This window comes from Psychrosphaera sp. HA2-10 (assembly GCF_055693745.1).
Map to the genome: position 1 here is coordinate 2,935,836 of NZ_CM146341.1, position 56,765 is coordinate 2,992,600.

Consider the following 56,765-nt stretch of genomic DNA (forward strand, 5'->3'; position numbering starts at 1 on the left):
ATTTTCGACTCATGATGCGAGCCTTGCCTATTTCAACAGTCCTGCAATCAACATGGTTTGCGTGGTGTTTTTGTTAATTGCAGCCGCAAACTTTTCATTGCATTTTGCTGCGTTTAGAAATAAATCCTTGATGCATTACCTTAGAGATCCAGAATATAAAGCCTTTTTGGCAATACAATTAGCCTTAGCAATATTGTGTTTTTATATGTTGGTAGAGTATGAGGTATACGGTGGTCGCTTAGAGGCGCTAGATCAAGCCTTACTTCAGTCTGTGTCCATGTCTACTACCGCAGGTTTTGCTACAACGAACTTTGCAGCATGGCCGGTATTTTTACCAATATTGTTAATATTCAGCTCGTTTATTGGTGGTTGTGCTAGCTCGACCGGCGGTGGACTAAAAGTAGTTCGAGTTGTGTTACTGTTCAAACAAGGCATGCGCGAGCTTAATCGACTGGTTCACCCTAAAGCGATATATTCAATAAAGCTTGGTAAAAAAGCATTACCGGATCGTGTTGTCGAAGCTGTTTGGGGATTTTTCTCTGCTTACACTTTAGTATTTGTATTAATCATGCTGGCGTTGGTTGGTACAGGTTTGGACAACTTATCGGCATTTACAGCGACAGCAGCGAGCCTAAATAACTTAGGCCCAGGTCTAGGTGAAGTTGCACAAAACTACTCTAGTGTTACAGATACTGGCAAATGGGTTCTAATGCTAGCCATGGTATTTGGACGTTTAGAAGTATTCACTTTGTTAGTTCTATTTACACCGGCATTCTGGCGCGATTAAAGCCAGTGCTTAGTACTGCTTTCCATTTTATAAGCACATAGGTTTAAGAAGGCACGCGCTTTTCTTTTTGGAAGAAAAGGTATTGTCTCTTTTCCATAAGGTAGTTGCAGTACAACGCTTGCTAAATTATTCCTACGTAACATCGGCGTTTGAACTTGCCCAATATTCTGAATTTTATAAAGCGGAATAATAGATATTTTTTGACCGATAAAGCCACTTCTAATTGCGACATAATCGTCATTAAACCACAACCCAAAACGTCGCCAACGAAGATATACCAGCAAACCACCGATAGGTGTACAGGCAATTAGCCAAATCCAAGACGTATCAAGGTGCATAAGTAGCAGCGCTGCTATGGTTAATGGTGTGAGCCAAAATACCGCGATACAGTGAGATAGATATCTAGTGCTTATACCAATAAAATTAATCTGCTCGGTATCTAAATTTCCGTATGTTGTATGAACAATACTATGCCAAGCGTCAGGAGATAATGTTGGAATTGACAGATTGTTTTTATTCTTCGCATTTTGACCGTGGGCAATAGCCAACTGATGAAATTGCATAGTGACGCGTCGTAGTAGCTTGAATACCCAATTTTGTTTGATAGATATTGCTTGAACTCGATGTTTAGCAATTGAAATTTGATGCTTTTCAAATAACCCAGCAGTTCGCTTTAGTTGTTTGCCTTCGTTAAATAATTCAAAGTTATAAAACTGAACAATAGAGGAAAGTACTGATAACAATACAGCAAATAAAATGACAACGGTGACAAAAAATATGGTGGCAAAGACATTTAATAATGGGCTTTGTGGGAAGAATAAATTTAACAATGAAACTATATTGGGGACGATGGAGGCCTTTGCAAAAACAACGATTGAATCCATAAACGGTGCTAAGACCGCCAGTAAAATAAAGGTCATATTTGACGATAAACCAAATCGAGCAATTTCACCAAGTGATAACTTAATTATAGGGTCTGACGCAGCAAAAACATCACGTTGCTCGCTTTCTTCATTGATGTCGTCATTAGATTTAATGGTGGATTGCTTCTGTTTGTAGCTGAAGATATCCGTTCGAACGGTTTCAGCATAATCAATGGAAATACCAGGAAGGCTTATCTCTTTCTGTGCAGATCCTGCCGAGTCGAAAATACAATTAACTAACTTTAGTGGCTCAAAATAAATTGGCGTAGCAAGATTAACGTTTTGTACTTTTTCAAAGGCTAAGGTAGTGCGCTCTTTATTTAATATGCCGCGACGAAGAATAACTTGGCCTTCCGTTACGCGGTAACGAAAATTCTGATAGTAAAGAATTGAGTAAATAATTAGGCCAACAACTAGAGTGATACCCGCTATACCTAGCCAAAATAGCTTGTCCTCAACTTGAGTGATGAAAATAGCGAGCGCTGGCGCTAAGTTAATAATGCCATCTTTTATAAAGCGAATCGTAAAGTTAAAGATGAAAAAAACGATAGAGAAGGGCGACAAGCGGTGCCAATCAGATTCACTTTTTTTTGTAGAATCGGCGATTACATTAGTCATTATTAAATGTTTCCGAGTTTGCCTTTTCTAAAATGAGTTGCCTTATTTGTGATGCTCTGTACACGCTTAACCCATTGATAACTAAATCTGAGGAAAGTCCGCCAGCACTAAATATTTTTATTGTTGCTAAACCCAGCTTTCGCTCAAAAATACCACGTTGCGTTTCTATATGTTGTATACGATTAAAAGGGATAATTGTTGTGGTTCGCCAAATAAGACCTCGACGATACAAGATATCTTGCTCTCTGAGGGCAATGCCTCTTTGCTTGTGACTCGCGAAAATATAGTAAACGACCCAAACGATAACGGCAGAAAAAGCGCCGGTAATGTACAGAGTGACATCGTTAGGTATGCCAAGAACTAGCCAGCCTGTTACTAATACAGCAGCAACAATAAAAAAAGTAATTAACCACCCGATAAGCTGTTCAATGGGAGATTTGGGATCCATCATTTGATAATCAACAGCATTAAAGTCGGGAAGAAAATCAATATCAAGTTGTTCGTTGCTAAACATGTAAAGTCCTTTGGGCGGGGATAGTGTCAGATTTCGCTATCAAAGCGAGCTTGATATGAGAGTGCGATCATTTGTTTTAACACGTCGATATCAATATCTTCTAATTTATTTATATATAAACAAGATTTACCTGTTTTGTGTTTGCCGAGTCGCTCAAGCAGGTGTTGGTATTGGCTGAAACCATTCATTATATATAAGGTAATATTTTGTTTTCTAGGAGAAAAACCAACTCTGAACCATTCGCCTTTGCGGCCACTGGCATATTGATACTTATAGAGACCAAAACCAATGAGGCTATCGCCCCACATAACGGCTGGTTGCTGAGTAATGTCAGACATAATTGTCAGAAGCGTATTAGCATCTGAACGCTTTTTATCATCGTTTAAGGCGCTTATAAACGTTGAGGGACTAACCTCTGTTTGTTTCGTTTTTAAGTCTGACATTACTAAATTCCTTCTCAGCTAGCTTTGGTTAATCCCAGTTTAAGATAACTTTACCTGATTGACCTGAACCCATGGTATCAAAGCCTTTTTGGAAGTCATCAACGTGAAACTGGTGCGTGATCATTGGTGAAATGTCTAAACCAGACTGGATAAGACTTGCCATTTTGTACCAAGTCTCAAACATTTCACGGCCATAAATGCCTTTAATGATTAGGCCTTTAAAAATAACCTGATTCCAATCCACCGCCATACTCGCTGGTGGAATACCTAACATGGCAATTTTACCACCGTGGTTCATGTTGTTAAGCATTGAGCTGAATGCACTAGGTACGCCTGACATCTCAAGGCCTATGTCAAACCCTTCAGTCATGCCCAAGTCACTCATTACGTCTTTTAAATTTGTTTCAGATACGTTAACAGCCCGTGTCGCACCCATCTTTTTGGCCAGTTCAAGGCGGTAAGGGTTTACATCTGTGATAACTACGTGACGCGCACCAACGTGTTTAGCGACGGCAGCGGCCATAATACCTATTGGTCCAGCGCCGGTAATTAATACGTCCTCACCGACTAAATCAAAAGAGAGAGCTGTGTGAACCGCGTTACCAAACGGGTCAAAAATAGAGGCTAAATCATCCGAGATATTATCTGGAATTTTAAACGCGTTAAATGCGGGAATAACTAAATATTCTGCAAAAGAACCTTCGCGGTTAACACCTACACCGGTTGTATTTCGACACAAGTGCACTCGTCCTGCTCGGCAGTTTCGACAATGGCCACACGTAATGTGTCCTTCACCAGACACTCGATCGCCAACTGTAAAACCTTTTACTTCTTGGCCCATATCTACTACTTCACCAACATATTCATGGCCAACAACCATAGGCACAGGAATGGTGTTTTGTGCCCATTCGTCCCAGTTGTAAATATGCATGTCAGTGCCACAAATTGCAGTTTTACGAATCTTTATCAATAAATCATTGTGACCCATCACTGGCTTTTCAGCGTCGGTCATCCAAATGCCTTTTTCCGACTTTAACTTTGCTAATGCCTTCATGATTAAATTACCTTAAGTTCTTTGCCAACTTCAATAAAGGCATTAATAGCTTTATCAAGTTGCTCTTGCGTATGAGCCGCCGAAATTTGAGTACGAATACGAGCTTGGCCTTTAGGTACAACCGGGAAGCTAAAGCCAACAACGTAAATGCCTCGTTCTAACATTTTATCTGCAAACATAGAGGCTAACTTTGCGTCACCCAACATCACAGGAATGATGGCGTGATCTTTACCTGCTAATGTAAACCCGGCTGCTGACATTTTCTCACGAAAATAAGCAACGTTTGACCATAGGGTGTCACGTAGATCCGACCCTTGCTCTAACATATCTAATACTTTAAGTGACGCCGTTACAATTGATGGTGCTAGTGAATTCGAGAATAAATATGGGCGAGAGCGTTGACGTAACCATTCAATCACCTCTTTTTTACCTGAAGTATAACCGCCAGATGCACCGCCTAATGCCTTGCCTAGGGTTCCGGTAATGATATCTACACGGTCTAAAACATCGCAATATTCGTGCGTGCCACGACCGTTTTCACCTACAAAACCAACAGCATGAGAGTCATCAACCATTACCAACGCATCGTACTTATCGGCCAAGTCACAAACGGTTTTTAAATCACAAATAACACCATCCATTGAGAATACGCCATCGGTAGCTATTAGCTTAAAGCGCGCACCATCTGCGTCGGCTTGCTGTAATTGCTTTTCAAGATCTGCCATATCATTGTTTGCATAACGGTAGCGTTTACATTTTGAAAGTCGAACACCATCTATAATTGATGCGTGATTTAGTGAATCTGAAATTATTGCATCTTCTGCACTCAATATTGTTTCAAATAAACCACCATTGGCATCAAAACATGAGCTGTAAAGGATAGTATCTTCAGTTTTTAAGAAACTACTGATTTTAGCTTCGAGCTCTTTGTGAATATCTTGAGTGCCACAAATAAATCTTACTGAAGCAACACCAAAGCCATGCTTATCCAAACCTTCTTGGGCAGCATTGATTAAATCTTGGTTATTCGCCAATCCTAAATAGTTATTTGCACAAAAGTTTAAGACTTGTTGTTGGCCAACGTCGATGCTGGACTTTTGCTGTGACGTTATAATACGTTCTGACTTGTACAAGCCATCTTCTTTTACTTGTTCGATTTGCTCATTAAGGTTTTTGAAAAATCCAGCTGCGCGCATTTAAGTTGCTCCAATATGAGTGTGGGTGGCGAACATAGATTTGCCACTAAGTGTCGCCGATTGTACTGCTTTTATCTCAGCTCGTCAGCATTTAGCATAGACATCCGAGCAGGGAATGGTAAAAATAACCTTACAGAACATAATGAGTTGTTAGCACATATGGAACACTTAGAAATTAATCAACAAGCATGGAATAGAAGAACGGAAATTCATGCTGAGTCGTCGTTTTATAATGTAACTGGTTTTCTCAATGGTGACTCAACGCTAAACCCTTTAGAAATAGCTCAACTAGGTGACGTAAAAGGTAAGTCGCTGTTGCATTTGCAGTGTCACTTTGGGTTAGACTCGCTCTCGTTGGCGAGACTCGGTGCTTGCGTAACTGGCGTGGATTTATCATCTGCCGCAATAGATAAAGCCAACGAATTGGCATTAACAACTAACCTTAATGCGACTTTTATTTGCTCTGACGTATTGCAACTTCGTCAAATTGATAGCCAGCAATACGACATGGTTTTTAGTTCCTATGGTGTTTTGTGTTGGTTGCCAGAGCTGACATCATGGGCCAAGGTTATTGCAGACTCTTTACACTCAGGTGGACAGTTTCACTTAATCGAATTTCATCCTTTTCATGATGTCATGGCTGGGTATCCGTATTTTAATACATACTTGCCGTGTCACGAATCGGAATCAACGTATACAGAGAATAGTGGGGATGAAGAGCAAAATATCGTAACGTGGGCGCATTCAATTAGTGAGGTAATAACGGCATTACTCGATGCGGGTTTGGTTATTAGTCAATTTAACGAGCATGACTATAGTCCCTATGACTGTTTTGACGGCTTACAAGAAACAAGTCCTGGTAAGTTTCAACTTATCCAGAACAATGAACCTGTGCCTATGCTGTATTCTTTAGTTGCGACTAAGCCTTAGTCTGCGAAAACCAAGACTGTTTTAGCTCTGTTAAATTGTTAAAAACAGCATCTGCCGCTTTTGCTTGCTGATCCGAAAATGTCTGTCCACTTTCTACTAAGTACTTGAACTGGACGTTAGCGGATCTAGCGGCTTTCATATCCGACTCTTTATCACCAACAAAAATAGACTGTGCAGGATCGATATTAAGCTCTCTTATCGCTTCTAAAATCATGCCTGGCTGCGGCTTCCTGCAGTTACAAGAGCGTAAATATTCCGGTTGTGCTTTTTCTGGGTGATGAGGGCAAAACTTTACTGCAGCGATATTTACGCCATGTTTGGTAAACTCTTGATTCATCCAATGGGTTAAATGCTGAAATTGGGCTTCATCATAATATCCACGACCAATGCCTGATTGATTGGTAATAACGACAATGAGAAAGCCATCGTCAGCAAAGGTTTTTACAACGTCAAAGACATCAGAGATAAACTCAAAGTTCTTAGGATCACTGACGTAACCGTGATCGACATTTATTACGCCATCACGATCTAAAAATAATGCTTTTTGTTTTGTTACGTTATTGTTCACAACGAAAAATCCTTAACCAAGCGGTCAAAGTTATGCTTTGCCATTTCAATAGTTATATCAGCCATAAGGTTTTTACCTTTAGCTCGAGTTCCCCATTTTAATTGCTCAGCCGGTTTCCCTTTTTGTTGTTGAATGTGTTTGTGGTAGACGTTGCAAACATAATCTTGATATAGATACGGCCCAGTGCGCTTGGGATTTGAATGAGCGTATAAACCTAAAACGGGTGTTTGTTGAGTAACAGCCATATGCGCAGGTCCAGTATCAGGGGCGATGACTAAGCTTGCGCGATTAAGTACAGCTAACATTTGTTTTAGTGATGTTTTTCCAATCAAGTCCTGAATTGAACAGTTCGAGGCTGCGATAATATCATTACCGATACTTCTATCTAGCGGGCCAGGTCCACCACACAAACTTACTTTAAAACCTTGTTCATCGGCATAGTCTGCGATTGCAGCGTAACGCTCCGCTAGCCAATTGCGTTCTGCTTTACTTGCAGCTGGTGCGATAACTAAATGGCGCTCATTATTAGGTAAAACGGTTTCAGCAAATTCTATGTCTTGGTCTGAAACAGGAATGTTCCATGTTAAATGATTAATCGCTTCACTTGGGACACCAATTTTTTCGGCAAATGCAAAAAAACCTTCTAATACATGCGGCTCTTGCTGGGCTTTAATTCTTGAGTTAGTAAATAGAGCGTGCAATTCTTTGGCACGTCCCCAGTCAAAACCAATTTTTTGTTTTGCGTTTATGTATCGTGCTGCCCAGTTTGCTCTTAGCGCCACTTGCATATGCAATAACACGTCAAACTTACGATCACCTAAGTCATGCTTTAATTGTGTATAAGCCTGTTTGCCTTTGCTTTTTTCAAAAATAATAAACTCTACACCTGGCAAGTCTTTTAGCAGTTGATATTCAACTTTGCCTATAATCCAAGTTACTTTTGCTTGTGGATGTTGTTTTTGAATAGCTTGAATTGCAGCAACGGCATGACATACATCACCGATGGCAGAAAGCCTGAGTATACATATAGACTGTAATGAAGAGGTCAAAAAAAGCTCCAAAAAACGAATTGGCGTAAATAGGTTAAGCTAAGGTATGATCTTAGCTAAATTCAGACTTAAAAGAAACGTGCAAAAAGTGTTAAAAAAACCAAATTCTTTAGAATCAAAACAAGCAAAGGTTGGCAACAGACACTTCAAGTTCCTGTCGGAGTTTGATGGTTTGATTAATGGGGATTGGTTTAATCCAGAGTTTTGGCTAAAAGCGGGTAACGTATCAGGTACGTCAAAAGGTCGTTTCACCACCTATTTTATTCAGACACAAGATAATCAGCAGCAGCCGGTAGAAATGGTGTTACGTCACTATTATCGCGGCGGGTTGGTTAGACATTTCAACAAAGACAAGTTTTTCTTTAAAAACCCTTCAGAGTCTCGAGCCGTGAGAGAGTTTGATTTATTAAGCCAAATGTGGAGCCTCAAGTTACCAGTACCGAGGCCATTGGCGTGCCAAGTGGTTAGTCATGGTTTTGGTTGGTTTAGCAATGACATACTTATTGAACGTATTGAAGGAGCAAAAGATGCTTATAACTTATTGCTTAAAAAAGATTTAACGCCTACTGTATGGAATGAAATAGGTAAAACCATTCGTCTTTTCCATGATCATCATGTTTTTCATGCAGATTTGAATATTCATAATATACTTATTTCAAATCAAACAGATATTACGTTGATTGACTTTGATCGATGCGCATTTAACTTGTCGCCAAATGATAGTTGGAAACAGGCCAATTTAGAGCGCCTGAAACGTTCTTTGGAAAAAGAAAAAACACTTAATACGAATTTTTATTATACAGAGCAAAATTGGAGCGACTTGCTGGTGGGATATCAAAAATGAAGCAATTGCTTGCGTTAACTTTTTATAACGTATTACTACTGATAGTCGGTGGGCTTCAGGTCGCCAAGTGGCTGCTGTTTCTATTGCATCGTTACACTATTCAAGTGTTCAATTCTAATGCGAAAGCAAACGTCAAGATGGATATAGCTTGGGGTCAGAAATTTGGTTTGATTCCAAAGCGTTTACCAAAACACATAAAAAATAAATCGTTGCTAATACATTGTGCTTCAATGGGGGAGGTAACCGCAGCATCAGGTTTAATCAAACAAATTCTGCAACAACACCCAGAGCATTATATTGTCGTCACGACAAATACGTTAACCGGTAAAGAGCAACTATCAAGAAAGTTACCCGATGAAATTCAAAAGCGTGTGTTTCATACCTACTTGCCGGTAGATTTACCTTGGATGATGTCTTCATTACTGAGAAAAGTTAAACCGGTGGCGACGCTAATAATGGAAGTCGAGCTCTGGCCAAATTTAATTCGAAGATGTAAGGCCAAAAAGATCCCAGTTGTTGTTGTTAATGCGCGTATGACTGACTCAACAAAGCGTGGGTATCAGCGCTTTAGTTGGTTAGCGAAGCCAATGATAAAATCTCTATCCAAAGTGTTAGCAAGAAACCAAGATGACTTCGATCGCTACATTGAGCTTGGTCTGAGCGATAAGAGTATTCAAATTGTAGGTAATTTAAAGTTTGATATAGAGCTGCCATCGGATCAATTAAGTCAGTTAACAAGAGCAGAATTTAACGTCGAAAATAGGCTTGTCTTTATTGCTGGTAGTACACACCTTGAAGAAGAAGAAGTGGTTATATCTGCGTATAAAAAACTAAAAAAGCTATATCCAGAATTGTTACTTATTATTGCGCCAAGGCACCCAGAGCGCTTTCAACAAGTGTTGGAATATTTGATAGTACAAGACGTTAAAATAGCTCAACGAAGTTTAGACGAACCGGTCACTGACAAAATTGATGTTTTGTTAGTTGATAAAATGGGCGAGCTAAATAAGTTATATGGCGCTGCAGACGTTGCTTTTGTTGGTGGTTCTATCGCTGAGAAAGGCGGACATAACCCGTTAGAAGCTTCTGCCTATGCTAAACCCGTCATTATGGGGCCGCATATATACAATAATCCCGAAGTTTGTGATGAACTAGTTCGCGCAGGTGCGATGGTTATTGCTAACTCTGAGCCTGAGTTTTTAGAAGTGTTAAACGATTGGTTTGCTAACAGAGAAGTTCGTGAAGCAATAGGCAAAGCTGGCTTAGGTGCGATTATGTCGCATGCTGAAATGACCGCCACAATCACTACCGTGGTTTATGACATTATAAATGATCAATGAAAGCGGTATTTAACAAACCTCAAATAATCATTACTGGGCAGCTTTTTTCTGATTACTTCACAAAAACCACTTTTTCTTTTGATGAAGATAAGTTTATTGAACTTGCCAGTCATAATATTGAAAAACATGAATTGAAGCAGCGTAGCGAACAAATTGTAATTGCTCTGCAACAATGTTTGCCAACGGATCAATCAGATGCCGTTCGTGCCTTATGTCATGTATTGGCGCCAGTAAACAATAACCATAATTTAAAAGACATCACAACTGACAAAAATGGCGTAGCAGGATGGATGGTTATGCCTTTTACCGAGTATGTCGGGCGACTGGATAACTATGATTTGGAGCTGGCATTAAACGCGTTAAAAACACTCACTAAAAGGTTTACTAGTGAATTTGGAATACGACATTTATTGTTATCTCAGCCTAGTAAGTGTTTGGCGATTATGTTGCCTTGGTGTTCAGATCCCTGCCACCATGTCAGGCGCTTAGTAAGCGAAGGTACTCGACCGTTATTACCATGGGCGATGCAACTTCCGGAATTTAAACTTAATCCAGATTGGGTAAAACCACATTTAGAAAAGCTTAAATCCGATGAATCAGAGTATGTTCGAAGAAGTGTGGCAAATCACTTAAATGACATCAGTAAAACGCATCCGGATCTCGTTGTAGATATCGCAAAACGTTGGTTATCGACTCAAGCCGATAAAAACACTCACCGTATGGTAAAACATGCGTGTCGAACCTTAATTAAACGAGGGAATATCGACGCTTTAGGTGTATTTGGTTATTGTTCACCAGACAATATTTCCGCTACGTTTAGCATTGATAAGTCAATTGTGAAAGTCGGTGAGTCGTTAACCTTGGGTTTAACGTTACATAAAAATACGGCTGATAACGATTCAGTCGCGGTGTTAGTGGACTATCAAGTTCATCATTTGAGAGGACGAGGCCAACACATAGCAAAAGTATTTAAGTGGAAAGAAACGACATTAATAAATAAGCAAGTGAGTTTCGACAAGGTTCACTCGTTTAAGCCTATAAATACAAGGCGTTATTACAGCGGGTTACATTATATAGAAGTGTTACTAAATGGAGTTGTCGTCGCTAAGCAAGCCTTTGAACTTATTGCCGATAAAAGCTAAGAAGACAAAGGCTCGAAAATTTATTGCTTAATCTTCTCAATTATTTTGGTTGTAGAACATCCGTCAACAAACTCAATCACCGCAACGTCTCCGCCATTTAATTGAACGATATCAGCACCAACAATGCTTTCAGGCGTGTAATCGCCACCTTTTACTAAAACATCCGGCGCAATAAGTTTAATGAGGTCATAAGGCGTGTCATCAAATTCGTTACCGTTGATTTCACCAAATGGAATAACCCAGTCTACGCTGGCTAAGCCACTTATAACCGTTGCACGTTGTTCAAGCGGGTTCACCGGACGACCAGGCCCTTTCAAGCGAGTGATAGAAGCGTCATTATTTAAACCAACAACAAGTCGGTCACCAAGCGCTTTAGCTTGTTCTAAATAATGAACGTGGCCGGCATGTAAAATATCGAAACAACCATTGGTGAATACGATTTTTTCACCACTTTGACGAGCAAACTTAATATGCTGTAACACATCATCAAATGGTGTTTGGTAATGTCGCTGCTTGGAGGCAAATAAATGCTTATTTACCACCCGATACAATTCTTCAGGTGACACGGTTGCTGCGCCTAACTTAGCTACTACAACACCTGCAGCTAAATTAGCTACTTTAGCTGCATCCGCTAACTCTAGCCCTGCAGCCATCATCATTGCGAGTGTTGCAATGACAGTATCGCCGGCGCCTGTAACGTCTGACACTTCTAATACCTGCGCTGGCATATCAACTTTGTCTGTTTTTGTAATTGCAGACATGCCTTGTTCGCTGCGAGTGAGTAATATTGATTCAATATTACACTCTTGCATAATGCGCTGTGCAGATTGAATAATAGCCGCTTCACTATCAACAACACCGCCTGCGGCAACAAATTCTGTTTTATTAGGTGTTATAACTGAAGCACCTGAATAGTCTGATAAATCTTTTGACTTAGGATCAACTAACACCACCTTTCCGGCAGCTCGGGCAATTTGAATCATCTCACCGATGTATCTCAGAGAGCCTTTGTTATAGTCGGAAAATACTACAAATTGGTGATTAGCTAGCTCTTGTGTGAATTGTTCCACTAATAATTTGGCGTGGTCACTGGCAAAAGACTCTTCAAAATCCAAACGCACCACTTGTTGCTGGCGACTAATAACGCGTAACTTGGTAATAGTTGGCTGTGTACTTTGGGTAAGTAACTTTGCAGTGACTTGTTCATCTTTTAAAAGCTGTGTCAGGCGTTCGCCATTTTCATCTTCGCCAATGATCCCCATTAACGTAACTTTGCCATCTAGGTGGGCGATATTACGTGCTACGTTCGCCGCGCCACCTACTTTATCATCTAGCTCTGATATTTTTACAACTGGAACAGGCGCTTCAGGAGAAATTCGTTGTGAATCACCGGTCCAATAACGGTCTAGCATGACATCACCAACTACTAAAATATTATTGTTAGAAAGTTGGCTGAATATAGAAAGATCAAACATTAACTATTCCGAATTTTAGTCGTTTTGAGTTACAAGTTCATCAATGGCTTCGCATAACCAATGACCAATAAACATGTGAGCCTCTTGAATACGTGCAGTGATGTCATTTTTAATAATGATAGGAAGCTTAGCAATATCTTTTACCGCACCGCCGTCTCTGCCTGTTAAAGCGACAGTAAATGCGCCAAGTTCGTTGGCTGCTTCTAACGCTAAATTAATATTTTTGCTTGTTCCGCTGGTAGTTAATCCAATTACAACGTCTTGTTCTTTTACTAAAGCTTCAACTTGGCGCGAAAACACCGAATCAAACGAGTAGTCATTGGCATTGGCCGTCAAAATTGAGGTGTCTGTAGTAAGCGCAATCGAGGCTAATGCGCGACGTTCTTTTTTAAATCGAACAACAAACTCTGCAGCTAAATGCTGACTGTCAGCGGCGCTGCCACCATTGCCAAAAAATACTATTTTTCCGCCTTTATTTAACGCACTAAAACAGGCGTTAGCTAATTCTTCTGCTTGCGGCAAATAAGCTTCCATTTGCTGAAAAAGTTCTAAATGTTGCTGAAGATTAGCGTGATAGCAGGCTTTTAAATCAAACATTATTTACCCTTAAATTAAGATTCAACATTGGCCAAAGACTTATATCGAGCAGTCAATTGGCTCACGACGTCTTTAAACTCGGTTGTTACGTATGGCTTAAACAATAGTAGTACTTTTAACAAGCCGTTATAAATTAATGCGTCGGTAATTGTGGTGTCTTCTTGGCTAGTCTTACAATAGCTAATCCAAAAAGTAACTTGTTGCTTAATTATATTCGCAAAATCTTCGATGTCATCATGCTCAATTTCTATAACTTTGGCGTTTTGTAAACCAAGAACCAAGGCATGTATTTTATCCATCATTTTTATATGAATTTCTAAGTACTGCGTTTTGAGCTCAGGGTCTCTTGCCATAATGACAGGCAAGTTGTCGTATAAAAAATTGAAGTGAAATAGCGCCGAAAATACCGCATCTAAGTAGTTTGATAAAATCTCTACAGCGTCTTCACTTGGTTTTACCGGCTCAAATGAAACTTGCATATGTTGTGCATATTTTTCAAAAATATTGCGAATGATTTCTTCTTTATTTCTAAAATGATAGTACAAGTTGCCTGGGCTAATATTTAAGTGCGATGCAATGTGATTAGTCGTTACATTGCGTTCACCTTGGGCATTAAATAATTCAATACTTGCTTGAACGATACGATCTTTGGTTTTCATATCCAGTCTCGGTTAATAGCTAATTGGCAAATAGCGCCAGTTAAGCAGTCCTTTGTGAGTCATCGATAAAGGAAGCGGATTAATTGGCTGTATTTAAACACAGATTAGATCATTAGCTCTAGTGGTTTTCGTGATAAAAGGGTCTAGAGTATTTCAAAATGTAACTTTTTAACGCAAAACAAGAATGGTGTTATAGTGCCAAAGTATAGATAACGTTTAGGAAACACTTTAATGGTTACAGCAATTTATCCAGGCACATTCGATCCAATCACAAATGGGCATATTGATTTAATTCGTCGCTCAGCGAAGCTGTTTGATAAGGTAATTATTTCAATTGCAATGAGCTCTCGTAAGCAACCTTTGTTTGACTTAGCAGAACGTGTTGAATTGGTGAAAGCATCTGTTTCTGACTTAGATAATATAGAAGTGGAAGGTTTTGAGGGATTGTTAGCGGACTACGCTAAACAGAAAAATGCCACGGTTCTTATTCGCGGAGTTAGGGCTGTAGCTGATTTTGAATATGAATATCAATTAGCGAGTGTGAACCGCAAACTTAATGAAGATCTAGAAAGTGTGTTGTTAACGCCTAGCTCTGAAACAAGTCACATATCTTCAACAATTGTTCGTGATGTTGCTGCGCATTATGGTGATGTTTCTGCATTTGTACCTGACGTTGTAAAACAAGCCCTAATTAAAAAATTTAAGAAGTAGAAAATGAAAGTACTAGCCTCTTTTTTGTTAGCGACTTTAGTCGTTTTTACCGTATCAGCCGAGCCTGTGTGGCAGGGAACTGGCGTGCACAAAGATGACTACTTAGTTGGTACTATCCACGTTGGTGACGAGCGTATAAAAACGTTATCACCAAGAATGAAAGCTTTAATTGATGCGGTAGATGTTGTTGCCGTAGAGCTTGATCTTTCGGATATTAGTCAGCTTCAGCAACAACAAGCCATATTAGAGCTTGCTATGTTGCCTGGTGATGTAACTATCACTCAGGTTATTTCACCACTTATGGCAACTCGGGTGAATGGTTATTTGCAACAATTTGGTGTCGATATTTTTCAATACGAAAAGTTTAAACCTTGGATGGTCGCCGTAATTATGGTGCAAATGTCTTATCAAAAAATGGGCTTGGTTGCTGAGCATGGTATCGACCAGCAAATAATTGAATATGCAAAGCTCAAAAACAAACAGATTGTTGAACTTGAGACTTTCTCACAGCAGCTTAATATCTTTAATCGTTTATTTGATAACGCTGACGATATTAATTATGACGACATGTTAGAAGACACCTTAGATGAACTAAATAATATGTCCGATATGCCAAGCAAAATGCTAGAAGCATGGATTAATAGCGATATTAGTGTATTTGAAGATATTTATAATAAGACATTAAAGTCGAGTAGCTATGATACACAGCTTGAGCAGCTCCTATTAATTGAACGCAACCAAGCTTGGAAAGAGACGTTAAATCCTATTTTAGAGAAAAAGTCAGTGTTAGTCGCGACAGGTACACTTCATTACATTGGGCCTACAGGTTTACCTAAGCTCTTAAATGGTGATTTCGAAGTCCTTAAAAAATAAACACTTAGCTAATCGGGTGGTAAAAAAAGCTGACAACCTAGCGGTTATTTTCTACCACCAATTTTCCTCAAACAGTGCTATTCCCGATTTGATAAGGCAGAATTGCGCCAAATAAAAATTGGAGGAAAATCCATGGCATTACCATCATCAGCAGAAACCATTTGGTTTAACGGCAAACTCATTCCTTTTGGCGACGCGAAAGTTCACGTATTAAGTCACGCCATTCATTACGGCTCATCAGTATTTGAAGGCGTTCGTGCCTACAATACGCCAGATAAAGGCACTTGTATCTTTCGCCTAGACGACCACACAAGACGTTTATTTGATTCAGCAAAAATCTATCGCATGACGATTCCTTTCACTCATGAACAAATGAATCAAGCGCAAAAAGACGTAGTCGTAAAAAATGGCTTTAAATCAGCATATTTACGTCCAGCAGCTTTTTATGGCGAAATTGGTTTAGGTTTAGCGGTTCCATTTAATACTGAAGCCGATGTATTAGTTGCAGCAATGGAATGGGGCGCTTATTTAGGTGAGGAAGCGTTGGAAAAAGGCGTAGATGCCGGTGTTTCTAGCTGGAATCGTTTAGCCGCGAATACTATGCCAACCGGTGCAAAAGCTGGCGGTAACTACTTATCTTCGCAGCTTATATCTATGGAAGCTCGTCGACATGGTTACGGCGAAGGTATCGCACTAGATGTGAACGGTATGGTTTCTGAAGGTGCAGGTGAAAACCTATTTGTTATTCGTAACGGTATTGTAACTACGACTCCGGTTACAGCGGCAATTTTACCAGGGATTACTCGAGACACAATTATGACCTTGCTTCGTGATAGAGGTTATGAAGTGCGCGAGCAAAATATTCCACGCGAAGCCTTATACTTAGCAGACGAAATCCTTATGTGTGGTACAGCTGCAGAAGTTACCCCAGTAAGAAGTGTGGATGGCATTAATGTAGGTAATGGCAAGCGCGGACCTATTACAAAAGAAGTTCAAGATATGTTCTTTGGTCTATTCAACGGTACGACTGAAGATAAGTGGGGATGGTTAACGCCAGTTAAGTAATTAATACTTAAATCTACTTAAATAGAAAAGCTGCATTGTATTTAATGTGGCTTTTTTTATACCTATAAATTCAATCCGTTAAAACTTGTCTATACTCGATGTAGAGCAGGATAATTTGGCGGAAGTATGAAACGAGCAGCAATAATCACCTACTTATTATTGGCATCAGTGTCATCTAACTTACTTGCTAACGAAAAAGTAAAGGTAAGTGGTTTTGGAAGTATTGTGGGTGGCGTGGTCATTGATGGAGATGGTTATTGGGCTAGGCTACCTGACGGGGCCGGACAATACACACACGGTATTGAGTTACAAAGTGAGTCTAGGCTTGGTGTGCAGGCTCGTTATGCCGCAAATGATTCATTAAACATAACCGGGCAAGTTATGCTTAGAGGGGTGAATGATTTTGAACCACAACTTGAGTGGTTTTATGCCAGTTACAGTGTGACACCCGATATTAATTTTAAAGTCGGCAAAATGAGACTACCGGTTTACCATTTTTCAGATTACATGGATGTCGGCGTCGCATACCCTTGGGTTCGAGTTCCATCAGATGCTTACTCATTGGCAGTTACCAATTATCAAGGTTTGAGTTTAGATATGAATTTAGACTTTGGCGACGTCACCTCAACAATTCGATTGTATGCAGGGCAACAAGATACCGATCCAAATAAACTGATAACCCTATTAGATAAATATAAAGGTGAGCAACTTTATGATCAGAATGGTACTTTTCGGGGGCTAAGAGAAATCCGCACAACAAAAAAGTATGAACAAATGAAAGGGGTCGTTGTTGACACAAATTATGAATCGATAACGCTACGGTTATCTTATCTTGACGGCAAAGAAAATTTCACCTCGTACGCAGAAGGGCAATACCCATCAAATCCGTTATTTGGCGGCGAATGGGTCGACACTCAGTTTATCGATGTTTCACTTCAATATGACGCAGACAATATTTTAGCCCTGGTAGAATGGAATGATTATGACAACATTTACACATCTTGGTTCGCTTCTCTTGCATACCGACTAGAGACGTGGACACCCTATATATTCTATTCGGAATTTAGAGGTGACTTTAGATTTATTGCACCTGGTGGCATAAGTAATGGCTATGAAGATGGCGTTACAGGAACGTTGGATGACTATTATACCTCCATAGGTGTTGGTGCAAGGTATAACTTAAGTCCCGCGACAGCGATAAAATTTGAATTTTTAACATTCAACGACAAAGGTGATGCTGCAGTATTTATAGACCAAAATCAGGATGGTAAAACAGACAGTAGCGCATTTTTTATGTCATTAGATTTTGCATTTTAACGGCAGGACCAATAATGAAAATTAAGCAGTTGGTTGTATCATTTATTTTTTGCTTCTCTTGTACATCGATAGCTGGAAATGTGGTGGTTATTAATGCCGAAAATACCGCTAAGATATCAACATCGGATATCAAAAAGCTTTACCTTGGCAAAAAAGGTGCTTTCAGTAACGGCAACAAAGCCACGTTAGCAACCTTGTTAGCAGGCAATTCAATTCGCGAAAGTTTTAACATTCAAGTGCTAAATAAGAACGAGTCACAATATACGGGTTATTGGGCAAAGTTGTCTTTTACAGGTCGTGGAATCGCACCTGTTGAGTTTACAAGCTCTCAGGAAGTAAAACGATTTGTTAGTTCAAGGCCAAATGCTATAGGTATTATTGATGACAAGTATTTGGATAGCTCGTTAAAAGTAGTACTTAAGTTTTAGAAATTAGTGTACCTATCTCTCGCCCTCAATTTTTCTTTTAACTAGCAACTAGCAACTAGCAACTAGCAACTAGCAAAAAATATTAAAAAAGTTAAAACTTTTTACAAACTCCTCACGACTATAGATACAAAGATGCTAAAAATGCATATGGCAACGAGTATTAGGGATAGTTTTGTTTTTAATTCAAGACGATAAAACATTAATCAAAAAAGCATTATGCGGCAATCAGTCTGCATGGTGCAAATTAGTCAAACGCTATGAAAAGTGTGTTTATGGCTATGCATTGAGAATGACAAATAATCCAGCTGATGCGTTGGATTTGATGCAAGAAACCTTTGTTTCAGTTTGTCGTAATTTATCAGACTTTAAACATCAAAGTAGCTTTAAAACTTGGTTACTGTCATTGGCCTATTATCGATGCATGGACTTTTTTCGTAAAAAAAAGCTTACTTTTAGTGATGATCAAGAGCTTGATAATTATGAGTCTGAAATAGTCGATAGTTGCCCGCAAATAAACTTAGAACAGTTGCAAAATAGCGCCGGCTTAATGCAGATGATGGCATCACTTAGTCTGGAGCAACGACTCATTATAGAACTTAAAATATTTCAACAGCTTAAATTTGAAGAGATCTCAGATCAAATGGGAATTTCGACAAATACTATTAAGTCCCGTTTTTACACCGGTCTTAATAAATTAAAGCTTTTAATTGAGGACAGTGATTATGCCGCATGAGAAAAATCAGTCTTTAGAGCCGTTATTCTTTGCTTGGAGCAATGGTGAGGCTTTATCTCCGTTGGAGTTGGAAAAACTGATGGCGTCGGCTGAATACCAAGAAAAAGTGCATCTAATAGACATGCTAAAACAACAAAATGAGCAGATTGAACAAAATTTTGATGTCCCTAAATGGGACAGAGGTTCGACGTTTGTTGCACGTCCAGATAAAACAAGTAATTGGTGGCAAGAAAGCGGAATGTCTATGTTGGCTATTTCTTTCTCATTAATCGTTTGTGTCATGTTTGTTTTTGATTTGAAAGTGCAATGGCATGAAGGCTCCGTGCAAATCTTAACGGCTCAACAGCAAAAGATGCAGTGGCAAAAAGAGCAGCAGGCCTACCTTCAAGACCAAGTGGTGTTATGGAATGCACAAAATCAACAGCAAATAACCAATGCCATTCAACAACTAGAAGAGAATCAAACGCAAAGAACGGTGAAGTTAGCTAATTACTTAATAGATAGCAGTCGTACAGAGCGCAAAGAGGACTTACAACGCTTTGTGACAGCAATACAAGAACAACGAGCGGCAGACCTTAGATACTTTCAATCTGAACTAGGTGAGCTGCAATATAAATTTCAAATGGCGGCGCTTAATAGTAGCAGCTACAACCCAAATAATAATTCAGCCTCGATAACCGCTGAAGACTAGAAACTGTAGGAGAAAGTCATGAAAGGTAAACTTAATAGCGCGATAGTAGCAATGATATTAAGCGGATTAGCACTAGGCTCGTTTGATATAGCTGCAAAAAATGAATTATCCGAGCAACATTTAGACAATGTTAAGCGTGATATCAAACTGATGTCGACGATTTTAGAAACGACTTTAAAAGATAAGGTAGGACAGCACGTAGGTGATGTTAAGGCCAGTTATTTAGCGCACCAGGGGATGTTGTTTGAAATAAATAATCATAGCCGTTTCTCGATGCCTAAAATATTTGTGAGTCGAAACGGTGATGTGTTTTCGACTAACGGTGACTCTTCATTTATACCGCCACCACCTCCTAAACCAGGCACTCCACCAAAGCCAAAGGTTGAAAAGGAGCTTGAGGAGCTAGTCGAGATTCGAATGGCCACTGAAAACACTGAACACTACTTTGAAATGAGCCAACATGATATTGAAGATATCGAGTTTGAAATACATAAAGCAACCATGATCGCGAATTCGTTGGGGGAGAACAGTTCAGATGTACACCGAGAAATGCGCAAAGCGAAAGATGAGCTACGACAAAAACAACGTGAGCTGTCAATACAGGCGAATAAAATTGAACGAAAAGCTCGACAAGTAGAGCGTGAAATTAGAGATGCTGAACTTGTAAGTGATATTAATAATGGTCAATCTGATAAGCAAATTGCTAAATTAGAAGCGCAGATGCAAGATTTGCAAAAGGAGCTAAAGGTTATAAATGATGAAATTAGTCAGCACCAAAAAAAGGTAAAAAAAGCAGCAAAAAACGCAAAAGAGCTAGCGATTAAAAAACAGCAAGAATTAACAAAACTTTACGCTTTTGCTATTAGCGAAATGGTGTGTGACTTTGGTATGGGATTAAAGAGCTTAAAAGACGATAAGTACATGACGTTTTACGTCAACGATGCATCAAAGTTGTATTATGTATTCCGTCAAAACGACATAGAAAAGTGCAATAAAGGTAAAATAAATTACAGAGCTTTATTAGATAGCGCGTTGAAGTATTCACTTTAGGATATTTTCTAAACTTGAATTGAGCTAAATCAAGTTCCTTAGTACGCATATTAAATACACTTCTCTTATTCTGATAGCCACTTTTTAAAGTGGCTCTTTTTTTAAGAGAGATAGAGATGATTACAGAGCAACAATGGCTAAAAAAATATAACGTCAATGGCCCACGGTATACTTCATATCCAACCGCGTTAGAGTTTAATCAATCTATTACTGATAACTTTCAACTTGCTGCAGCGCAAGGTTCAGAAAATCACAACCTTTCGTTATATTTTCATATCCCTTTTTGTTTTGAGCTCTGTTTTTACTGCGGTTGCAACAAAATTGTCTCTAGGCACCAAGACAAGTCGAATCGCTATGTCGAAATGATGCTTAAAGAGCTCAGAGCACGGAGTGTCGGGTTAAGAAACAAACCTGTAAATCAAATTCATTTTGGCGGTGGTACACCAAACTTTTTGACTAATGAGCAATTTCAACAAATATTTAAAGCGATAAATGATGACTTTACTATTGAAGATAGCGCTGAAATTAGTGTTGAACTTGATGTACGACATGTATCTTTTTCATTATTAACAACGCTCAGAGATTGTGGTGTAAACCGACTAAGTTTTGGTTTGCAAGATACTAATGAAGAAGTGCAAAAGGCCATTAACCGCCAACAATCAAATGAATTGGTATTTAAAGTTTTAGAATGGACGAAGCAGCTGGGTTTTGAGTCCATAAATGTTGACCTAATTTATGGTCTCCCTCATCAAAGTATTACTATTTTTGAGCAAACGCTACGTGATGTTATTGCATTTAATCCAGACCGAATATCGTTATTCAGTTATGCGCATTTACCTAGCCGTTTTGCCTCTCAGCGAAAAATTAGAGACGAATGGTTGCCAACACCGACGCAGAAACTTGAGCTGATGCTATTAGCGAATAAAGTTTTATGCGAACAAGCTGGTTATGTCGCCATTGGATTTGATCATTTTGCTAAGCCGTCGGACCGTTTAGTTTCTGCACAAGAACTTGGAGAGCTGCATCGAAATTTTCAAGGCTATACGTTATTAGCCGACTCGGACTTATTAGCCATAGGCGCATCGGCAATCAGTTACATAGGCAATGTGTATATGCAAAATCCCAAAAAGATCTCAGATTATTACGACATCTACGATACTCAACATATAACAACTGCTTTTATCTCAAGTCTTGACCAACCCACTGAGTATAAAAACCATTTACCGAAGTTACCTGGGCGTATATTGACGCATGATGATCTAGTCAGGGCTGATATCATTAAACATTTAATGTGTAATTTTTTAATTAAATTTGAATATGTTGAGAATAAATGGGGTGTTGATTTTTTGAGTTATTTTTCAAAAGAGTTACTTAGCCTGGTGCCATTTGAAGAAGATGGCATGATACGTTGCTCCGACAACGAAATTGTCATTAACCCAAAAGCAAGGCTGTTTGTTCGTAATATTTGTATGACATTCGATCGATATTTGGCCAGCCAACTAAATCAAAAGCGCTATTCTCAAGTAATTTAAACAAACTCAGCTTTTGTCATTCCATTTTTATGGTGAGGTAGGCACAATGACAAAATAATTTACTTTGCAGAGAAGTGTTTGATTCGTGGAAAATTTTGACCTCCAATTTGGCCAATCCGATATTGTTATTGGGTGTTTAGTTGTTGTTTTATTAATCTTGTTAAGGGCTGTATTTCGTGGAAAAAGTGAAGTACAAGCCTTGTCGATGCAATTACAAGAAGTGTCGTTAAACTCGCAACAACATTTAGCTAAAGTAGCGGAATTGGAAGTGGCGGTTAACGAGCAGCAAGAGCGCGCGCTCAATTTCCAAACTCAAACGCAATTATCTCAGCAGCAAGTTGCTTCATTAAAATCCGAAGTAGAGGGACTTCACACCCGTATAAACGAACGTAATCAAACAATCATTGAGCAAAAAGAGCAAAGCGCGCAATGGCAGCAACAAATTCAATCAAAACAACAAGAATTGATGCAACTTAACTCTGAGTTAACAGAAATAAAAACGAGCCTAGTTGAAAAACAGCAACACTTTGAGCAGCAGCAGGCACAAGTCGAACAACAACGTACGCAATTAAAAATGGAGTTTGCGAACTTAGCAAACAAGATTCTCGAAGAAAAAAGTCAATCCTTTAGCCAATCAAATAAAACAGAATTAGATGCGATACTTCGCCCATTCAAAGAGCAAGTTGAAGGCTTTCAGAAACGCGTAAACGAAGTCCATAGCGAGTCGATTAAAGGTCAGGCGACAGTGAGCTCAGAATTAAAAAAAGTTCTTGAAGTGGGCATGCAAATGACCAGTGAGGCCAACAATCTTGCAACCGCACTCAAAGGTGATAAAAAAACCACAGGTAATTGGGGTGAAATACAGTTAGAACGTACGTTGCAATTAGCCGGGTTAATGAAAGACGATCACTACAATACGCAAGAGAACCTTGTGGATGAAGAGGGAAATCGTCGATTACCAGACTTTGTTATTAAACTACCTGATGACAAACATATTGTTATTGATAGTAAAGTATCGCTGGTGGCTTATGATAAGGCTATTGCGGCAGAAACTGACGCGGAAATGAACAGCGCGCTTGATGAGCATTGTAATGCAATTAAAAATCATATTAATGACTTGTTTAAAAAAGACTATTCGAACTTGATAGGGTTGCGAAGTCCAAGTTTTGTATTAATGTTTATGCCTATAGAGCCGGCTTACATTGAAGCTTTAAAGCATAAAAAAGACTTGTTTAACTACGGCTACGAGAAAAACGTAATTCTTGTTTCACACACAACATTAATGCCTATCTTAAAAACAGTCGCAAACCTTTGGCGTATTGAACAAGGTAACGCTGAGGCAAAAGAGATTAGTTTACGTGCCGGTGATATTTACAACCAAGTTTGTATTGTTGCTGAGCGGCTACAAAAGTTAGGCAAGTCATTAAATACGGTTAGTAACCAATATAATGAGACTGTAAAAGGGCTTGCTGGAAAACAAGGTTTGGCTGGTAAAGTAGAGCGATTTAATCAGCTCTCAAATAAAGTGACGAAAAAAATGCCACAAATTGAACCAAACCACTCGGACTTTGAGCACGAACGGTTAGACTTAATTGCTGAGCCGGTTTCAGATAAATCTAAATTAAATGATGTAAAAGGCGACTAAAATGCAAGACCAGCATGAGGCGTTTAAGCAGAAACGAAAATTTATTGTTCGTTTAGGCAAAATGCTCCACAAATATGGGACACCTGCATATCGACTAGAAGCGCATTTGATGACGCTTGCCGATGGTCTGGGCCTGCGCTCGTCATTTATAATATCGCCAACGTCTATGACCTTTGTATTATGGACTGAAGGTCATGAAGATGAATATACCCACGCAGCGCGAGTTGAACCAGGCGATCTTGATATGGGCTCATTGTCACGAACGGATGATGTCGTAGATCTGGTGCTTGGTGGTGAACTAAGTGTTGAAGAAGCACAATTGCGCCTCGATGAAATTGAGTTTATGCCGAATCCGTATGGGCGTTTGGCAACCGGCTTTTCATTTGCTTTGTCGGGTTGTGCTTTTGCAATGCTAATGAATACCAGCTGGAACAACGCGTTATGGTCAGGCTTACTCGGTATTGTTGTTTACTTATTTATATTGTGGTCTGAGCGATCAAAAGGTATCGCCAATATGCTAGAGCCTCTGGTAGCCATGATGTCTGCGATGGGCGCTTGTGCAATTGCTGCTTATTTGGATCCGGGTATCAATATTCGACTCGCGGTATTGTCATCTATTATTGTCTTGATTCCAGGTCTAGCCTTAACTATAGGCTTGCAAGAACTGTCGGCACGTCACCTAGTATCCGGTACAGCAAAAATCATGGATGCGGTAATGATGTTATTTAAGCTGTACTTTGGTGCGTTTGTAGGCGTGGAAATGGGTCAACTTATGTTTGGTGAGGTTGAGTTTGTGCAGTCTGATCTGCTCCCACCTTGGACGGCATGGTTAGCAATTTTCACATTAGGTTGTTCTCTTATAATCGCGTTTAGAACTCGACGTCGCCATATAGTTTGGTCACTGCTCATTGGCTTTATTGCTTATGGGTCGAGTCATTATGCCGCTCTATCATTTGATTTAGGCATAGGGGCGTTTTTAGGCGCATTTATGGTCGGCATATACGGTAATCTGTTTTCTCGATTAGCGAATGCGCCAGCAGTAATTGTAACCATGCAGGGACTCATTGTTCTCGTTCCCGGCAGTAAGACATTCATTAGTTTGAATTCATATATTGCTGGTGAAGGTTTTGCTTCTGCAGAAACGGCTGGCCAACAATCGTTAATTATTCTGATGTCATTGGTTGCAGGCCTTATTTTTGCTAACTCTGCGCTCCCTCCAAAGAAAAGTCTCTAGCTATTTGCCCAAAGTCGGCTGTTCATTTTATGTTCAGTTGACTTCCTTTCATCGATTAAAATTTGCACTCCTTGGTTAAAAGATATACGTTAATTTAGTTGAATAAAAATTAATCTAAATCAACGTCGGGTTACGCTAAGTAACTTAGGACTATAAAAATAATAATTAAAAAACATTCGGGGAGAACTGTCTAGGGCTGCACACAGGTTGTGCGATAAGTCTTGGCTGGTACTGAGTTGGGTCGTACAGAATCCCTTATTGTTTTTCATTATGGAGGATTCTGTGTGACTGCTAAGCAATTAAGTTGGTTGGTACCAACTGCCGTATTTGCTAATTCCGCAATGGCGAATGATATGCGTCTTAACCTTACTAAAGGAGTAACAGACGTTAGTGCAAATGTTTATGATTTGCATATGATCATTTTTTATATCTGTTGTGTGATAGCGATTTTGGTGTTTGGGGTAATGTTCTATTCAATGCTCCATCATCGAAAATCAAAAGGCGTAACCCCTGCAAATTTTCATGAAAGTACCAAAGTTGAAATTATATGGACAGCGATTCCATTTATCATCTTAATCGGTATGGCTTTTCCTGCTACAAAAACACTGATTGAAATGGAAGATACCAGCGACGCTGATCTTACCGTTCAAGTCACAGGCTCTCAGTGGAAGTGGCATTATAAATATTTCGATCATGACTTAGAGTATTACAGTTTATTAGCAACGGCACCCGAGCAAATAGCAAATAAACGAGCTAAGTCAGCTAATTATCTCCTAGAAGTAGATCGCCCCCTCGTTATTCCCACCGGTAAAAAAGTACGATTCTTAATTACATCAGACGATGTTATCCACTCTTGGTGGGTACCAGAATTTGCTGTTAAAAAAGACGCAAACCCTGGTTTTATTAACGAAGCATGGACAAAAGTAAATGAGCCAGGTGTATACCGAGGTCAGTGTGCTGAGTTATGCGGAAAAGATCACGGTTTTATGCCAATAGTGGTTATTGCGAAAGAGCAAGGCGACTTTGACGCTTGGATGAAACAAGAAGTGGAAATGGCGCGCATTGCTAAAGAAGAAGAGCAGAAATTACTAGCTATGAATATGTCTTATGACGAGTTAATGGCGGTAGGTGAAAAAGCTTACATTGCAAACTGTGCCGCGTGTCATCAAGTCTCAGGTGAAGGCATTCCAGGTGTTTTCCCTGCCTTAAAAGGCAGCAAGATTGCGCTGGAAGACTTAGGTGCGCACATTGACATTGTAGTGAATGGTAAGGCTGGCACGGCTATGCAAGGTTACGGTAAGCAACTCGGCTTAAAAGACCTAGCAGCAATTGTCACTTACGAGCGAAATGCTTGGGGTAACAATACCGGCGACGCGGTGCAAGCAGCACAAATCAATGCTTATTTAACAAGTCAGTAGGAGGCATGTCATGAGTTCTTTAGAAAGTAGTGCAACAGATCATCACGACGACCATGAACACCATGGTGCCCCAAAAGGCATTATGCGTTGGTTGTTAACAACAAATCATAAAGACATAGGCACACTATATCTTTTATTTTCCTTACTAATGTTTTTCATTGGCGGCGCGATGGCCATGGTTATTCGTGCCGAGTTATTTCAACCTGGTTTACAAATTGTTGAACCCAACTTTTTTAATCAAATGACCACGGTTCATGGCTTAATCATGGTATTTGGTGCGGTAATGCCGGCATTTGTTGGCTTAGCAAACTGGATGGTTCCTATGATGATTGGTGCGCCAGATATGGCGTTACCAAGAATGAATAACTGGAGCTTCTGGATATTACCATTTGCGTTTTTAATCTTACTTATGTCGTTATTTATGGAAGGTGGTGGCCCTGCGTTCGGTTGGACGTTCTATGCACCATTATCAACGACCTATAGTGGCGACAGTACCGCGTTTTTTGTGTTCTCGGTTCATATCATGGGTATCTCTTCGATTATGGGTGCGATTAACGTCATCGTAACCATTTTTAATTTAAGAGCGCCGGGCATGACCTTCATGAAAATGCCTTTGTTTGTTTGGACTTGGTTAATCACGGCGTTCTTACTGATAGCGGTTATGCCGGTATTAGCTGGTGCGGTAACTATGGTTTTAACCGACAAGTATTTCGCGACGTCATTCTTTAGTGCGGCCGGCGGTGGTGACCCAGTATTGTTCCAGCATATATTTTGGTTCTTTGGTCATCCTGAAGTGTACATTATGATTTTGCCAGCTTTTGGCATCATCTCTCAAATTGTTCCTACCTTTAGTCGTAAGCGCTTATTTGGCTATTCTTCTATGGTATATGCGACCGCGTCAATTGCCATATTATCATTCATGGTTTGGGCACATCACATGTTTACCACTGGTATGCCATTAGCCGGTGAATTGTTCTTCATGTACTTCACTATGCTTATTTCTGTGCCCACAGGCGTAAAAGTCTTTAATTGGGTCGCTACTATGTGGCGAGGAGCGTTAACGTTTGAAGTGCCTATGATGTTCTCTATTGCCTTTATTGTGCTGTTTACTATAGGTGGCTTGTCAGGGTTGATGCTAGCCATTACACCAGCGGACTTCCAATACCATGATACTTATTTTGTGGTTGCGCATTTCCACTATGTACTAGTAACAGGAGCGATCTTCTCCATTATGGCCGGTGCCTATTATTGGCTGCCTAAATGGACAGGTCATATGTTCGATGAAGGTTTAGCCAAGTTACACTTTTGGTTGTCGTTAGTTTCAGTAAACGTATTGTTTTTCCCAATGCACTTTGTTGGTTTAGCTGGAATGCCTCGCCGTATTCCTGACTACGCCACACAGTTTGCTGACTTTAACGCGATTATTAGTATTGGTGGTTTTGCATTTGGTTTATCTCAACTTCTGTTTGTTGCAGTTGTTTACAAGTGTATAAAAGGTGGTGAAAAAGCAACGGACCAAGTCTGGGAAGGTGCCGAAGGGTTAGAGTGGGAAGTTCCTTCTCCTGCGCCTTATCACACGTTTGAGACACCACCAAAAATCAAATAGTAGATTGTAGCTTGGAGTAAATATATGAGCGTAAATGAAGCGAATAAAACAGCCCAAACCAAACTGATTAAGAAGTTGGTATTAACCGTTGTATTTATGTTTGGCTTTGGATTTGCGCTCGTGCCTTTGTACGATGTGTTTTGTGATATTACCGGTTTAAATGGAAAAACGAGTAATCAGGCAGCGACCCAATCGACAGTGATTGATATGAATCGAACCGTAACGGTTGAGTTTATCGCTCACACACAAGGCAATTTACCGTGGACTTTTAAACCAGAAGTAAAACGCATTAAAGTCCACCCAGGCGAACAACATGAAGTTAACTTTTTAGTTTCAAATCAATCAGCAGGCGACATGGTGGTACAAGCTATTCCATCGGTAAGTCCGGGGCTTGCAGCAACGTATTTTAATAAAATTGAATGCTTTTGCTTTAATCACCAACCGTTGGAACAGGGTCAACAAGCAAGTTTAGGTTTGCAGTTTTACATTGATCCTGAACTACCACCGGAATATAGCACTGTCACATTGTCATACACTTTGTTTGATATTAGTGACAAATTAGAACCGTCTGCGTTTGCAGACCTATTTGCTGATTCAGAATAATAATGCTCACAGAGAGGGCAAAAATAATGTCGAGTGAATATCAAAAATATTACGTTCCAGCACAAAGTCCATGGCCAATTGTCGGCGCAGTAGGTTTATTCTTTATTGCATTTGGTGCTGGTGGTTATGTTAATGACGTAACAAAAGGCGAGTCTGGTTATAGCGGCTATTTATTACTGGCAGGAATTTTAACTATCATTTTTATGTTGGTAGGTTGGTTTCGAAATGTAATAGATGAGTCAATGAAGGGCATGTATAGCGCACAAATGGATCGCTCATTTAAACAGGGAATGAGTTGGTTTATTTTTTCTGAAGTCATGTTTTTTGGTGCTTTTTTTGGTGCGCTATTCTACGCGCGAATGTTTTCGGTACCTTGGTTAGGTGGAGCCAGTAATAACGTTAGTACTCATGAAGTACTCTGGCCGGCGTTTGAGGCAATTTGGCCGCTAATAAAAACTCCAGATGGCACAACAACAGAAGCAATGGGTTGGACTGGCTTGCCTCTATATAACACCATAATTTTATTAATATCATCGGTTACCTTGCACTTCGCGCACGTCGGTTTAGAACAAAATAAACGTACTCAATTAAAGATTGGCTTGGGTGTCACTATTTTACTTGGCTGTATCTTTTTGGTCTTGCAGGTTGAAGAGTATGTGCATGCATACCGAGAAATGGGCTTAATGTTATCAAGCGGTATTTACGGTAATACATTCTTCTTGTTAACCGGTTTTCACGGCTTGCACGTCACGTTGGGCACGATAATGTTAATTATTATGTTTTTTAGGATTGTACTTAAAGAGCATTTTACCCCTGAAAACCACTTTGGATTTCAAGCGACAAGCTGGTATTGGCACTTTGTTGATGTTGTGTGGGTGTGTCTATTTATCTTTGTTTACATCTTATAGGTGGGTTTAAACCTTAGTGTAAGGGCTAGGATTTGGTTCAATAATACCTAGCCCTAACAATACTAGCAGTAAGATCATAAGAGCAGCGGTAAAGGCTAACCTTCTGCCAATAAAGTGAGACATAGGTGGTGCATTCTCATCGCCTTTTAACATAGTAAACATTGCTTTAAATAAGTTAAAGATGATGCTTAAAAGTAATATAACGATGATGGCTTTAATCATAAATTCCATTGTCTTACCTATAATTTTGTCGTTTGTAGTTCGGTAATGAAAAGTTAATGCAAATATTAAAGCGTTTTAGTTTCACACCACTGTCGATCATTCTTACTGTGACGGTATTTTTGATTTTGTGCAAGTTAGGGTTTTGGCAGTTAGAGCGAGCCAAGCAAAAGCAAGAGTTATTAGCGCAACAAAGTGCAGAGCGAGTGAGTCAAACGGAGTTTTTAGCTCGAGTAAACACAGGAAAGTTAACCAGTTTAAACTTTCAAACCACCCAACTAAACTTGGAGTTGAAAACAGATTTTGTTTGGTTAGTTGATAACAAAATATTTAATGGGCAAGTTGGCTACGATGTTGTAGTACCTGCTCAAGTAAAGTTATCAGAAACAATCATCTTGGTTAACTTAGGTTGGTGGCCCGCACCACAGCAACGCTCAGAATTGCCGTCAATTGACTTGCCCAATGAATTAGAAATTAATGGATTACTTAAAACAACTGATCTTCAACAATTTACGCTCAGCGATGTTATTGAGGGGGACACGTTCCCTAAACGAGTTCAGTCGGTAAACGTAATTATAGATTTTAAATACAGCAGTGGAATGACCGTTAAACCGGTATTTTTATATGCTGATACCAATAGTGTAGCTGGGCACCCACAGTTATATAAGCCAGTTGTGATGCCTCCTGAGAAACATGTTGCCTATGCGGTGCAGTGGTTTTTGTTGGCGTTAGCGAGCTTAGTTGTATTTGTGTTCGCAAGCGTTCGTAGTACTAACAGAGTAAAAGAGAAGGAACACCAATGAAGTCTAAGTCTTTTTTTGGAATATTTGTAGCAATGGCCATCGTGCCATTAGTGTTAGCTTATTTAGTTTTAAAAATGGGATGGTACACGCCAGCCGCAACCAACAAAGGCGAGTTTTTGCAAAAAGAAGTGGTGGTTGAAATTAAAACAGAAACGCCAATGTGGAGCATTGTATATCAACCGCAACCTCAACAGTGTGACAGCTTTTGCGAAGAACAATTGTACGGACTAAACCAAACTTATCTTGCTTTAGGCAAGCTTCAAAAACGCGTTAATGCATGGGTGTTAACGGACTCATTACCTTTAAACAATTACCCGGCAACAAAGGCCTATTCAGCAAATAATACCGACCTAAGTGGCGGCTATATTTATGTAATTGACCCTATGGGTAAAGTCATCCTTCGTTACCAAGGAAGCGCTGACCGTGACAATACGATAAAGACAAGCAAAGACATCCTGTCTGATTTGAAAAAGCTATTAAATTATGCTCGTATGGGTTAATAATTGAACACCCCAATAATAAAAATAAGAAGGGCTCTGATGTTAAATTTTCGTTATAAGCTATCACTACTGTCTTTGTTAATGGTATGTGTCGTCATTGTATTAGGCGCTTACACACGACTTACTGATGCTGGTTTGGGCTGTCCAGATTGGCCTGGATGTTATGGTTTTTTAACTGTTCCAACAGAAGCCGCACATATCGAACGTGCCGAAGCCGCTTTTCCTGAACGTCCTGTTGAATATCATAAAGCGCGAAATGAAATGGTTCATCGCTATTTTGCGGGTGCTTTAGGCTTGTTTGTATTAGCAATGTTTATACTTAGCGTAAAAGCTAAGCAGCATGTGAAATTAACCGGATTGCTGCTAGCGACAGTCAGTTTTCAAGCCGTATTGGGCATGTTAACCGTAACTATGAATCTAATGCCGCTTGTTGTAATGGGACACCTTTTAGGTGGCTTTACGACCTTTTGTTTAATATTGCTATTGACGCTGAAACTGCGATCACAGTGTTTAAGCCAACAAGATATTCTGCATGACATTCCTGCCTCAATAAAGATTACGACATTGCTAAGAAATTTTGTCAAAGTTGGCTTTTTATTAGTTGTGCTTCAAATTGCGCTCGGCGGTTGGACCGCTGCCAATTATGCGGCAGTGGCCTGCACAGATTTACCAATTTGTGAGCCTGGTTGGCAACAGAAGTTTGATCTTGATAGCGCATTATCTGTGCCGCACGGATTTGAAGACTATGAATATGGCGTCTTCCCTTATGAAGCAAGAATGACAATTCACGTTCTTCACCGAATAGGAGCCATGGTTGTTACTGCGTTTCTCTTATTACTGGTCATTAGCCTATATAAACAAATTCAATTACGGCCATTTGCAATTGTGATAACTCTGATAACAGCGGTTCAAATTTCATTAGGTATATCGAATGTTGTTTTTCATTTACCACTGTATGTCGCCGTTGCACATAACTTTGTTGGTTTGATGTTAATGGCAAGTTTGCTTGTATTGTGGCATTACCTACATCGCCAAAGAAAGCTACAGCAACAGGCACACTTTAATCAATCGGCGCCCTCTACTAGCCCAGATAGCAGCATTTTAGTACAACAAGGAGCGTAACCATGCCTTACATTAATACTATAAATAGCTCGTTTTCGTCTTTTACAGGTTTATTAAAAGATTTGTATGAGATAACTAAACCAAAAGTCGTATTTATGTTGGTGATTACGGCCATTGTTGGAATGGTGTTAGCGCAACCTGGCTGGCCCGCGCTTGATTTGCTAGTGGTGTCGTCAATTGGGATTGGGCTTTTATCGGCAGCCGCTGCGGCCATGAATCACATCGTAGATCAAAAAATAGATGCCAAAATGGCACGGACTTACAATAGACCTATAGCCAAAGGGCGAGTTTCAAATCAACAAGCGATTATTTTTTCGTTTGCCTTGGCTGTACTTGGTTTTGTGATTTTGTATGCGGCAGTTAATCCATTGACCGCTTGGTTAACATTAGCGAGTCTGTTTGGTTATGCTGTTGTGTATACACTAGTATTGAAGCGGCTCACGCCACAAAATATTGTAATTGGTGGATTGGCCGGTGCTATGCCACCATTATTAGGTTGGGTTAGCATGACTGGAGAATTGCACCCAAACGCATTTTTACTTGTCATGATTATATTTACTTGGACCCCACCACACTTCTGGGCGTTGGCAATTCATCGAAAAGATGACTATGCGCGAGTTAATATTCCAATGCTACCTGTAACACATGGTCTAGCATTTACTAAAAATGCTATTGTGCTTTATACAATATTACTAACTTTGGTCTGCTTTTTACCTTATTTAATCGCGATGACAGGGCTAATTTATTTAGTTTCCAGTACAATACTCAATCTTGTTTTTCTTAAATATGCATGGCAATTAAAAGTCAAAGACGATAAAAATATCGCGATGGATACTTTTAAGTTTTCAATTTGGCACTTACTTATTTTATTTGTTGCTTTGCTAGTTGATCACTTTTACATCATTAGATTTTAAAATATGAAAAAGACACAGATTTTTTTAATAGCAATTTTAGCGCTAATTGCATTCTCTGCTGGCGTTTACTTTTCTGTTGAACAAGAAGCAGGTGTTTCAGAACAAACTCACTTGTATAAACAACCTAGAGCTATCAATGACTTTGTGCTGACAACGCAAACAGGAGCTTCTTTTTCTAATGATGATTTAGAGGGTAAGTGGAGCTTTTTGTTTTTAGGTTATTTGTCTTGCCCTGATGTTTGCCCAACAACCATGATGAAACTAAGTGGATTGATACCTCAACTTGCAGAAGTTGCACCTAATACTCAAGTGTTGTTTTTATCCGTCGATCCAAAAAGAGATAAAGTAAAAAATCTAAGGGATTATACTAATTACTTTCATCAATCTATTTTAGGGTTACGCGCTGAACACAAGGCTCTATATCCTTTCGTTCGCAATCTTGGTTTGATGTACTCTATACCTCCGGCAGAAGTCACAGAAGGTTATTACGTTGATCACAGCGGTTCAGTCGTGCTCATTAATCCACAGGGCGAAATACACGCTATGTTTAAACCTGAAGTCGAATTAGGTCAGGTTCCCTCTATTAATCCCACCACAATGTTAGAAGACTTTAAACTCATCTCAATGGAATAAAAATCGGTAATAAATTTAATTATCTGGAAATCTGGATATTTCCTACTAGGCTAAAATTAAACGATTTTTACAAAACTCTATTGAGCAGATGAAATTAGCATCGAAATTACATATCAGTGAAGCTGAACAATTCAGCGCATCGCTTCTTGAGCTTTTATCTACAGAGCAAAAAATCTGTATAGACATCAGTGAAGTGAATGATGCAGATACAGCTTCCATTCAAGTGTTGTGTGCGTTGCAAAAGTCTCTTTCTTTAACCGACAGCGCTATTTCGTGGCAAGGAAAGAGCTCTGCCTTATCGAATATAGCGCAACAGCTTGGTTTAAAAGAGTTTCTTAATTTACCAGATTAAAAATTTAGCTTTGTGGGGAAGGTGATTTTATGAAAAAGATTTTGGCCGTTGATGACTCAGCGTCAATGAGGCAGATGGTAGGCTTCACTTTGAAAAATGCCGGCTATGATGTGACAGAGGCAAAAGACGGCGTTGAAGCACTGGCCGTTGCAAAAGATGCAGAGTTTGATGTGATCATATCAGACGTCAATATGCCTAATATGGATGGCATAGAATTGGTAAAAAACTTGAGGCAGCTACCACAGTTCAAATTTACACCTATCTTAATGTTAACAACAGAGTCTGGAGCCAATAAAAAGGGCGAGGGTAAGGCAGCCGGGGCAACTGGTTGGATTGTTAAGCCGTTTAATCCCGAACAACTGTTAACGGTTATAAAAAAAGTAGCTCGATAGTTCTGTTTTACTAATAGGTAGACCTGAGTATGAGTATAGATCTCTCCCAATTTTACGAAGTCTTCATCGACGAAAGTTTTGAAGGCCTTGAGACTATGGAATCTGAGCTCCTTAATTTGGAACCAGGTGACGTAGACAGTGAAATAATCAATAACATATTCAGAGCGGCCCATTCAATAAAAGGCGGTAGTGGCACATTTGGCTTTAATGCGATTGCAAACTTCACGCATGTTATCGAAACCCTTCTTGATGAAATCAGAAATGGTGAGCGTGCATTAGAGTCAAATCACGTTGACTTGATGCTTAAGTCCATTGATTGTTTAAGAAATATGCTGGCGGCCATTCAAAATAATGCACCTCAGGAGTCGGAAGAAGCAAATGAGCTTAGGGTTAAATTTGAGCACATTCTTAATGACGATAATACGCCAGAGCAAAATCAAACAGCTAATAGCTCTGATCCAGAGCCGAGTGAAAGTCCACAAAAGATACAGTTAACAAACTTCTTTGAAATTACCTTCGTACCAGAACCTCATGTTTTTAAAACGGGCAACGAGCCTCTGTTTATATTTGAAGATTTGCGGGAGCACGGAGAGTTATCTGTCCAAGCAAACATAAATAACGTACCAGAATTAAGTAATTTGATACCTGATGACTGTTACTTAGGCTGGACTATTTCGCTTGATACAACCAGTAACGAAGAGGCAATTAAAAGTATATTTGAATGGGTAGAAGATGATGCTGAGATTAGCATTAAGCTCGTTGCTCAATTTGGTGATGAAGTCGCGTCGGATGAAGAGGTAAGTGCGACTGCACCAACTGCTTCTTCTCCTGAACCAGATACAGTTACAGAACCTGTCGTTTCTTCGGTTGAAGAATCGACGCCCGAAGAACCTAAAAATAAACCTATATCTGATGATAAAAACAAACTCAAAGATGGTGACTTTAGACCTGTAAACGCTAAACCCTCTGGTAATAAAAATGAATCGACAAAACAGGAGTCTAGCTCAATTCGAGTTGGCACAGATAAGGTGGATTCACTTATTAACATGGTTGGTGAACTTGTTATTACGCAAGCTATGTTAAATGAGCTTGGTGAAGGTGAAGACTTTGATCACGCTAAGTTATTAGCCTTGCGCGAAGGTTTAGCACAACTTGCCCACAATACCCGTGATTTACAAGAAAATGTAATGCGGATCAGGATGTTACCAATTAGCTTTGTGTTTTCAAGATTCCCTCGTTTAGTCAGAGACATCTCTCAAAAGCTTGATAAACAAGTAGACTTAGTTCTTAAAGGTGAAGGCACCGAGCTTGATAAAACTGTGATGGAAAAAATCTCAGATCCTATGGTGCACCTAATCCGAAACTCACTTGACCATGGCTTAGAAACGACCTCTGAACGTATTGCAGCTGGCAAAGGTGAAGTAGGGCAAGTAATACTCAATGCGTATCACCAAGGTGGAAACATCGTTATTGAAATCATTGATGATGGTCGAGGTCTAAATACCGAAAAGATAAAAAGCAAAGCGATTCAAAATGGTTTAATCCCAGAGGACGCGAATTTATCTGATCAAGAGATTAATGAGCTTATTTTTCAGCCAGGTTTTTCTACCGCAGATGAGGTCAGCGATATTTCTGGTAGAGGCGTTGGTATGGACGTGGTTAAACGCAATATCAACGCATTAAATGGATCGGTTGAGGTTGTCTCTGAGCCAGGGTTTGGTTCTACTTTTACTATTCGATTACCACTAACACTGGCAATTTTAGACGGTCAGTTGGTCAAAGTTGGCGATCATATCTACATCATTCCTTTAGTCTCAATAGTAGAGTCGTTGCAAATAGATATGCGTAAAGTTAACTCGGTTGGAGGAGGCATCGACGTATTAAGGCTTCGAGAAGAATATATTCCGATCTTACGAATGCACCAACTGTTTAATCATCCTGAAGCTTGCCAGTCACTTAAAGATGGTTTGTTAGTGGTTGTAGAAAGTGATAACGAAAAAGTAGGGTTATTAGTTGATGAACTGCTGGCACAACAACAGTTTGTTATTAAAAGTCTTGAGGATAATTATAAAAAAGTAGATGGAATATCGGGAGCAACTATTTTAGGTAGCGGTAGCATCTCTTTAATTATCGATATCTCAAGTGTCGTTAAAATGGCTGGACTTAAAAAAGCGGGCCAAGCAGGTCTAGATTTTGAGAAACCTCTGTCGGAGGCGGTGTGATATGAATGAAGTCATCTTAGAAAAGCACGAACACACCTCTAATGACGCTGATTTAGTTCAATATTTAACATTTATGATGAATGACGAGGAGTACGGAATAGAAATATTGTCTGTACAAGAAATTAGAGGCTGGGAAAAAATGACGAGCATTCCTAACGCCGAAAATTACGTCAAAGGAGTGATTAATTTGAGGGGAACTGTTGTACCTGTTGTCGATTTAAGGCTTAGGTTTAACCTTAAAAAGGTGGAATACAACGAGCTAACGGTCATCATTATTGTAAAAGTGTTAATAGGGCAAAAAAGCAAGATCATGGGCATTGTTGTTGATGCGGTATCAGATGTTTATAACATTGAAAAACAAAATGCCAAAAAGGCACCTGATGTGGGTGACTCAGAAACAAAAAATTATATAGAAGGCCTAATTAACGTAGGCGACAAAATGGTTGTACTTTTGGACTTAGAAAAAGTGTTATCAATATAACGAGGCAGGTGATGGTATGGGTTTGTTAAGCAAATTAATAGGTACGTCAAGTTCGACAGAAAAGTTGGTCCTTGAGGCGTTAAGTAAGTCCCAAGCGGTAATTGAGTTTAAACCTGATGGTACGATTAAAACGGCCAATACCAACTTCCTAAATGTGATGGGTTATAGCCTTGAGGAAATTCAAGGTAAGCACCACAGCTTATTTGTTGATCGAGATTATGCGGCGAGTGATGAATACCGTAAGTTTTGGCAAGAGCTCGCTAGAGGTGAGTTTAAATCGAATGAATTTAAGCGTTTTACAAAAAGTGGTGAAGACATATGGATCCGAGCTACCTACAACCCAATTATGGATAGCGAAAATAAAGTATTTAAAGTCGTCAAATATGCCACTGATATAACAGCAGAAAAGAAAAAAGCCTCTGAGTCAAACGAGCAATTGCTAGCCATTCACAAGTCTCAAGCCGTTATAGAGTTTGAACTAGACGGAACCATCGTAACTGCAAATGATAACTTTCTAAACACATTAGGTTATACCTTGAATGAAATTAAAGGTCGTCACCATAGTATGTTTGCACCAGAAGGCGTTGCACAAAGTCAAGAATATAAAGACTTTTGGGCAAAGTTGAATCGTGGTGAATTTGATAGTGGCGAATATAAGCGCATCGGCAAAGGTGGCCGAGAAATTTGGATACAAGCATCTTACAATCCAATATTGGATCTGAATGGTAAACCGTTAAAAGTTGTGAAATATGCAACCGATATAACGGAGCAAAAGAAGCTTGAGGAAGAGGCACGAGAAGCTGCTAATTTGGCCCAAGCATTAACACTTTGCCAAGCCAACGTGATGATAGCAAATAATGACTTAGAAATTGTTTATATGAACAATGAAGTCGTCAAAATGTTTAGAAAGAGAGAAAAGCAACTAAAGACGGTTTTAAGTAATTTTAATGTTGATAGTTTAATTGGCACTTGTGTTGATGATTTTCATAAAGATGCATCTCATCAACGTAGCATGCTTAAAAAATTAGCAGAACCCTATCAAACCAATATAAAAGTAGGTGATTTAACGTTTGAACTTTTTGCATCCCCATGGTTTGACTCGGCAGGTAATCGCCTAGGTACTATTGTCGAATGGATCGATAAAACGGAAGAAATGAATATTCAAGCAGAGATAGCGAATGTCATTAATGCAGCGAGTAATGGTGACCTAACAATACGCATATCAGAGGCTGATAAAGAAGGGTTCTTTAAGCAGCTATCTGTAGGTTTAAACCAAGTGGTTGGCATTGCGGAAGGTGTTATTCAAGATACAGTCAATATTTTTGAAGCGTTGGCGCACGGTAATCTAACGCGAAGAATTGAGAAACAATATCACGGCCTATTTGACAAACTAAAACAAGATGCAAATGCGACTGTTGATAAACTGACTGAGGTAATTGGTCAAATTGATCGCTCAGCAACAACGGTATCTTCTGGGGCGGAAGAAATAGCACAAGGTAATGCTGATTTAAGTCAACGAACAGAAGAGCAAGCATCTTCGCTTGAAGAAACCGCATCAAGCATGGAGGAGATGACCGCAACGGTAAGACAAAATGCTGATAATGCGCAAATGGCCAACGATCTAGCGGAAGAAGCGGCGAGTAAAGCAGAGTCGGGTGGCAGTGTGGTTGGTCGGGCTGTTGAAAGCATGGCTGAAATAAACGAAGCAAGTAAAAAAATCGCTGACATCATTGGCGTGATAGATGAAATAGCTTTCCAAACAAACTTGCTGGCATTAAACGCGGCAGTCGAGGCTGCTAGAGCCGGTGAACAGGGCAGAGGTTTTGCTGTAGTAGCAGGTGAAGTTCGTAATCTAGCTCAGCGTTCTGCTGCAGCCGCAAAAGAAATTAAAGATCTAATTAGAGATTCAGTATCCAAAGTAGAAGACGGCACTGCTTTAGTTAATCAGTCGGGTGAAATGTTACAAGAAATAGTAATGGCGGTGAGAAAAGTAAACGACACGATAGGTGATATTAGTGTTGCGTCGGTAGAACAAACATCAGGTATTGAGCAAGTAAACAAAGCCGTATCGCAAATGGATGAGATGACGCAACAAAATGCGGCACTAGTAGAACAAGCATCAGCCGCCGGCGAGTCTATGTCTGAGCAAGCTCGTTCGATGAGAGAATTACTGAGCTTCTTTAAACTGTCCGACTCTCAGCAGGGACGTATGCCACAAATATCCAGTAATGCTGGTCACTCCAGTGCAAGCAAACAGAGTCAGCTCAATATTAAATCGCCGGTATCACCGACGTCTTCGTCAAGCGATGAGGAGTGGCAGGAGTTTTAGCTAAAACCGATAGATAGTGAGGTTTCCATCGTAACGTAAAAGGAGTAGGTAGTTGGAAAATAAAGAGTTCCTAATGACTGATAAGGATTACAGCTTTATCAGTCATAGTGTTTACGAGGCGTGTGGCATAGTATTGTCGGAGCAGAAAAAAGACATGGTATATGCCAGAATATCTCGACGTGTTCGAAAGTTGGGCATGACGACATTTGCGGAATATATTAACTATCTAAATGATAACAAGGACCTGGAGTTTGGCGAGTTTATAAACTCAATTACCACTAATCTCACATCGTTTTTTAGAGAAAACCATCATTTTGAGTTTTTAAAAAATACGGCACTGCCTGAGATGATAGCTCGACATAAGGACGACCATCGTATTCGTATTTGGTCAGCGGGATGTTCTTTAGGAATGGAGCCGTACTCTATTGCTATGTGTATAGGCAATAAAATTCCAACAAATTGGGATTTTAAGGTATTAGCAACTGACCTAGATACAAATGTTCTAGCAACGGCGCGAGAAGGTGTGTATTCAGAAAGTCAGATGTCGGGCGTCGACTCTGCCAACTTAAAAAAATACTTTTTGACGGATGGCAATAGCAATCGTTATAAAGTGAAAGATCTTTTAAAAAAAGATATCAGTTTTAAACAGCTTAATTTATTGCACGAATGGCCAATGAAAGGGCCGTTTGATGTTATATTTTGCCGCAACGTTATTATTTATTTTGATCACGAAACGAAAATTCGTCTATTTAACCGATATGCCGAGTTACTGGCGCCAGGTGGCTATTTAATATTAGGTCACTCAGAATCTATGGGGCGTGAAAATAAACAATACAAAGGCTTAGGTCACAATATCTATCAGAAGTTAATGCCGTGACAACTCCCTTATTTACGCCCACTTTGCCTGGCTTTGAACAGATCAAACGATATGTTGATACGAGTCGCAATATAATCGTTGCGAAGATATTGCCCGGCGAGTTTTATGTAACGAAACAAAATGAAGCGATTGCTACGGTTTTAGGCTCTTGTATTTCAGCATGTATATGGGATGAGGTTGCTGGAGTTGGTGGAATGAATCATTTTATGTTGCCACTCAAAGGGAATGACCATAGCCAAAATAAATGGGAATTTCACGATAGCTACAGCTGTCGGTATGGCATTTGGGCGATGGAGTGCCTTATCAATGAAATTATTAAACATGGCGGTCACCGTAATAGAATGAAAGTAAAGCTATTTGGTGGCGGTAATATTATTAAGGATATGCAAACGCCAATTGGTGATCAGAATATTTCGTTTGCCAAGGAGTTTATCGCCAAAGAAGAACTACCAATGATTGGTTCTGATGTTGGCGGTCCATGGCCACGTAAAATCCTATTCTACCCGCATGAGGGGCGATGCATGGTTAAACGTTTACAAAGTATGCACAACGACACAATTAAACTGCGTGAAGTGAAGTACCAATCTGTGATTGAGACACCTTTACATGCTCAATCAGACATAGAATTGTTTTAAAAGGTAAGTTAATGATCAAGGTATTAATCGTCGATGACTCTAAATTAATTAGGATGATTCTGACTGAGATAATTAATGCATCTCAGGACATGACGGTAGTGGGTGAAGCTGAGGATCCGTTTCAAGCGCGTGATTTAATTAAACTACTCAACCCAGATGTGCTCACATTAGACATTGAAATGCCTAAAATGGATGGCATCACATTTCTTAAAAACCTGATGAGATTACGGCCAATGCCTGTGGTTATGTTGTCAACCTTAACCGCCGATGGCGCGCCCATTACACTTGAAGCCTTATCTATTGGCGCTGTTGATTTTTTAGAGAAGCCAAAGGTTGACGTTCAAGATAGCTTAAGTCGTTACGCCGATATTCTAAGAGACAAAATTAGAGCCGCAGCGAATGTAAAGCTTAGCCAAATATTGAGAGCAAGAAAACGGGACAGTGCAACACCACCTGTTATTCCGACTCAAAACCTTGAGTTTAGAAAAAACCACTTAATTGCGATAGGCGCATCCACCGGTGGCACAGAAGCAATCAAAGACGTTGTCATTAATTTACCTGCCAATTTTTGCCCTATCGTGGTGACCCAACATATACCGCCAGTCTTTAGCAAAACCTATGCAGAGCGCTTAGATAAAGTGTGCCAGATGTCGGTGCACGAAGCCCAACATGGTCAAATTATTGAACCAGGCAATATTTATATTGCTCCTGGAGATAAGCACTTAACGGTGTTAAAAAGAGGCAGTAAATTGTTTTGTCAGCTGGACGATTCGGAGCCGGTCAACCGCCATAAACCGGCTGTTGATGTTCTTTTTGATTCTGTTGCCGCATATATGGGGAAATACAGCACAGGCGTAATTTTGACTGGTATGGGTGCCGATGGCGCCAAAGGTTTACTTAATTTAAAGGCATCTGGCGCGTACACCATCACGCAAGATGAAAGTTCGAGTGTGGTTTATGGTATGCCTCGCGCGGCCAAAGAATTAGGCGCTGGCATGCAAGAGCTCCCTTTAAATAAGATCGCTAACCGTTTAACTGAATTAGCGACCCGCGTAGTGTAAATAAACTCTAATTTTCGGTTTCGTACTTAGATTTAACGTTAGTCGCCATGTCTTCTGGTAAGGTTATCCATAATTTACTCATCCAATAAAAGCGACCACTGTTGTTTATGGACGGCGCAGTACAGTTGTATTTAACTCGACCTGTTTGTAAGGTTTTTGGTGCTGCAATTTCAAATTCTAGTTCTGATTTCCAGGTTGGTTTTACTGCGCCTGATTGACCCGTAATAAAACACGCTAATTGGCTTTGGTAAAAGTCTTTATTTGCCAATTTTACTTGCCACAAAGGACCTTGTTGTTCAGGTATGTTAACGATATTACTTACAAGTGTTTCTGTTGGCGTTTGACTTTCAATATCAAATGCTAAGCTTTTTAATTTCGCTTTAAGAGTTTTTGGGTTTGCATAAATACCGTTGGCTGGAAAGCGAGTAAGTGCTAACAAATCACTATTGTTTCCAACAGCGCCAGAATGTTGCGCAAAACCGACAAAACCTAGCTTGTTTAAAACACCTTTTATCTGATCAGAATACTCACCAAATGGATACGCTAACATTTTGTGGCTTTGGCCTAGTTGTTCTTTGATCATTTCCTCAGCAACTAACAAGTTAGTTTCTATTTGTTGAAGGGAAAGGCCATCTTGAACTAAATTTTCATGCTCAAGTGTGTGATTCATGATGTCGACACCATGTTCCGTTAAGGTTTTTAGCTGTGACCAATCCATATATAGTTTGCTTGGTTTTACCATTAATGGATTAACAAACACGGTAAAAGGCCAGTTACGTTGTTTAAGCATCGGAAAAGCAGTGTCATAGACATTTCTAAATCCATCATCAAATGTAATGGCAATCCAGTTTTTATTAACAGGCTGCTGTAATTTAATGGCATTTACAATTGTTGTGAGGGGAACGACTTCTAAACCTAACTCTTCAATCATTGTTAAGTGTGCTTCGAATTGTTCTGGAGAGACACTTGTAGATTTAGGAGTACTCTCACTCACATGGTGGTACAGTACTACCGTTGCTGCTGTTACTTTCTGATGCCAAAGAGAGCTCAAAAGGGCGGTTAAAAATAAAGTAAACCCAATAGGTTTTAATAGTAAATTATTCATATGATATCTCTTTTTCAATCCTCTGCGTGGTCAGGTACCCGCATTAATGTAAAAATATGGCATCTAGCTTGGCCCATGATTCTAGCAAATATTAGCATTCCTATGTTGGGATTTGTTGATACTGCCGTAATCGGTCACTTACCGGATAGTCATTTTTTAGCGGGCACAGCGTTAGCTAGCTTATTTATTTCCGTCATTTTTTGGTTGCTCGGCTTTTTACGAATGTCGACAACAGGCTTAGTTGCAAAGGCGAGGGGACAAAAATCACCTGCGTTGGCAGTGACTCATCTGTACCAAGCATTATTGCTAAGTTTTATATTGGCATTATTACTCATTTTACTCCAATCACCGTTATTTAGTTTATTGCAATGGTTATCAAGTGATGATCTCTCAATGCAAGCAACTTACGAGGCGGCGAAAACTTATTTTGATATTCGTATTTGGGCAGCTCCTTTTGTATTAGCAAATATGGCATTAACAGGATTTTTAATCGGCTCTGGTAAAACTAAATGGGTTTTGAAAGCGCTCATTGTCTGCAATCTTGTTAACTTGTTTGCGGACATATTGTTTGTACCTGTGTTGTCGTTAGGCGTTGCCGGAGTGGCGTATGCATCGATAATAGCCGAAATTGTCCAGCTAGCGATGATCATATATCTAATATTGCCTGAACTTAAATTGGTGTTGTTAAAGAAGCAGGCAATTTTTAAAGGCTGGCTCAAATTAATCCAAATGAACGGCAATTTATTTGCTCGAAGTGCACTACTGCAAGCGTGTTTATCATTTATGACCATTTACGCCACGCAATTTGGCAGTCAAACGGTCGCCATAAATTCACTATTAATGCAGTTCTTTTTGTTTATTAGTTTTTCTTTAGACGGTGTGGCCTTTGCTTTAGAGTCATTAGTTGGTAATAGCTTAGGTCAAAAAAAACAAAAGCGGCTAGTCGCTTATATTGTGCAAGGTATAAAAATTGGTTTGTATTTTGCGCTTGCTTATACTGTATTTTATTTTTTGACCGTAGACTTAATTATCTGGATGTTAACCGATATTGACTCATTAAAATTAGCACTAGTAGATTATCATATTTGGATAGTTCTAATGCCGATGAGTTGCTTTCTCAGTTTCTTGTTTGATGGTGTTTTTGTTGGTCTAGGCTGGGATAAAAAAATGAGGAATAGCATGCTGATTGCAGCCTTGGTGTTTTTCTCGGTCGTTTTAGTATTTAGTCAATACGAGTCTATTTTTAGTAACCACGTACTGTGGGCAGCTTTTACGAGCTTTATGTTAGCCAGAGGCGTATCTCAAGGAGTTATGTTACGAAGGTCACTCTAGGTGTTTGTATTTCTCTTTATTTAATTGCGCTTGATGACGAAAGAACGCAAGGCGATTAGCAACGATGCCAACATAACCATAGAGCGTCACTAAAACACCAATGATCATTAGTGCGATGCCCGGTATTTGCCACCAAATCCAAACACTTGCCCCTAAGTAAAGACCTGCGATGCCAAGCATAAAACAAAATAAACCCGCTAAAAAAAAGCGAACACTACGCTGAGGGTTCTCGCCTCGTCGCACTAGTATTCGCTGTAATTTATCAGGTTTATTCATCTAAATAGCTAATCAAGGATTAGTAATAAGAATGCTCGCCAGCTTGGTGCTCAGTGATGTCTTTAACACCAGTCACTTCACCTTCGAATTGCTGTAACATCTGCTTTTCGATGCCATCTTTTAGCGTTACATCAACCATAGAACAGCCATTACAACCGCCGCCAAACTGAAGGATCACTGTGCCATCTTCAGTAAGCTCAACTAAATTTACATGGCCGCCGTGGCTCGCTAACCCAGGGTTAACTTCAGATTCAATAAAGTACTGTAAACGCGCTTTTAGAGGCGCATCATCCGATACTTTACGAGCTTTAGCATTAGGCGCTTTTAGCGTTAACTGCGATCCCATTTGGTCAGTTACAAAATCAATTTCTGCATCTTCTAAAAATGGCTGACTTTCTTCGTCTACTGCCGCTTCAAAGCCATTATATGGAATCACTTTGTCTTCTGGCTCTAAAGAGTCTTCAGGGCAATAACTAACGCCACATTCTGCGCTGCTTGTACCTGCATTTACTACAAATACACGAATTCTTGTGTTTGGTGCTTGCGTATCTAACAGCTTTACAAAGTGCTGTTGAGCCGCTTCTGAAATCTTTATCATAATAATATCTGACTAATTTACTCGGTTATTTGCAATGATACGTCTATCGCTTATTTACTGCAACCTTGACGACTTTTCCTAGTCTCTATGTGAGGGCAAATCTGAACAAATAAACCCCTAAATACTGCGATTCAACGACTAAAGTTTAGACAGGCTTGTTGTTTCGTGTACTTAATTGATATGTTTAGCGTATTAAAAGAAAAATGGTGACGACAAAACACAATGACAAAAATAATTTCCTTGCTAACTGTAGCGCTGTTCTTTGTTGTTTCGACAGCAAATGCGGTTGCTTCAACATCGTTAAAAAAAGACATAAGCTTTTATCTCCCTAACGAACAATTCGATAAAAATGTACCTACGCCAGAGTCAATTTTAGGCTATCAAGTTGGAGAGTGGCATGTTCGTCACGACCAACTGGTTTCGTATTACAAAGCATTAGCTGCCGCAAGTGATAGAGTTTCTGTTAAAACCATTGGTTTTTCTCATCAGCATCGTGAGTTGTTGCATGTAACCATCACACACCCTAATCGCCATCAAGATTTAGAAAAATTAAAACAGCAACGCTCTCGCTATTTCAACGGCGATGAAAATAATGATTCTAACAGCCAGTCAGCACCATTGATCGTTAATTTGAATTACAGTGTTCACGGTGACGAGTCGTCGGGCAGTAACGCATCTATGCTGGTGGCCTATTATTTAGCCGCATCTAACAGTAAGCAGGTTCAAGCGTATCTAAACGACATGGTAATAATTATCGACCCTAGTCTTAACCCAGATGGCCTAAGTCGTTTTGCATTATGGGCAAATCAACATAAAGGTAAGAATATCAACAAAGACCCAAATAACCGTGAGCATATTCAAGGCTGGATCCGTGGCCGAGTAAATCAGTATTGGTTTGATTTGAATCGCGACTGGTTATTGCTTCAACACCCAGAGTCTCAAGCGCGTATTGCCGAATATCAGCAATGGCGTCCACACGTCTTAACCGATCATCATGAAATGGGTACGAACAGTTCGTTTTTCTTTCAGCCTGGCATTCCATCAAGGAAAAACCCATTAACACCAGATAAAAACGTGACTTTGACCAAAGAGTTAGCGACTTATCATGCAAAAGCATTTGATGAAGCTAATAAATTATATTTTACCGAAGAAGCCTTCGATGATTTTTATGCAGGAAAAGGTTCAACCTACCCAGACTTGCACGGCAGTATAGGCATTTTATTTGAGCAAGCTTCAAGTCGAGGTCATATTCAAGAGTCAATTAATGGCGATTTAGACTTTCCAACAACTGTAAAACATCAGGTTATGTCGACTTTCTCAACTCTGGAAGGCAGTTTGAATAACGCCGATAAACTAAAAGGGTTTCAAGATGAGTTTAAAGATAGCGTTAAAAAGTTAGTTAAATCGGCAAACTATGATGGTTACTTGTTAACAGAAACTCATGACAAAACAAGGCTTAACAAACTACTAAGCTTACTTAAACAGCACAATATAAATGCCTATCCACTCCGTGAAGACACGAAGTTAAATGATAAGTTAGTGAGTAAGTCTGATTCTGTTTTTATACCATTAAATCAGCCACAAGTAAGGTTAATCCAATCAGTATTCTCTACACAAACATCGTTTAACGACAATACCTTTTATGATGTATCTAGCTGGAACTTAGCTTACGCTTTTAATATTGAATTTGAAAAAGTGAAATCAGCGAGAAAGTTAAAGCTTGAAAAAGCAGCGTGGAACCAGCCTTTACAAAACATGAATACCAATACGGAGACACCAGACAACGCTTACAGTATTGCAATTGACTGGCATGACTTTAACGCGCCTGCCCTGGTTTATCATTTACTTAATGACGGTGTAAAAGTGCGCTCTGCGTTAAAAACCTTTAGTGCCGACGCCCAAGTAAAGGGTAAATTCCAAAATAAACAATTTGCTGCAGGTACTATGCTGATCCATGCTGGTATCCAAACGCAAGACTGGCAACAAAAACTGGCCGATGCATTAATTAAATTTCCGGTGCCAACCTATGCGATAAAAAGTGGCTTAACCGCTTCAGGTATCGACCTTGGTAGTCGATTAATGATGCCAGTGACGTTACCGAAAGTTTTATTAGTAGGAGGGCCAGGTACGAACCTTTATGAAGTGGGTGAAACATGGTACTTGCTTGATAGTCATGTTGGTTTCTCTCCGACCATTGTCGAAAAAAGTCGCCTACCTTATGTTGATATGACTGAATACACACATGTTGTGTTAACCGACGGGAGTTACTCTAAAAAAGACGAAAGCTTAGCGGCTGATTTAAAAGAGTTTGCTAAACAAGGCGGTATTATTTGGGGTCAAAAACGCGCAGCTTTATGGTTAGCGCAACAAAGCTTGTTAAGAGTCGATACTATTTCCCAAAGTGAAATGTTCAAACGTTTTAATGCCGAAAAGCTTGTCTTTTCAGATAAAGAAGCCTTAGGTGGCAAGCAACGTGTCGCAGGTGCATTTTTTGAAGCTAAATTAGATCTTAGCCACCCGTTAACATTTGGATTAAGTAACGAAACCATACCGTTATTTAAAAATAGAACAGATTTAATGCTTGAAACTAAAGTGCCATTTAGTAGCGTTGCCTCTTATACCGAAACACCATTATTGTCAGGTTATGCCGACAATACAAATGTAGAAAAAATAGCAGGGGCAAGTGGCCTTGTATCCCAAACTATGGGTCGAGGTGTTGTTATTGGAATGACTGACAATCCTAACTTTAGAGCGATCATGTATGGCTCAAGTCGGTTATTTGTTAACAGCCTATTTTTGGCACCAGCAGTAAGATATTAATTAACTAACCTTATGGCGCCACATGCAGCATATACACGTGTGGCGCCTGCATTTTTTAAGGCCATGGTGGCTGCCTTTAAGGTTGCTCCGGTCGTTAACACATCATCAATGAGTAAAATGGTTTTGCCATGAATGGGTATGGTTGCCACAAACGCCTCGTCTAAATTCGATAAGCGGTTTGCTCTATTTTGCGTTGATTGAGCCTTAGTATGTCGGCGTCTTAACAATCCGTTGTATATGGGAATATCTATTTCTCGTAAAAATTCACTCAAAATAACCTGCGATTGATTAAAACCTCTAATTACCCAACGCCTATAGTGGAGTGGAAGTGCGCAAACTAACTCAATTTTAGGCCAGTTTTGCTGTTCAACCTGGCGCGCTAATAGGTAACCAATGAGGCGACTAAAATGGAGTTGCTGATTAAACTTCAGTTTTGTTAACCATGCTGATAATGGCCATTGGTAAATGCCTATTACAGCAATACCATCGACATTTCTACACACTAACTGCTCTGCAACAGAGTTCTCCGTTATATCTAACCCGCAAGGCAATATAGAAAGGGAGGTATTGCATATTCGACAGATTAGAGGATTGGTATAGCTGGATGTGCGCTTGATTTTACCGTTACATAAACAGCAAGGTGTTTGGCTTTGAAACCACGCTCTGACCAGAGTAAACTGCATATATATCCTTATTATTCAGACTAAAAACTAGGTATAAAACACAGATGAACAATACGCCAATAATCCTGATCCATGGGTGGGGAATGAACAAACAGGTTTGGAATGGCGTAATTAATGCCTGTGAGCCGTCATTGGCCCATCGGATTAAGGTCTTGGATATGCCTGGTTATGGTGACAATCACTATTGTCCTAGTCCTTATGATATGGATGCATTGGTTGTGTGGTTAAAGTCAATTGTATCTGAGCCAAGTCATATAATTGGCTGGTCTTTAGGCGGTTTACTGGCACAAAAATTTGCTAACGTGTACCCTGAATTGACCATGTCCTTGGGGCTAGTGGCGAGTACGCCAAAGTTTATGGCTGATGATAGTTGGCCTGGAATTAAAAGTGAGGTTCTTCAAGCTTTTTCGAGCCAGCTTACCGTTAGCCATGAAGAAACCGTAAAACGCTTTTTGAAAATTCAAGCTCTAGGTAGTGAGTCGATTAGAAAAGATTTGAAGGACATTCAAAGTTGGATATTTTCAGCAAACCCACCTAATCCCGAAGCACTAGTTGCTGGCCTTAAGATGTTAGAAGAAGTGGATTTACGCGATAGTTTACAGACAATAACGTCGCCCGTATTTGCCTTGTTTGGCGGTCGCGACTCTTTAGTTCCATTGACGATTACGCAAATGCTATCGGAAAGCTTACCAAGCATACAAATCAGCGTGCAAAATAAAGAGTCTCACGCGCCATTTATCTCAAACAAAGATGACTTTATTAGTTGGCTGAGAACTAACTTTACTTAAAAATGTCTATAAACGTAATTTGATATAGCAAATAATCATTTTTAAAACCAATAGATTTGGTTAATAATTAAACACAAGAAGTAAGCTTTAATCGGAGGTCGGTATGGAGTTGAAGTCAATTCCAAGTGCGATTCAGTCAGGTTTAAATGGTTATCAAACCGCAGAAAGAGGCCTAGCTGAAGCGGCTAATAACATTAGTCGTTTAAATACGAACAATACGTCAGCTGTTAACGCTACAGCGTCGGCAGTAGAAGCCCGACCTGAAGTAAGTTTAACAACTGAGGCTGTTAACTTAGTGGTTAATGAACATTTGGCAAAAGCGAATATAAAAGTTATTCAAACCGCCGATGAAGTTATTGGAACCTTAATAGATACCAAAGTTTAGTATTACATTTTAATTAACAAACAGTTAATCAACGAGGTCAAACTTAAGCTATGGCTTTAAACATTACTCCGCATATTCCACAAGTTGTTGTGAATGCATCAGTACCGTCTACTGAGGCATTGGCGCGCAGTAATGCTATTAAAGAAGTTGTTCCAGCTCCAACACAAGTAGAAGCGAACGTACCGCAAAAATCTCGTGAACAAGACACTCGAGGCCCGGCAAACGATAACATCACCTATGACCGACTATTTCCCAAAAGTGACGAAGTCATTCCTGAAGATCCGCAGGGTCAAAGTAATGATAGTGACTCGCAGCAACAGGGCCAGTCACAAGATAGTGAGCCTAGGGATGACTCAGGAGTACCTGAAAGCGCTAGTACAACAATTAATCCAGGTGACAATGCCGACGCTAGTGATTCTGATGAAAAACAAATAGAACAAAAAGAACGAGAGCAAGAGCTCAAAGAAATACAGCAGTTGTCAGCCCGAGATGCCGAGGTGAGAAATCATGAGCTTGCGCATGCGGCAGTAGGCGGTAGCTACGCTGGCTCCCCAAGTTACGAGTATGAAACAGGACCAGACGGCAAAAAATATGCGGTAGGCGGTGAAGTTTCAATTGATGTGTCTGAAGGCGCAACCCCGCAAGAAACAATAGAGAAAATGCAAACGGTACGAGCTGCAGCATTAGCGCCAGCAGAGCCTTCATCGCAAGATCGTAAAGTGGCTGCACAAGCCAGTCAAAATATTGCCGAAGCACGTGTAGAGCTAGTTCGAGAATCAGAAGAAAATAGAAAAGCCGTTGCCGAGTCAGTATCCGCGTCTTTCGAACAAAATAAAGCTCCTGAAGATACGTCAGTTAACGGTGACAACATACAAACTCTAGCGTCATCCCCGAATGTTAGTGATCAGGTTGCAAAAACCGCTAATGTTGTCTCTCAGCGTTACAACAATAGTTACATAAACGAGTCGAACACTGTTGAGCCGTTTACGGCGGTTGCTTAACCGTTACGTTGGTGGGAAGTAGATTTCATTATGGTATTGCTTTAACCATTTCTTAGTATTGCCACACTCATTGCAGTATTTTTTATTTAATGACCAAAATGCTTTGCTGTGGTTCATGTGCTTTAAGTGACAAAGCTCATGAATGATCACACAATCGATTTGCTCTTTCGGCGCAGATAGCAACAATGGATTGAATATAATCTTTCCGCTACTGTAACAACATCCCCAGCGCCATTGGTAAAACTTGAAGTCTAACGACGTACTCGACAACCCTAAGCGACACTCTAGCTGTCTAACTCTTTCGGGTATATAGCTTAATGCGTTATTCATATAAAAGGCATGTAGCTGCGCTCTAACATGTTTTGTTACGTCTTTAACCCTATGGGATACAGAGACCGTTAACACTTCTGAATCCTGAGTAAGACACCACCCAGTTTTTGAGTCCCGTATTATTTCAAGTCGAAGCTTTTGGCCGAAAAACCAGATAGGCTCACCACTTTCGTATACTCTTTTAAATACTGAAGAGGTCGCTGAATGACTAAGGCGTTGTTTTAGCCAGTGCTGTTGTTGAGACATGAACGTCTCTACCATCGCTTGGTTGCAATGAGGGGGAACCTTTACAACAACAGTACCATTATGTATTTCCATCGCCGCATTTTTTCTGCGCTTATGGACTTTTACATGATATGAAAGGGGGTGAGGAAAGCTATCGAGGCAAATTTCAAATACACCGGGTTGAACACGCTTGTTGGCCGTTAACCACGGTGTAATTAAATTAGAAATCAAAGACTAAATCTTATTTTTTTTCTACTAGTTGTAATGCTGCACTTTCTAACTGTTCAAAAAGTTCACCATAGGTACGAGCATCAAAACCTTTGTTAATGATTTTGTATTTACCATTAACAATAAAAGTAGGAACGCCTGTTAATACACGTTTTTCTGCATATTCGTTTTGAAGCTTTTTCATACCTTTCGCTTGTGCTTTTACTGCGAAACTATTGAATGTTTTATCAAACTCTTCACCAGTTACACCATTAGCGATAAATAATTGGCGAACGTCTTTTTCACTGGTAAATACCGAACGATTTTTGTGAATGTATTGAAATATTGCGTCGTTCACGCCAGGTTTGTTCAGCTTTTCAGAAGCAACTAAAGCCTTAGTAAGCATAAACTGAATATCTGGACCAGCCGCTCTTAAAAAATCAACATGGCTTTTTTCAAATTTAAAGTCTGAGCTTTTTGCTTTTTCAGCTAAGCGCTTTGCAAGCGGTTCAAAGTTTAAACAATGTGGACAATAATAAGAAAAGAACTCTCTTACTTCTGGTGTTTTCGTTGCTGTCTCGCTAATAACTTCGTAGTGAACGCCTTCTTTTAATGTTTGCGCTGATACCGAAAGGGTAAAAAAGCAGGCTGCGAGTAAAGTAAATATCTTCTTCATTAAATGATTCCCTTGTGTTTTTCACAATTATTGCTGTTACATATTTTGATTACAACACTAAAATAAAGATTAAAAACCTAATTTAAGGTGTGGCTGTTGAATTGCTGATAGTTGTTCTTTTAGTGCCAATACTTGTTGTTCCCAGTATTTGTCTGTATTAAACCACGAAAAGTTCCTTGGAAACGCAGGATCTGACCACCTTTTTGCAAGCCACGTCATATACATCAACATTCGGCGTGCGCGAAGCGGTTCAATAATTGCGAATTCAGCATGATTAAATGGGCGAAACATCTCATACCCTTCTAATAACGTATCTAGTTGAAGAATTTGTTGCGCTCTGTCACCGCTAAGCATCATCCAAATATCTTGAATAGCGGGTCCTGTTATACAGTCATCAAAATCTACTAAAATCGCGTCATCGGTATTTGAACCTGTGCGCCACAGAATATTACCTGTGTGACAATCGCCATGCAGTCGGATGTTTTTAAGCTGTGTAGGTAATCGCTCACAACTAAGTTCGACAACCTTTTGTAAGTCCGGAAAAAAAGCGGCGTGCAAATAACTCGGCACAAGGCCACTTTCTTTAAGATATGAAGCAGCCTCGTTTAAATCAGTCGCGATATCAATCTTGTTTCGATGCTGAAAGTCACTCGCATCACTAACACTATGTATGCGACCAAGTAACTGACCGAGTCGCTCTAAGTGATCAAGATCATCAAGCTCAAACATTCGACCGCCAACGCTTGGAAATACGCTAAATCTATGACCGCCGTGCTCCAATAACGTCTTACCATCAAACGATAGTGGTGCCACAGCTTCAATGTCTTGCTCTGCTAACTCAATTGAAAAGTCGTGCTCTTCAATAATTTGGTCATTGCTCCAACGCTGTGGTCGATAAAATTTTACAACGTAACGCTTTTTATCTTCGCCTAAAAACTGATACACCCTATTTTCATAGCTGTTTAACGGCAATAAACCAGACTCGGGATATATTCCTGTCGATTCTATTGCATCTAGAATCAAGTCTGGACCTAGCTCTGAAAAATCAAATTGTGGCATTAACGTCCCTTAAAGAATCGTGTTTCCTCCGAAACTTCTAACTCACCGTCATCGCTTCGAATAATTATTTTTATGTCCGTTACCGGGCGTTTTAATTCATATGGGTCAACCGCTATACTCACAGGTTGCTTATACACTTCACCGGCCGAGACAGAAAAAGAAGTTTCACCATAAAATTGGTATTCATTTAGTCCTTCAATAGTAATTGAATAACTTTGGTTCGTCTGACTTTTGTTAAGCACCTGTAATGTAAAGGTGTTTTCTATCAAGCCATCATTATTAGTGCGATATAACACGTTTCTATCGCGTTCGATATTTAACTCCAACGGTACACGCGAAGCGACTTGCCAAACAAACGCAACCGACATCACTACTGTCACTAATAAATAGCCAATTAATTTTGAACGGAATTTTTTAGTCGGTTTGCCTTCCAAGCTGTGCTCAGTTGTATACGAAATAAGGCCCTTTGGATAATTCATTTTATCCATTGTTTCGTCACAAGCATCAATACAAGCGCCACAGTTTATGCATTCGTACTGTAAGCCATTACGAATATCAATGCCGGTAGGGCAAACCTGCACACATAAGTTACAGTCAATACAATCGCCTAAACCAAGCTCTTTTGGGTCCGACTTTCTTGGACGAGGGCCACGTTTTTCACCTCGGGCAGCATCATAAGTAACTGTGTAGGTATCTTTGTCGAACATGGACGACTGGAAGCGTGCGTATGGACAAATATGAAGGCACATGATCTCGCGCATCCATCCAGCATTAGCATAGGTAGCGCCAGCAAAGAATAACGTCCAACCAACCACCATTGCCGAAGACTCAAAAGTAAAAAAGTCGATAAATAATTGATCAATCGGTACAAAATAGCCAATAAAGGTAAGCGATGTAAGTAATGAGACAATCCACCAAGACGTGTGTTTTAGTGTTTTTTTCCATACTTTGTCAAAGCTCAATGGCATGGCATCTAATTTTTTACGTTTGTTTGCGGAGCCTTCAATTTTTTCTTCAAACCAGATAAACATAAAGGTCCATACTGTTTGTGGACACATATACCCACACCAGACTCTTCCGTAAAATGTGGTTACGACAAAGAGTAAAAAGGCAGAAACAATAAGCAGTGACGAAAAAATGGTTAAATCTTGCGGCCACAGGGTCAAACCAAAAATATTAAATTGCTGGTTTACAATGTCGAGCAAAATAGCTTGCTGTCCATTCCAATTTATCCACGGCAAAACGGCAAATAGTCCTAGGAAAAAAATACCCATTTTTCTACGAATAGCTTGATGCAGGCCTTTTACTGCTCGCACATATATGCGACTTCGTAGGTTATAAGTTGCATTTGCTTCAACTTTAGGTTTGTATACCTTTACGTCGGCAGGAATGTTCTTAATATCAATGTGATCGTTCATTGCGATACCTGTTATATTGCCTAATATCAATTATATGTCAGAAACATAAATATAAATGAAACTAAATTGTAAAACCTTGATCTAATTCTATAGATCGACGCTTTCTTAAGTTTGATGCCCAAAAGGCAGTTGTTCAAATTGGAGTTACCATGAAATTTTTAATCTTTGTTATATTAATTATTACGCTACTCACCGTAGATCAGCCTCAAATTAATCAGATGAGAGTGTATCTTGCGACGCTAATTGGCCAAGCTGCCGAAAGTGAATATTCTCGCGGCAAAGTATCAAAGCGTATTTATGATGAAATCAGCACTCAGTTTGATTCATTTAAGCCTAATGAAGAAGATTACGTGAAAGAGATCACAAAAAGTTCTCGTGAGTTAATGAATTTTTACGGGACGTATTGCCAAAATGGCGAATTTAATCCCAAAATATCCGCTTATAATCTTCGCTTCGTTTGTAGCAAGGTCGATGAGCAATTTACCGACTTAGAAAATGAAATAATTCGTCAGCGTAAATAATTAAAAGTCGTCATATGGGGCGATTTCAATGCCCTGCATGGTATAGCCGACCTGAGCAAGTTCACCTTTCCATGTTTCAGTGGCTATTTTACCGGTTACCCATATTGGGTCATACATGGATGAAGCCGGCGCTCCTTTTTTAAAGGTAACGTGAATTATTTGATTTGATGGCGGTGGCGGTACATGAACACAGGCACCAAAATAAGGAACCAATAAAAACTCAGTCACTAGCTCATCATCACCTTCTAATGGCACAACAAAGCCGGGTATTTTTACTGTTTGTCCGTCTAACTCTTTAACAACAGGTGCATTGATAGATTGAGGCCCAGCCATCGCATGTCCAATTTCCTCAATAGTGGGTATTTTCTGAACCATATCTTTAGGCACTAAGTCTGACCATTCCAATTCTTTGGCGTCATTTGACAAGCTAGAGAAGGAAGCGATAAAGAAACAGACAAGAACGGCGATACGAAAAATTTGACTCATAATGATAAACCTAATTAGATTGTTCAGAAGCCCGCAGAATAACGCACTGCTCACTAAAAAACCAAGTGTATCTATTAATTTTGCGATAAACGTGATTACATTATCGTTCAGTGAAAAAATTAAGTAGCAGAACATGACAGATTTAAAAATTGACTGGCAAATTAAAGCGTTTTCACAACTGTCGGTGGGTGAGTTGTACGACATTTTACAGGCACGCAGCGATGTATTTGTGGTCGAACAAAATTGTATCTACTCCGATATAGATGGCGTAGATAAGTCCAAAGATTGTTATCAACTGTTTGGTTATCATGGTGATGAACTGGTCGGCACTTGTCGTTTAATTGCGCCTGGTTTGGCTTATG

60 protein-coding genes (2 of these 60 cut by a window edge) are annotated in these 56,765 nt (G+C 39.7%); 40 read left to right on the forward strand and 20 right to left on the reverse strand.

Annotation, left to right across the window (positions count from 1 at the left end):
- Positions 1-787, forward strand: the 3' portion of a protein-coding gene (locus ACZ1GV_RS13335) for a TrkH family potassium uptake protein (RefSeq protein ID WP_472674588.1). It extends 665 nt beyond the left edge of the window; only the last 787 of its 1,452 coding nucleotides appear in the window; its start codon lies beyond the left edge, outside the window; its stop codon occupies positions 785-787.
- On the opposite strand, the gene ACZ1GV_RS13340 is transcribed toward ACZ1GV_RS13335, so the two are convergent.
- Genes ACZ1GV_RS13340 through ACZ1GV_RS13360 form a run of 5 tightly spaced genes read right to left on the reverse strand, consistent with a single transcriptional unit; the run spans position 784 to position 5,535 of the window.
- Positions 784-2,328, reverse strand: a complete 1,545-nt coding sequence (locus tag ACZ1GV_RS13340) for a PH domain-containing protein (RefSeq protein ID WP_472674589.1) — start codon at positions 2,326-2,328, stop codon at positions 784-786. The genes ACZ1GV_RS13335 and ACZ1GV_RS13340 overlap by 4 nt on opposite strands.
- Positions 2,321-2,842, reverse strand: coding sequence for a PH domain-containing protein (locus ACZ1GV_RS13345; protein WP_472674590.1), 522 nt, complete (start codon positions 2,840-2,842; stop codon positions 2,321-2,323). The genes ACZ1GV_RS13340 and ACZ1GV_RS13345 overlap by 8 nt, the downstream gene beginning before the upstream one ends.
- A gap of 26 nt (positions 2,843-2,868) precedes the next feature.
- Positions 2,869-3,285: a DUF1801 domain-containing protein gene (locus ACZ1GV_RS13350; protein ID WP_472674591.1), complete on the reverse strand. Its 417-nt coding sequence runs from the start codon at positions 3,283-3,285 to the stop codon at positions 2,869-2,871.
- Between the two features lie 28 nt (positions 3,286-3,313).
- Complete coding sequence (gene tdh, locus ACZ1GV_RS13355) at positions 3,314-4,339, reverse strand: L-threonine 3-dehydrogenase (RefSeq protein WP_472674592.1); 1,026 nt, start codon at positions 4,337-4,339, stop codon at positions 3,314-3,316.
- Positions 4,340-4,341: 2 nt separating this feature from the next.
- The gene (locus tag ACZ1GV_RS13360) at positions 4,342-5,535 is read right to left on the reverse strand and encodes a glycine C-acetyltransferase (RefSeq protein ID WP_472674593.1); all 1,194 of its coding nucleotides are present in this window, start codon (positions 5,533-5,535) and stop codon (positions 4,342-4,344) included.
- Positions 5,536-5,694: 159 nt separating this feature from the next.
- Here ACZ1GV_RS13360 and ACZ1GV_RS13365 point away from each other — a divergent pair, with 159 nt between their 5' ends.
- Positions 5,695-6,465 (forward strand): class I SAM-dependent methyltransferase, encoded by a 771-nt coding sequence (locus ACZ1GV_RS13365; protein WP_472675902.1) that lies wholly within the window; start codon positions 5,695-5,697, stop codon positions 6,463-6,465.
- On the opposite strand, the gene gmhB is transcribed toward ACZ1GV_RS13365, so the two are convergent.
- A complete protein-coding gene (gene gmhB / locus ACZ1GV_RS13370; protein ID WP_472674594.1) occupies positions 6,455-7,033 on the reverse strand; it encodes a D-glycero-beta-D-manno-heptose 1,7-bisphosphate 7-phosphatase in 579 nt (192 codons plus the stop codon). The genes ACZ1GV_RS13365 and gmhB overlap by 11 nt on opposite strands.
- Positions 7,030-8,082: a glycosyltransferase family 9 protein gene (locus tag ACZ1GV_RS13375; protein WP_472674595.1), complete on the reverse strand. Its 1,053-nt coding sequence runs from the start codon at positions 8,080-8,082 to the stop codon at positions 7,030-7,032. Before ACZ1GV_RS13375 ends, gmhB begins: the two co-directional genes overlap by 4 nt.
- A gap of 46 nt (positions 8,083-8,128) precedes the next feature.
- Between ACZ1GV_RS13375 and ACZ1GV_RS13380 the strand changes: the two genes are divergently transcribed.
- From ACZ1GV_RS13380 to ACZ1GV_RS13390, 3 genes are read left to right on the forward strand one after another with little or no spacing between them, the layout of a single operon-like run.
- Entirely contained in the window at positions 8,129-8,926 is a 798-nt protein-coding gene (locus ACZ1GV_RS13380) for a 3-deoxy-D-manno-octulosonic acid kinase (protein ID WP_472674596.1), read from the forward strand.
- Positions 8,923-10,266, forward strand: coding sequence for a 3-deoxy-D-manno-octulosonic acid transferase (locus tag ACZ1GV_RS13385; protein WP_472674597.1), 1,344 nt, complete (start codon positions 8,923-8,925; stop codon positions 10,264-10,266). Before ACZ1GV_RS13380 ends, ACZ1GV_RS13385 begins: the two co-directional genes overlap by 4 nt.
- The gene (locus ACZ1GV_RS13390) at positions 10,263-11,408 is read left to right on the forward strand and encodes a DNA alkylation repair protein (RefSeq protein ID WP_472674598.1); all 1,146 of its coding nucleotides are present in this window, start codon (positions 10,263-10,265) and stop codon (positions 11,406-11,408) included. The genes ACZ1GV_RS13385 and ACZ1GV_RS13390 overlap by 4 nt, the downstream gene beginning before the upstream one ends.
- Positions 11,409-11,428: 20 nt before the next feature.
- Here ACZ1GV_RS13390 and hldE read toward each other — a convergent pair whose 3' ends face one another.
- Genes hldE through ACZ1GV_RS13405 form a run of 3 tightly spaced genes read right to left on the reverse strand, consistent with a single transcriptional unit; the run spans position 11,429 to position 14,139 of the window.
- On the reverse strand, positions 11,429-12,883 hold the full coding sequence (gene hldE, locus ACZ1GV_RS13395; RefSeq protein ID WP_472674599.1) for a bifunctional D-glycero-beta-D-manno-heptose-7-phosphate kinase/D-glycero-beta-D-manno-heptose 1-phosphate adenylyltransferase HldE: 1,455 nt from the start codon (positions 12,881-12,883) through the stop codon (positions 11,429-11,431).
- A gap of 15 nt (positions 12,884-12,898) precedes the next feature.
- Positions 12,899-13,480: a D-sedoheptulose 7-phosphate isomerase gene (locus tag ACZ1GV_RS13400; protein WP_472674600.1), complete on the reverse strand. Its 582-nt coding sequence runs from the start codon at positions 13,478-13,480 to the stop codon at positions 12,899-12,901.
- Between the two features lie 14 nt (positions 13,481-13,494).
- A complete protein-coding gene (locus ACZ1GV_RS13405; RefSeq protein WP_472674601.1) occupies positions 13,495-14,139 on the reverse strand; it encodes a TetR/AcrR family transcriptional regulator in 645 nt (214 codons plus the stop codon).
- Positions 14,140-14,370: 231 nt separating this feature from the next.
- Here ACZ1GV_RS13405 and coaD point away from each other — a divergent pair, with 231 nt between their 5' ends.
- The 15 genes from coaD (at position 14,371) to ACZ1GV_RS13480 (ending at position 29,953) form a co-directional block, all read left to right on the forward strand.
- Positions 14,371-14,850: a pantetheine-phosphate adenylyltransferase gene (gene coaD / locus ACZ1GV_RS13410; protein WP_210560708.1), complete on the forward strand. Its 480-nt coding sequence runs from the start codon at positions 14,371-14,373 to the stop codon at positions 14,848-14,850.
- Between the two features lie 3 nt (positions 14,851-14,853).
- Complete coding sequence (locus ACZ1GV_RS13415; protein ID WP_472674602.1) at positions 14,854-15,723, forward strand: TraB/GumN family protein; 870 nt, start codon at positions 14,854-14,856, stop codon at positions 15,721-15,723.
- A gap of 132 nt (positions 15,724-15,855) precedes the next feature.
- Entirely contained in the window at positions 15,856-16,788 is a 933-nt protein-coding gene (locus ACZ1GV_RS13420) for a branched-chain amino acid transaminase (RefSeq protein WP_210560706.1), read from the forward strand.
- Between the two features lie 126 nt (positions 16,789-16,914).
- Positions 16,915-18,105 (forward strand): hypothetical protein, encoded by a 1,191-nt coding sequence (locus ACZ1GV_RS13425; protein WP_472674603.1) that lies wholly within the window; start codon positions 16,915-16,917, stop codon positions 18,103-18,105.
- A gap of 14 nt (positions 18,106-18,119) precedes the next feature.
- Positions 18,120-18,533 (forward strand): phosphate ABC transporter substrate-binding protein, encoded by a 414-nt coding sequence (locus ACZ1GV_RS13430; RefSeq protein WP_472674604.1) that lies wholly within the window; start codon positions 18,120-18,122, stop codon positions 18,531-18,533.
- Positions 18,534-18,705: 172 nt separating this feature from the next.
- Positions 18,706-19,266, forward strand: a complete 561-nt coding sequence (locus tag ACZ1GV_RS13435; protein ID WP_472674605.1) for an RNA polymerase sigma factor — start codon at positions 18,706-18,708, stop codon at positions 19,264-19,266.
- Positions 19,256-19,957 (forward strand): hypothetical protein, encoded by a 702-nt coding sequence (locus ACZ1GV_RS13440; RefSeq protein ID WP_472674606.1) that lies wholly within the window; start codon positions 19,256-19,258, stop codon positions 19,955-19,957. Before ACZ1GV_RS13435 ends, ACZ1GV_RS13440 begins: the two co-directional genes overlap by 11 nt.
- 18 nt (positions 19,958-19,975) lie before the next feature.
- Positions 19,976-21,007: a hypothetical protein gene (locus ACZ1GV_RS13445; RefSeq protein ID WP_472674607.1), complete on the forward strand. Its 1,032-nt coding sequence runs from the start codon at positions 19,976-19,978 to the stop codon at positions 21,005-21,007.
- Between the two features lie 116 nt (positions 21,008-21,123).
- Entirely contained in the window at positions 21,124-22,539 is a 1,416-nt protein-coding gene (hemN, locus tag ACZ1GV_RS13450) for an oxygen-independent coproporphyrinogen III oxidase (RefSeq protein ID WP_472674608.1), read from the forward strand.
- A gap of 85 nt (positions 22,540-22,624) precedes the next feature.
- Positions 22,625-24,184 carry a DNA recombination protein RmuC gene (locus ACZ1GV_RS13455; RefSeq protein WP_472674609.1) on the forward strand — a complete coding sequence of 520 codons (1,560 nt, stop codon included), beginning with the start codon at positions 22,625-22,627 and terminating at the stop codon, positions 24,182-24,184.
- A 1-nt stretch (position 24,185) separates the two neighbouring features.
- A complete protein-coding gene (locus ACZ1GV_RS13460; RefSeq protein WP_472674610.1) occupies positions 24,186-25,418 on the forward strand; it encodes a threonine/serine exporter family protein in 1,233 nt (410 codons plus the stop codon).
- 341 nt (positions 25,419-25,759) lie between these two features.
- The gene (gene coxB / locus ACZ1GV_RS13465; RefSeq protein ID WP_472675903.1) at positions 25,760-26,836 is read left to right on the forward strand and encodes a cytochrome c oxidase subunit II; all 1,077 of its coding nucleotides are present in this window, start codon (positions 25,760-25,762) and stop codon (positions 26,834-26,836) included.
- Positions 26,837-26,846: 10 nt separating this feature from the next.
- Positions 26,847-28,442, forward strand: a complete 1,596-nt coding sequence (gene ctaD / locus ACZ1GV_RS13470) for a cytochrome c oxidase subunit I (protein ID WP_210560697.1) — start codon at positions 26,847-26,849, stop codon at positions 28,440-28,442.
- Between the two features lie 24 nt (positions 28,443-28,466).
- A complete protein-coding gene (locus tag ACZ1GV_RS13475; RefSeq protein ID WP_210560696.1) occupies positions 28,467-29,045 on the forward strand; it encodes a cytochrome c oxidase assembly protein in 579 nt (192 codons plus the stop codon).
- Between the two features lie 26 nt (positions 29,046-29,071).
- Complete coding sequence (locus tag ACZ1GV_RS13480) at positions 29,072-29,953, forward strand: cytochrome c oxidase subunit 3 (RefSeq protein ID WP_472674611.1); 882 nt, start codon at positions 29,072-29,074, stop codon at positions 29,951-29,953.
- A 6-nt stretch (positions 29,954-29,959) separates the two neighbouring features.
- On the opposite strand, the gene ACZ1GV_RS13485 is transcribed toward ACZ1GV_RS13480, so the two are convergent.
- Positions 29,960-30,184, reverse strand: coding sequence for a DUF2909 domain-containing protein (locus ACZ1GV_RS13485; protein ID WP_472674612.1), 225 nt, complete (start codon positions 30,182-30,184; stop codon positions 29,960-29,962).
- Positions 30,185-30,231: 47 nt separating this feature from the next.
- Here ACZ1GV_RS13485 and ACZ1GV_RS13490 point away from each other — a divergent pair, with 47 nt between their 5' ends.
- The 13 genes from ACZ1GV_RS13490 (at position 30,232) to ACZ1GV_RS13550 (ending at position 42,493) form a co-directional block, all read left to right on the forward strand.
- Positions 30,232-30,975: an SURF1 family protein gene (locus ACZ1GV_RS13490; protein ID WP_472674613.1), complete on the forward strand. Its 744-nt coding sequence runs from the start codon at positions 30,232-30,234 to the stop codon at positions 30,973-30,975.
- Positions 30,972-31,475 carry a hypothetical protein gene (locus tag ACZ1GV_RS13495; RefSeq protein WP_472674614.1) on the forward strand — a complete coding sequence of 168 codons (504 nt, stop codon included), beginning with the start codon at positions 30,972-30,974 and terminating at the stop codon, positions 31,473-31,475. Before ACZ1GV_RS13490 ends, ACZ1GV_RS13495 begins: the two co-directional genes overlap by 4 nt.
- Before the next feature lie 39 nt (positions 31,476-31,514).
- Entirely contained in the window at positions 31,515-32,597 is a 1,083-nt protein-coding gene (locus tag ACZ1GV_RS13500) for a COX15/CtaA family protein (RefSeq protein WP_472674615.1), read from the forward strand.
- A 2-nt stretch (positions 32,598-32,599) separates the two neighbouring features.
- Entirely contained in the window at positions 32,600-33,511 is a 912-nt protein-coding gene (gene cyoE, locus ACZ1GV_RS13505; RefSeq protein ID WP_472674616.1) for a heme o synthase, read from the forward strand.
- Positions 33,512-33,514: 3 nt separating this feature from the next.
- Positions 33,515-34,144 carry an SCO family protein gene (locus ACZ1GV_RS13510; RefSeq protein ID WP_472674617.1) on the forward strand — a complete coding sequence of 210 codons (630 nt, stop codon included), beginning with the start codon at positions 33,515-33,517 and terminating at the stop codon, positions 34,142-34,144.
- An 88-nt stretch (positions 34,145-34,232) separates the two neighbouring features.
- Entirely contained in the window at positions 34,233-34,496 is a 264-nt protein-coding gene (locus tag ACZ1GV_RS13515) for an STAS domain-containing protein (protein WP_472674618.1), read from the forward strand.
- A gap of 29 nt (positions 34,497-34,525) precedes the next feature.
- Positions 34,526-34,888 carry a response regulator gene (locus ACZ1GV_RS13520; protein WP_472674619.1) on the forward strand — a complete coding sequence of 121 codons (363 nt, stop codon included), beginning with the start codon at positions 34,526-34,528 and terminating at the stop codon, positions 34,886-34,888.
- Positions 34,889-34,917: 29 nt separating this feature from the next.
- Positions 34,918-37,110, forward strand: coding sequence for a chemotaxis protein CheA (locus ACZ1GV_RS13525; protein ID WP_472674620.1), 2,193 nt, complete (start codon positions 34,918-34,920; stop codon positions 37,108-37,110).
- A gap of 1 nt (position 37,111) precedes the next feature.
- A complete protein-coding gene (locus ACZ1GV_RS13530) occupies positions 37,112-37,591 on the forward strand; it encodes a chemotaxis protein CheW (RefSeq protein WP_472674621.1) in 480 nt (159 codons plus the stop codon).
- Between the two features lie 16 nt (positions 37,592-37,607).
- Positions 37,608-39,920 carry a methyl-accepting chemotaxis protein gene (locus ACZ1GV_RS13535; RefSeq protein WP_472674622.1) on the forward strand — a complete coding sequence of 771 codons (2,313 nt, stop codon included), beginning with the start codon at positions 37,608-37,610 and terminating at the stop codon, positions 39,918-39,920.
- A 73-nt stretch (positions 39,921-39,993) separates the two neighbouring features.
- Positions 39,994-40,797 (forward strand): CheR family methyltransferase, encoded by an 804-nt coding sequence (locus ACZ1GV_RS13540; RefSeq protein WP_472674623.1) that lies wholly within the window; start codon positions 39,994-39,996, stop codon positions 40,795-40,797.
- Positions 40,794-41,432, forward strand: a complete 639-nt coding sequence (gene cheD, locus ACZ1GV_RS13545; protein ID WP_472674624.1) for a chemoreceptor glutamine deamidase CheD — start codon at positions 40,794-40,796, stop codon at positions 41,430-41,432. The genes ACZ1GV_RS13540 and cheD overlap by 4 nt, the downstream gene beginning before the upstream one ends.
- Before the next feature lie 11 nt (positions 41,433-41,443).
- The gene (locus ACZ1GV_RS13550; RefSeq protein WP_472674625.1) at positions 41,444-42,493 is read left to right on the forward strand and encodes a protein-glutamate methylesterase/protein-glutamine glutaminase; all 1,050 of its coding nucleotides are present in this window, start codon (positions 41,444-41,446) and stop codon (positions 42,491-42,493) included.
- Between the two features lie 7 nt (positions 42,494-42,500).
- On the opposite strand, the gene ACZ1GV_RS13555 is transcribed toward ACZ1GV_RS13550, so the two are convergent.
- Complete coding sequence (locus ACZ1GV_RS13555) at positions 42,501-43,598, reverse strand: polysaccharide deacetylase family protein (protein WP_472674626.1); 1,098 nt, start codon at positions 43,596-43,598, stop codon at positions 42,501-42,503.
- Between ACZ1GV_RS13555 and ACZ1GV_RS13560 the strand changes: the two genes are divergently transcribed.
- Positions 43,599-44,930, forward strand: a complete 1,332-nt coding sequence (locus tag ACZ1GV_RS13560; RefSeq protein ID WP_472674627.1) for an MATE family efflux transporter — start codon at positions 43,599-43,601, stop codon at positions 44,928-44,930. It abuts the gene before it with no gap.
- Here the strand turns inward: ACZ1GV_RS13560 and ACZ1GV_RS13565 are convergent.
- Together ACZ1GV_RS13565 and nfuA are read right to left on the reverse strand one after the other, a co-directional pair.
- Complete coding sequence (locus ACZ1GV_RS13565; RefSeq protein ID WP_472674628.1) at positions 44,922-45,206, reverse strand: hypothetical protein; 285 nt, start codon at positions 45,204-45,206, stop codon at positions 44,922-44,924. The genes ACZ1GV_RS13560 and ACZ1GV_RS13565 overlap by 9 nt on opposite strands.
- Before the next feature lie 19 nt (positions 45,207-45,225).
- Entirely contained in the window at positions 45,226-45,804 is a 579-nt protein-coding gene (gene nfuA / locus ACZ1GV_RS13570; protein WP_210560677.1) for a Fe-S biogenesis protein NfuA, read from the reverse strand.
- A gap of 222 nt (positions 45,805-46,026) precedes the next feature.
- Here nfuA and ACZ1GV_RS13575 point away from each other — a divergent pair, with 222 nt between their 5' ends.
- A complete protein-coding gene (locus ACZ1GV_RS13575; protein WP_472674629.1) occupies positions 46,027-48,624 on the forward strand; it encodes a M14 family metallopeptidase in 2,598 nt (865 codons plus the stop codon).
- Here the strand turns inward: ACZ1GV_RS13575 and ACZ1GV_RS13580 are convergent.
- The gene (locus tag ACZ1GV_RS13580) at positions 48,621-49,307 is read right to left on the reverse strand and encodes a ComF family protein (protein WP_472674630.1); all 687 of its coding nucleotides are present in this window, start codon (positions 49,305-49,307) and stop codon (positions 48,621-48,623) included. The genes ACZ1GV_RS13575 and ACZ1GV_RS13580 overlap by 4 nt on opposite strands.
- Before the next feature lie 44 nt (positions 49,308-49,351).
- On the opposite strand from ACZ1GV_RS13580, the gene bioH reads away from it, so the two are divergent.
- The 3 genes from bioH (at position 49,352) to ACZ1GV_RS13595 (ending at position 51,481) form a co-directional block, all read left to right on the forward strand.
- On the forward strand, positions 49,352-50,095 hold the full coding sequence (gene bioH, locus ACZ1GV_RS13585; RefSeq protein ID WP_472674631.1) for a pimeloyl-ACP methyl ester esterase BioH: 744 nt from the start codon (positions 49,352-49,354) through the stop codon (positions 50,093-50,095).
- 103 nt (positions 50,096-50,198) lie between these two features.
- Complete coding sequence (locus tag ACZ1GV_RS13590; protein WP_472674632.1) at positions 50,199-50,480, forward strand: hypothetical protein; 282 nt, start codon at positions 50,199-50,201, stop codon at positions 50,478-50,480.
- Positions 50,481-50,530: 50 nt separating this feature from the next.
- Complete coding sequence (locus ACZ1GV_RS13595) at positions 50,531-51,481, forward strand: putative metalloprotease CJM1_0395 family protein (RefSeq protein WP_472674633.1); 951 nt, start codon at positions 50,531-50,533, stop codon at positions 51,479-51,481.
- 3 nt (positions 51,482-51,484) lie between these two features.
- On the opposite strand, the gene ACZ1GV_RS13600 is transcribed toward ACZ1GV_RS13595, so the two are convergent.
- From ACZ1GV_RS13600 to ccoG, 4 genes are all read right to left on the reverse strand, one after another.
- Complete coding sequence (locus ACZ1GV_RS13600; RefSeq protein ID WP_472674634.1) at positions 51,485-52,267, reverse strand: M48 family metallopeptidase; 783 nt, start codon at positions 52,265-52,267, stop codon at positions 51,485-51,487.
- Positions 52,268-52,277: 10 nt separating this feature from the next.
- Positions 52,278-52,919: a thiol:disulfide interchange protein DsbA/DsbL gene (locus tag ACZ1GV_RS13605; protein ID WP_472674635.1), complete on the reverse strand. Its 642-nt coding sequence runs from the start codon at positions 52,917-52,919 to the stop codon at positions 52,278-52,280.
- A gap of 69 nt (positions 52,920-52,988) precedes the next feature.
- Positions 52,989-53,978 (reverse strand): serine/threonine protein kinase, encoded by a 990-nt coding sequence (locus ACZ1GV_RS13610; protein ID WP_472674636.1) that lies wholly within the window; start codon positions 53,976-53,978, stop codon positions 52,989-52,991.
- A complete protein-coding gene (gene ccoG, locus ACZ1GV_RS13615) occupies positions 53,978-55,396 on the reverse strand; it encodes a cytochrome c oxidase accessory protein CcoG (RefSeq protein ID WP_472674637.1) in 1,419 nt (472 codons plus the stop codon). Before ccoG ends, ACZ1GV_RS13610 begins: the two co-directional genes overlap by 1 nt.
- A gap of 149 nt (positions 55,397-55,545) precedes the next feature.
- On the opposite strand from ccoG, the gene ACZ1GV_RS13620 reads away from it, so the two are divergent.
- A complete protein-coding gene (locus tag ACZ1GV_RS13620) occupies positions 55,546-55,917 on the forward strand; it encodes a hypothetical protein (RefSeq protein WP_472674638.1) in 372 nt (123 codons plus the stop codon).
- Here the strand turns inward: ACZ1GV_RS13620 and ACZ1GV_RS13625 are convergent, their stop codons facing one another.
- Positions 55,918-56,403, reverse strand: coding sequence for a DUF3299 domain-containing protein (locus ACZ1GV_RS13625; protein WP_472674639.1), 486 nt, complete (start codon positions 56,401-56,403; stop codon positions 55,918-55,920).
- 133 nt (positions 56,404-56,536) lie between these two features.
- On the opposite strand from ACZ1GV_RS13625, the gene ACZ1GV_RS13630 reads away from it, so the two are divergent.
- Positions 56,537-56,765, forward strand: partial view of a GNAT family N-acetyltransferase gene (locus tag ACZ1GV_RS13630; protein ID WP_472674640.1) — the start only. The gene runs 236 nt beyond the window's last position; only the first 229 of its 465 coding nucleotides appear in the window; its start codon is at positions 56,537-56,539; the stop codon falls past the right edge of the window.

Excerpts from the sequence above, each read along its gene's own strand:
- ACZ1GV_RS13340 (WP_472674589.1), bottom strand. The coding sequence starts at position 2,328 with ATGACTAATGTAATCGCCGATTCTACAAAAAAAAGTGAATCTGATTGG.
- ACZ1GV_RS13345 (WP_472674590.1), bottom strand. The coding sequence starts at position 2,842 with ATGTTTAGCAACGAACAACTTGATATTGATTTTCTTCCCGACTTTAAT.
- ACZ1GV_RS13350 (WP_472674591.1), bottom strand. The coding sequence starts at position 3,285 with ATGTCAGACTTAAAAACGAAACAAACAGAGGTTAGTCCCTCAACGTTT.
- tdh (WP_472674592.1), bottom strand. The coding sequence starts at position 4,339 with ATGAAGGCATTAGCAAAGTTAAAGTCGGAAAAAGGCATTTGGATGACC.
- ACZ1GV_RS13360 (WP_472674593.1), bottom strand. The coding sequence starts at position 5,535 with ATGCGCGCAGCTGGATTTTTCAAAAACCTTAATGAGCAAATCGAACAA.
- ACZ1GV_RS13365 (WP_472675902.1), top strand. The coding sequence starts at position 5,695 with ATGGAACACTTAGAAATTAATCAACAAGCATGGAATAGAAGAACGGAA.
- ACZ1GV_RS13380 (WP_472674596.1), top strand. The coding sequence starts at position 8,129 with ATGATCTTAGCTAAATTCAGACTTAAAAGAAACGTGCAAAAAGTGTTA.
- ACZ1GV_RS13385 (WP_472674597.1), top strand. The coding sequence starts at position 8,923 with ATGAAGCAATTGCTTGCGTTAACTTTTTATAACGTATTACTACTGATA.
- ACZ1GV_RS13390 (WP_472674598.1), top strand. The coding sequence starts at position 10,263 with ATGAAAGCGGTATTTAACAAACCTCAAATAATCATTACTGGGCAGCTT.
- hldE (WP_472674599.1), bottom strand. The coding sequence starts at position 12,883 with ATGTTTGATCTTTCTATATTCAGCCAACTTTCTAACAATAATATTTTA.
- ACZ1GV_RS13400 (WP_472674600.1), bottom strand. The coding sequence starts at position 13,480 with ATGTTTGATTTAAAAGCCTGCTATCACGCTAATCTTCAGCAACATTTA.
- ACZ1GV_RS13405 (WP_472674601.1), bottom strand. The coding sequence starts at position 14,139 with ATGAAAACCAAAGATCGTATCGTTCAAGCAAGTATTGAATTATTTAAT.
- coaD (WP_210560708.1), top strand. The coding sequence starts at position 14,371 with ATGGTTACAGCAATTTATCCAGGCACATTCGATCCAATCACAAATGGG.
- ACZ1GV_RS13415 (WP_472674602.1), top strand. The coding sequence starts at position 14,854 with ATGAAAGTACTAGCCTCTTTTTTGTTAGCGACTTTAGTCGTTTTTACC.
- ACZ1GV_RS13420 (WP_210560706.1), top strand. The coding sequence starts at position 15,856 with ATGGCATTACCATCATCAGCAGAAACCATTTGGTTTAACGGCAAACTC.
- ACZ1GV_RS13425 (WP_472674603.1), top strand. The coding sequence starts at position 16,915 with ATGAAACGAGCAGCAATAATCACCTACTTATTATTGGCATCAGTGTCA.
- ACZ1GV_RS13430 (WP_472674604.1), top strand. The coding sequence starts at position 18,120 with ATGAAAATTAAGCAGTTGGTTGTATCATTTATTTTTTGCTTCTCTTGT.
- ACZ1GV_RS13440 (WP_472674606.1), top strand. The coding sequence starts at position 19,256 with ATGCCGCATGAGAAAAATCAGTCTTTAGAGCCGTTATTCTTTGCTTGG.
- ACZ1GV_RS13445 (WP_472674607.1), top strand. The coding sequence starts at position 19,976 with ATGAAAGGTAAACTTAATAGCGCGATAGTAGCAATGATATTAAGCGGA.
- hemN (WP_472674608.1), top strand. The coding sequence starts at position 21,124 with ATGATTACAGAGCAACAATGGCTAAAAAAATATAACGTCAATGGCCCA.
- ACZ1GV_RS13460 (WP_472674610.1), top strand. The coding sequence starts at position 24,186 with ATGCAAGACCAGCATGAGGCGTTTAAGCAGAAACGAAAATTTATTGTT.
- coxB (WP_472675903.1), top strand. The coding sequence starts at position 25,760 with ATGGCGAATGATATGCGTCTTAACCTTACTAAAGGAGTAACAGACGTT.
- ctaD (WP_210560697.1), top strand. The coding sequence starts at position 26,847 with ATGAGTTCTTTAGAAAGTAGTGCAACAGATCATCACGACGACCATGAA.
- ACZ1GV_RS13475 (WP_210560696.1), top strand. The coding sequence starts at position 28,467 with ATGAGCGTAAATGAAGCGAATAAAACAGCCCAAACCAAACTGATTAAG.
- ACZ1GV_RS13480 (WP_472674611.1), top strand. The coding sequence starts at position 29,072 with ATGTCGAGTGAATATCAAAAATATTACGTTCCAGCACAAAGTCCATGG.
- ACZ1GV_RS13485 (WP_472674612.1), bottom strand. The coding sequence starts at position 30,184 with ATGGAATTTATGATTAAAGCCATCATCGTTATATTACTTTTAAGCATC.
- ACZ1GV_RS13490 (WP_472674613.1), top strand. The coding sequence starts at position 30,232 with ATGCAAATATTAAAGCGTTTTAGTTTCACACCACTGTCGATCATTCTT.
- ACZ1GV_RS13495 (WP_472674614.1), top strand. The coding sequence starts at position 30,972 with ATGAAGTCTAAGTCTTTTTTTGGAATATTTGTAGCAATGGCCATCGTG.
- ACZ1GV_RS13500 (WP_472674615.1), top strand. The coding sequence starts at position 31,515 with ATGTTAAATTTTCGTTATAAGCTATCACTACTGTCTTTGTTAATGGTA.
- cyoE (WP_472674616.1), top strand. The coding sequence starts at position 32,600 with ATGCCTTACATTAATACTATAAATAGCTCGTTTTCGTCTTTTACAGGT.
- ACZ1GV_RS13510 (WP_472674617.1), top strand. The coding sequence starts at position 33,515 with ATGAAAAAGACACAGATTTTTTTAATAGCAATTTTAGCGCTAATTGCA.
- ACZ1GV_RS13515 (WP_472674618.1), top strand. The coding sequence starts at position 34,233 with ATGAAATTAGCATCGAAATTACATATCAGTGAAGCTGAACAATTCAGC.
- ACZ1GV_RS13520 (WP_472674619.1), top strand. The coding sequence starts at position 34,526 with ATGAAAAAGATTTTGGCCGTTGATGACTCAGCGTCAATGAGGCAGATG.
- ACZ1GV_RS13525 (WP_472674620.1), top strand. The coding sequence starts at position 34,918 with ATGAGTATAGATCTCTCCCAATTTTACGAAGTCTTCATCGACGAAAGT.
- ACZ1GV_RS13530 (WP_472674621.1), top strand. The coding sequence starts at position 37,112 with ATGAATGAAGTCATCTTAGAAAAGCACGAACACACCTCTAATGACGCT.
- ACZ1GV_RS13535 (WP_472674622.1), top strand. The coding sequence starts at position 37,608 with ATGGGTTTGTTAAGCAAATTAATAGGTACGTCAAGTTCGACAGAAAAG.
- ACZ1GV_RS13540 (WP_472674623.1), top strand. The coding sequence starts at position 39,994 with ATGACTGATAAGGATTACAGCTTTATCAGTCATAGTGTTTACGAGGCG.
- ACZ1GV_RS13550 (WP_472674625.1), top strand. The coding sequence starts at position 41,444 with ATGATCAAGGTATTAATCGTCGATGACTCTAAATTAATTAGGATGATT.
- ACZ1GV_RS13555 (WP_472674626.1), bottom strand. The coding sequence starts at position 43,598 with ATGAATAATTTACTATTAAAACCTATTGGGTTTACTTTATTTTTAACC.
- ACZ1GV_RS13560 (WP_472674627.1), top strand. The coding sequence starts at position 43,599 with ATGATATCTCTTTTTCAATCCTCTGCGTGGTCAGGTACCCGCATTAAT.
- ACZ1GV_RS13565 (WP_472674628.1), bottom strand. The coding sequence starts at position 45,206 with ATGAATAAACCTGATAAATTACAGCGAATACTAGTGCGACGAGGCGAG.
- nfuA (WP_210560677.1), bottom strand. The coding sequence starts at position 45,804 with ATGATAAAGATTTCAGAAGCGGCTCAACAGCACTTTGTAAAGCTGTTA.
- ACZ1GV_RS13575 (WP_472674629.1), top strand. The coding sequence starts at position 46,027 with ATGACAAAAATAATTTCCTTGCTAACTGTAGCGCTGTTCTTTGTTGTT.
- ACZ1GV_RS13580 (WP_472674630.1), bottom strand. The coding sequence starts at position 49,307 with ATGCAGTTTACTCTGGTCAGAGCGTGGTTTCAAAGCCAAACACCTTGC.
- bioH (WP_472674631.1), top strand. The coding sequence starts at position 49,352 with ATGAACAATACGCCAATAATCCTGATCCATGGGTGGGGAATGAACAAA.
- ACZ1GV_RS13590 (WP_472674632.1), top strand. The coding sequence starts at position 50,199 with ATGGAGTTGAAGTCAATTCCAAGTGCGATTCAGTCAGGTTTAAATGGT.
- ACZ1GV_RS13595 (WP_472674633.1), top strand. The coding sequence starts at position 50,531 with ATGGCTTTAAACATTACTCCGCATATTCCACAAGTTGTTGTGAATGCA.
- ACZ1GV_RS13605 (WP_472674635.1), bottom strand. The coding sequence starts at position 52,919 with ATGAAGAAGATATTTACTTTACTCGCAGCCTGCTTTTTTACCCTTTCG.
- ACZ1GV_RS13610 (WP_472674636.1), bottom strand. The coding sequence starts at position 53,978 with ATGCCACAATTTGATTTTTCAGAGCTAGGTCCAGACTTGATTCTAGAT.
- ccoG (WP_472674637.1), bottom strand. The coding sequence starts at position 55,396 with ATGAACGATCACATTGATATTAAGAACATTCCTGCCGACGTAAAGGTA.
- ACZ1GV_RS13620 (WP_472674638.1), top strand. The coding sequence starts at position 55,546 with ATGAAATTTTTAATCTTTGTTATATTAATTATTACGCTACTCACCGTA.
- ACZ1GV_RS13625 (WP_472674639.1), bottom strand. The coding sequence starts at position 56,403 with ATGAGTCAAATTTTTCGTATCGCCGTTCTTGTCTGTTTCTTTATCGCT.